Here is a 57,671-nt window from a genome sequence, read left to right as displayed (position 1 = left end):
CCACTTCTTCGCCCAGGGCCGCCTGGGCCACATTGAGCTTCAATTCAAGGATAATGTCGTTGCCCTCGCGCACGAAGAGGGGATGCGGCTGCACATCAAGGGCGACGTAGAGATTGCCGTGCGGTCCCCCGCGCGGCCCGGCGTCGCCCTCGCCGCTGATGCGGATCTGCTGGTTGCCATCCACCCCGGCGGGGACCTTGACGGTAATGCGCCGGAGCTGGCGCACCCGCCCTTCGCCCCGGCACTCGCGGCAGGGAATGGGGATGATAAAGCCCGTCCCGCCGCACTGGTCGCAGGTGGTGACAGTAACCATATTGAAGAGCGGGGCGCGCTGGCGCACTTCGCCGGCGCCGTGGCACTTGGGGCAGCGCACCGGGTCGGTGCCGGGTTCGGCGCCGCTGCCGCGGCAACTGGGGCAAACCTCCAGGCGGCGGAACTCGATCTCTTTCTCGGTGCCGAAGACCGCCTCTTCGAACGACAGGCGCAGGTTGTAGCGCAGATCGGCGCCGCGCTGGGGGCCGCGCTGGGCGCGCGGGCCGGCGGCGGCCCCGCCAAAGAAGGCGTCGAAGATGGTGCTGAAGGGATCGGCGCCTTCGAAGGGGTCATACGCGCCGCCCATGCTGCCGGGGGCATTGTGGCCGAAGCGGTCGTAGACCGCCCGCTTCTGTTCGTCGGAGAGCACCTCGTAGGCTTCGTTGATCTCCTTGAACTTGGCCTCGGCGCCGGGTTCCTTGTTCACGTCGGGATGGTACTGTCGCGCCAGGCGCCGGAAGGCCTTCTTGATCTCCTCCTGGCTGGCGGTGCGGCTCACTCCGAGCACTTCGTAGTAATCGCGCTTCGCGCCCGTGGTCATACGTTTCGTTCCTTGGCGGGGACGCCCGGCGCCTGTGGGCGCCGGGCATCAGACATCTAATCTACTTTGTACTCGCCCTCGACCACGTCGTCGCCGGCCTTGCCGCCGGAGGCGTCGGCGCCATTGGCCGACCCGCGCTGGGCCTCATAGGCTGCCTGACCTATTTTTTGCATCGAGACGCTCAATTCGGCCGATTTGTTGCGAATCTCGTTGACGTCATCGCCATCGAGCACGGCCCGCAGGGCGCTGATCTTGTCCTGCACCTCGGTACGGATGGCCCCATCGAGGGCTTCGCCCACCTCGCGCATGGAGCGTTCGGCGGTGTAGATCAGGCTATCGGCATGGTTGCGGGCCTCGATCAACTCGCGACGCCGCCGGTCCTCCTCGGCGTGGGCTTCGGCGTCGCGGATCATGCGCTCGATCTCCTCCTCGCTCAGGCCCGATGAGGCGGTGATGGTGATGCGTTGCTCCTTGCCGGTGGCCTTGTCCCTGGCGGTCACGTTCACAATCCCATTGGCGTCAATATCGAACGTCACCTCGATCTGCGGCACGCCGCGCGGGGCCGGGGGGATGCCTGACAGCTCGAAGCGTCCCAGACTCTTATTGTAGCGCGCCTCGGCCCGTTCGCCCTGCAGGACATGGATCTCAACGCTGCTTTGATTGTCGCTGGCGGTTGAGAAGACCTGGCTCTTGCGGGTGGGGATAGTGGTATTGCGCTCGATCAGGGGGGTCATCACCCCGCCGAGGGTCTCAATCCCGAGGGTCAGCGGGGTCACGTCGAGCAGCAGCACATCCTTCACTTCGCCGCCGAGCACGCCGGCCTGAATAGCGGCGCCGATGGCCACCACTTCGTCGGGGTTGACCGACTTGTTCGGCTCCTTGCCGAAGAACTTCCGCACCGCCTCCTGGATGGCCGGCATGCGCGTCTGCCCGCCAACCAGGATCACCTCGTCAATCTGTGACGGCTTGAGGCCGGCGTCGCTGAGGGCCTGGCGCACGGGACCCATGCTGCGCTCGATCAGATCGGCGGTGAGTTGTTCGAGCTTCGACCGCGTCAGGGTGATGTTCAGATGCTTGGGGCCGGAGGCGTCGGCGGTGATGAAGGGCAGGTTGATCTCGGTCTGCCCGACGCTGGAAAGCTCCATCTTGGCCTTTTCGGCGGCCTCCTTGAGCCGTTGCAGGGCCATGCGGTCCTGCCGCAGATCAACGCCGTGCTCCTTGCGAAACTCATCGGCCAGCCAGTCAATAATGCGCTGGTCGAAATCATCGCCGCCGAGGTGCGTGTCGCCGCTGGTGGCCTTCACCTCCACCACGCCCTCGCTGAGTTCGAGGATGGAGACATCGAAGGTGCCGCCGCCCATGTCATAGACGACCACGATCTCGTCTTTGCCCTTCTTATCGAGGCCATAGGCCAGGGCCGAAGCGGTTGGCTCGTTGACGATGCGCAGCACCTCCAGCCCGGCGATCTTGCCGGCGTCTTTGGTGGCCTGACGCTGGCTGTCGTTGAAGTAGGCCGGCACGGTAATCACCGCCTGGGTCACCGGTTCGCCCAGGTAGGCCTCGGCGTCGGCCTTGAGCTTCTGCAGCACCATGGCGGAGATCTCCGGAGGCGCGTACTCGCGCCCGCCCATCAGCACCCGCACATCGCCATTCGGCGCGCTGGAGAGCTTGTAGGGCACCAGGCTGAGATCCTTCTGCACCGTCGGCTCGTTGAACTTCCGGCCAATGAACCGCTTGACCGAAAAGATGGTATTCTCCGGATTGGTCACAGCCTGGCGGCGGGCCACCTGGCCCACCATACGCTCGCCGGACTTGTTGACCGCCACCACCGAGGGGGTGAGCCGCGATCCCTCGGCGTTGGGGATCACCACCGCCTCGCCGCCCTCGACCACGGCCACGACCGAGTTGGTGGTTCCCAGATCGATTCCGATAACCTTGGGCATGCAACCTCACTCTATCGCTTATCCACGACCTACCTTGACCATGCTCGGGCGCAACACGCGATCGCCCAGTTTGTAGCCCTTCTGCAATTCGGCGATGACCTTGCCTTCCTGGCCTTCAGCCTCTTCGTAGAGCACCGCTTCATGCAAATTTGGATCGAATTCCTGACCCAGAGCCTCAATCGGTTTCACCCCTTCGCTCTCAAGGATAGTGCGCAACTTCTGGGCGATCAACTGCGTGCCGCTCCACCATGGCGTTTCGGCGATCTCAGGGGGAATATTGGCGATGGCTCGCTCGAAGTCGTCAAGCACCGGCAGCAGTTTCAACAGCAGCGCCGACGAGGCGCTGCGGATCAGTTCGGCCCGTTCGATCTCGACGCGGCGCTTGAAGTTTTTGTAATCGGCGGCGGCGCGCAGCCACTGATCCTTGTATTCGGCGGCCTGGGCCTCGGCCTCAGCCAGCCGGGCCTGCAACTCCTCCGGGGTCGCCCCGGCGCCCTCAGCCGCCGGAGCGGCCTCAATCACCGGAGCGGTCTCGGCGGGCGGAACGGTCTCGGCGGTAGTGGCCGCTTCGTTATCCGTAGCGATGTTCTGTTCTTCGCTCATAGGTCTCCTCGTTATCTTCGCAGAGACTATCTCATAACAATTGGCAGCCAGCTCGAGAAGGTCGGAGAAACCAGGTTTCTCCACGCCCCTGCCAGAGGGACGAGTCCGGGAGGGCGCAGCCTTTCCGGAAAACTAGCTGTCTACCCGGTCTCTTACGGTCTTACCGAGGTTTGAGACAGTCTCTAACGCCAGTTCCTGTTGCACAGTGCAGACGCATCATCACCGCATCTCATCGGGACGCCATGTACGCCAATCCAAAACCCGCAATCCGAAATGGCAGAAGACGTGGCCTTTCAGATAACAGGCAGGAGAAGGTGCGGAAGGCCGCGCCCTCCGCGATTCTCCAGACGGTCATGCATGCGTGGGTCATGCGATACCACACCGGGCGCCGGAGCGCGGAGCGATCCGCGGACCTATTCGAGCGCCTCGCCTTCCGGGACGCGGCTCTCCACATTGTACAGTTCGGCCAGCAGGTCGCTCATTAGCGACGAGATGTAGCGCACGGTAGAGATGGAGCGCGGGTAGGCCATGCGGGTTGGCCCGATGACGCCAAGCACTCCGGCAATGGCGTTCTCCACGCCGTAGCGCGCCAGCACCACGCTGTATTCGCGCATCTCATCGGCGCTGTTTTCGCCGCCGATGATCACCTGCACCCCGTCGGAGGCGAGCACCTGGGAGATGAGCGCGCCCAGGCCCCGCCCGCTCTTGAGGATCTCCAGCGCCCGGCGCAGACGCTCCACGGCCCGCTCGGCGTCTTCGCGCACCAGCGACGGAATGAACTCCGGCTGGCTCAACATCTCGATCAGCCCGTCAGAGTGGATCTGTTCGCGCGACTGCTCCTCGAAGGTCTGCATCGCGCGCACGAGCATCTCCACCAGCCCGCGCTCGAAGTCGGTAAGCAACAGTGGTTGCTGCTCCACGGGGCGCGCCAGGGTCTCCTCGATGCCACTCAACGTCTGGTCGGCCAGATAGTCGCTGAGGCGGGCGGCGCTGCGGCGCAGATCCTCGGAACTGCGCGCCGTGTCCAGGGTGACCGTCTGTTGTTTGACGATGCCGCCATGGAACACCAGCACCGCCAGGGCTATGGTGTCGTGAATGGCGATCAGCTCGATGCTGCGGAAGCGCAGCGGTTCCGCCGAGCGCGGGGGCGTAACGAGCGAGGCGTTCTGGGTGGTGCGCGCCAGCACGGCCCCGGCGAGCTGGATCCACTGGTCAAGTTCGCCGCGCACCTGGTAAAACTGGTGCCGGATGGTGCGCTGCTCCGCCAGGGGAAGGGTGGTGCGTTCCATCAGGTTCTCGACGAAGAACCGGTAGCCGGCGTCGGTAGGCACCCGCCCCGCCGAGGTGTGCAGGTGGGTCAGATACCCCAGTTCCTCCAGCGCCGCCAGTTCGTTGCGCACCGTTGCCGGCGAGACGTTGAGCCGGTACTTGCGTACCAGGGTCTCCGAAGCCACGGGGCAGGCGGTTTCCACGAACTCCTGAATAACCAGCTTGAGAATGGCTTGCCGCCGCTCAGTCAGCACTGCCGACATAGCCGCGCATCCTCACTGAGTTAGCACTCTCAACCGGAGAGTGCTAAAGCGCAAAACTAAAGCAGTGGCGTGCACGCTGTGCACGCCGCGGTAGATTGTACCATGAGTTTCGCTCCTTGTCAGCAGGGCAGACGGGGAGTGTGACGCGCCGCGCCCCCCTCCCGGCCTCCTTCCGACGGTTGTGCATTACCTGCAAGTGGACATTCGCTATTTGTGGCATTCGGAAGCCCCTGCCCCCTCTGCCGCGCGCGGGAGAGGGGACAGGGGCGTGAGATTCATCAGCGCACTAAAATGCCGACCCTCCTCGCGCGAAAAACTCTACGCCCGCCCCCATTTGCAAACAACAAGCCGTGAGCGGCAGACAGGGGGCCTCACTCCTGGCGCGCAGCGGCCTCGATCAGCGTCAGCAGGCGCGGCACCATCGCCGCCGGATTCTGGTGCAGCCCCTCCAGCAGCAGGGCGTTGTCGTAGAGTTGCTCCAGGCCGGCGGTGACCACCTGGTCCTCCGGGTTGGCCTCCAGTCGCCGGGCGAGGGCGGCGATCAGGCTGTGGGCCGGGTTCAGTTCGAGGATGCGCGGGCGCTGCTCGACCTCCTGCCCCAGCACCTGATGGATGCGCTGCATATGGCGCCCCAGGCCCTCTTCGTCGCTGACCAGGCGCGCCGGGCTGTCGCGCAGCACCTTCGAGGCGCGCACCTCCTTGATGCGTTCGCCGAGCACCGCCGCCGCCCGTTCGGCCAGCCGCGTGAACTGCTCATCGTTGATCTGCGGGGGCGCCGCCTCGACCTCGCCGGGCAACTGCAGATCGGCTTCGTCAACATTGCGCAGCCGCAGCCCCTCGTACTCGCGCAGGCCCGAGAGCATCAGCCCGTCCACCAGGTCGTGCAGCAGGAGCACCTCAATACCGCGGGCGGTGAAGGGGTCGAGGTGCGGGCTGGTGCGCGCCGCCTCGAGGCTTGAGGCCATCAGGTAGTAGATCTCCTTCTGCCCGTCCACGATGCGGCTCTTGTACTGTCCCAGGGTCACCAGGTCGTCGCCGCCGCGGGTGGTGTGGAAGCGCAGCAATTTGAGCAACTCGCTGCGGTTCTCGTAGTCCATCGCCACGCCTTCTTTAATGAAGACGCCAAACTCCTGCCAGAAGCGGGCGAACTTCTGGGGATCGCTGTCGGCGAGATCGTTCAGTTCGCGGTGCAAGCGCGCGGACAGGGTCTTGCGGATGCGCTGGATCACCGGGGCGCTCTGCACGCTCTCGCGCGAGACGTTCAGCGGCAGGTCTTCGCTGTCCACCACGCCTTCAACGAAGCGGAAGTGGGCCGGCAGCAGATCCCTGGCCTCTTCCGTGATCAGGACCTTGCGCGAGTAGAGCTTAATCTTGCCCTCGATGCGCCGCTCGAACAGCCCGCGCTCGCGCCTGGCGGGAATGAAGAGGATGCTGTGCAGATCCACCGGCGCGTCGGTCGAGAGGTGCACGTGCAGCAGCGGCTCTTCGTGGTCGAGGGTGAGCTGGCGGTACAGGTTGCGGTACTGCTCCGGCTCCACCTCGCGGGGTGCGCGGCGCCAGAGGGCCTTCTGCTGGTTGATCTGCCGCTCGCCCATATAGATGGGGAAGGCCACGAAGTCGGAGTGGCGCTTGACAATCTGCTCGATGCGCCAGCTCTGGGCGAACTCCTTCGCGTCCTCTTTCAGATGCACGATAATCGTCGTGCCGCGCCCTTCGCGCTCGGCCGGGCCGACGGTGTAGCGCTCGCTGCCGTCGCTCTCCCACATGGCCGCCTCGGCTTCGGGGCGGTAGGAACGCGAGACGACGGTCACCTTATCTGCAACCATGAACACAGAGTAGAAACCAACGCCAAACTGGCCGATAATCTCGCTGGCGCTGGCTTTGCTGGTCTCGCGGATGCGATCAACAAAGGCCCGCGCGCTCGACTGGGCGATGGTGCCCAGGTGTTCGATCATCTCCTCGCGGGTCATGCCGATGCCCGTATCGCGCACGGTCAGGGTGCCCTTATCCGGGTCGGACTCGATCCAGATCGCCAGTTCAGCGTCGGGGTCGCGCACCTCCCGGTTGGTGAGCATTTCAAACTGGACGCGGTTGAGCGCATCGGAGGCGTTCGAGATCAGTTCGCGCAGGAAAATCTCACGATCGGTATAGAGCGAGTGCGCCAGGATGTGCAACACCTGCTGCACTTCGGCTTTGAAGGTAAGCGACTCGGTCTGGTTCGTCGTTGCGTTCTCCGTGGTCATACATCTCTCCTGCAACGAGTGAACATTGATTTGAATACAGGGGGGCGCCGGGGCGCTGCCCGCCCAAACGTTTTTATTGTACATCATTCACCGGCACTGGCGGCTACGCCGCCAATGCCGGTGAAACAACGACCCGTGCGGTCCCTGCGAGCAGGGGCGCAGGGCAATCCTGTAACGCAACCCTCCGGGTTGCGCTACGGCGCCCTGCGGCGGTAGCTCTCGTCGAGCAACTCGACGATGTAGCGCACCTGCACATCTTCGCCGCGCCGCCGCAGTTCGCCCGCCAGTTGCAGGGCGCAGCCGGGATTGGCCGTAGCGATGACCCGCGCGCCGGTGGCGAGGGCGTTATCCACCTTGCGCGCGCCGAGGCGCGCGGCCATGTCGGGCTGAGTAAGGTTGTAGACCCCCGCCGAGCCGCAGCAGAGGGCGCTCTCGTGCATTTCGCGCAATTGCAGCCCCGGAATGGCGGTGAGCAGCGTTCGCGGCTGCACGGTGATGCGCTGGGCATGGGCGAGGTGGCAGGGTTCCTGGTAGGTCACCTGCACGTCGAGGCGGCCCAGACCGGCGCGGTTGAACTCGATGCCGGCCAGAAACTCGTGCACGTCTTTGACCTTGCGGCTGAAGGCGGCAGCCCGCTCGTACCACAGGGGGTCGTCGTGGAGCAGGTGGTGGTACTCTTTGAGCGTGCTGCCGCAGCCGGCGGCGTTGACCACAATCGCGTCCACTCCCAGGGCTTCAAAGGCGGCGATGTTGCGCCGCGCCAGGTCGCGGCCCCCGTCGAGGTCGCCGCCGTGGGTGTGCAGGGCCCCACAGCAGCCCTGGCCGGGCGGGAGGATTACCTCGCAGCCGTTCTTCTGGAGCACGCGGATGGTGGCCTCGTGGACGCCAGCGAAGGCGGTGCTCATGATGCAGCCGGTGAGCAGGGCCACGCTGTAGCGCCGTTCGCCCTCGGCGGGGTAGATCTGTCCCCTGGGCACGGTGAAGCGGGCGTTGATCGGCGGTAGCATCCGCTCGGCGTCGGCCATGCCGATCAGCTTCAGCAGCCCGCTCTTGCGTGCGATCCACTGCGCGCCGCTGCGCTGGTAGAGCCGCATAGAGGCCGAGAAGGCCCGGAACAGTCCCATATCCTTGAACAGGGCGCCGAAAACGGCGCCGCGCAGCGCCCGTTGCCACAGGGGCCGCGGCGGCAGCGCCCCCGGCGCGGCGGGGTCGCGCGCGCCCCGCTCGCGCGCTTGCTCGATCTGCGCCCGGCTCGCCTCGAGTATGGCGCCGTACTGCACCCCCGAGGGGCAGACCGCTTCACAGGCGCGGCAGTTGAGGCACTGGCTCATCTGCTCCTGAAAGACCTCGCTCTCCATGCCAATGCGTCCTTCGTCCACCGCCTTCATCAGGTAGATCCGCCCGCGCGGCGAGGACATTTCCAGTCCGGTTTCACGGTAGGTGGGGCAAGAGGAGAGGCACAGGCCGCAGTGCACGCAGGTGTTGATGATGTCGGAACTGGGGCGATCTCTGGCGCTGAAGGGCGCCAGGGGGATGCTGAGCGTCTCGCGTTCGGGGGTGGTGAGCGTCATGCTGTCTCTCCATCCAGGGCGGGCGCTGTCCCGCCGCTTGTTCAGGCTTATGGTGCAGAGGCGGCGTCCCGCCAGAAAAAGGCGCCGGGGTTCATCCGGTTGAAGGGGTCAAGTTCGGTTTTGATCGCCCGCATCAGCCCCAGGGCGGGCGGCGGCGCGCCCCGGGGCTGCGCCGCGCGAGCGGCCAGGAACGGGTCGAGCAGATGGGCGTGGCGCAGGCGTCGCACAAGGGCGGCGTGGAAGTCGAGACGCCCCTCTACCGGCCCCGCGACCTGGAGGTAGGCCACGCCGCTCAGGCCCCGGGCGCAGATGCTTAGAGCCAACCCGCGCGGCAGGGCCTCGGCCTCGGCGGCATCGAGGGCGGCCCCCAGGCCGGCGGGCGCGGCGCACAGGCGCATCAGACTGGCGCCAGGCGCCTCCGGGGGCGCGGCGCGGCGCGCCACTTCAGCCCACAGGGCCTCCTCGTCGCCTCCGCTCAGTTCGTCGGCGCTCAGGGCGCCGGCCTCGCCGGCCAGGGCGCGCAAGGCGCGCATGTGCCGCGCCACCGCCGCCGGGTGGCCCTCGGCCCGCAGGGCCAGCAGCGCGCCCCCGGACGGAACGGCCAGCGGCGCGCTCGGTTCGGGCGGCCCCGCGACCAGTTCCGCGGCGGTGGGTTGTAGCCGCGTGTCTGCCACCGCGTCCAGGCAGGCCAGGGCCTGTTGCCGCCCGGCGAAGGCGGCAAGCAGCGTCGCTGCGGCCCGTGGCCGCGGAAAGACCCGCAGGCGCACCGCCGCGATCACCCCCAGGGTGCCATGGCTGCCCACCAGGAGCTTGACCAGGTCGAAGCCGCTCACGTTCTTGACCACCTGGCCGCCCAGGCGCGACACGGCGCCGTCGGCCTCGACGATGGTCAGGCCCAGCACCCAGTCGCGCAATGTGCCGTACCCCAGGCGTCGCGGCCCGTCGGCGGCGACGGCGACCAGCGCGCCCAGGGTGGCCGCCTCTGGCCGGTGTACATCCAGAGGGAGCATCTGGCCGTTGGCGGCGAGGAGCGTCTGGAGTTCGGCCAGGCTCATCCCCGCCTCGACTCCAATGGTCAGGTCGTCCGGTTCGTAGACCAGCACCCGCTTCAGGCGCCGGGTGGCGATGCGCAGGGCGGGAGTCTGGGCGCGCGCGCCGTCGAGCCGCGCCGCGTCGCCACAGGGTCGCACGGGCGCGCCAACGCGGTGGCAGAGGGCCACCACACGCGCCAGCTCCTCGACGCTGCCGGGGCTGACGGCGAGGGCGGCGCCGCTGGCGGTCACATAGTCAGCGCCCACGATTGCCGCGAGGGCGGCGCTGTCGAGGCGGCTCGCCTCCGGCGCGCCAGTCACAGCGAGGCGCGACCGGCCTTCTCCTTCTCCGCCGGCCCCGGGCAAGGAGCGCGGGGCAGTGGCGCGCATGCGCGCCTGGCGTTGCGCGGCCAGGTCGCGGGGGCGCAGGGCGGCGGGGAAGATCTTGCCGGGGTTGAAGCAATCTTCGGGGTTGAAACAGGTGTAGATGGCGGCGTGGAGCTGGAGTTCGTGCGGTTCGAGCAGCAGCGGCAGGTACTCCTGCTTCTCCACCCCGATGCCGTGCTCGCCGCTGATCACCCCGCCCTGTTCGATGCTCAGCTTGAGCACCGCCCCGGCGATCGCGTGGGCGCGGGCGCGCTGGTCGGCGTCGCGGGGATCGTAGAGCACCATCGGATGCAGGTTGCCGTCGCCGGCGTGGAAGACGTTGCAGACCTCCATGCGCCACTCGTGCCGCAGCCGCTCAATATGCTCCATCATCAGCGGCAGGCGGGTGCGGGGCACCACCGTGTCCACGAGCAGGTAAGCCGGCGCCAGTCGCCCGACGGCCCCGGCCATCGCCTTGCGCGCCGCCCAGACCCGCGCCTGCTCGGCGGGGGTGCGGGCCGGGCGCAAGTCAAAGGCTCCCTGCGCCCGGCAGATCTCCAGGATTTCCTCCAGGGTCTCGTCCAACCCCTCGTTGACGCCGTCCACCTCGATGATTAGCAGGGTCGTCTCGCCCGATTCGGGCAGGCCCAGGCCATAGGCCCGGTTGACGGCGCGAATGCCGTTGTGGTCCATCACCTCCAGCGAGGCGGGCAGGGCGCCAGCGGCGATGATCCGGCTCACTGCAGCGGAGGCGGCGACGACGTTGGGAAAGAGCGCCAGCACCACGCGGTTGGCTTCGGGCAGCGGCGTGAGCCGCACTAGCGCCCGGGTGATCACGCCGAAGGTCCCCTCGCTGCCGACCACGACGCCGGTCAGGTCGTAGCCAGCGGCGTCGGGGGTCCCATCGCCGGTCCAGAGCAGGGTTCCATCGGGACGCGCCAGTTCCAGGGCCAGGACGTGGTTGGTTGTAACGCCGTACTTCAAGCAGTGGGGGCCGCCAGCGTTGGTGGCCAGGTTGCCGCCGATGGTGCTGGCCTTCTGCGAGGAGGGATCGGGGGCGAATTGCAATCCCAGGGGCGCCAGGCGGGCGTTCAACTCGGCGTTGACCACCCCGGCGCCGACCAGCGCCCGGCGCGAGCGCGGTTCAATCGCCTCGATGCGCTCCATGCGCGCGGTGCTGAGAAGCACGCCACCGCGGACGGGAATGGCGCCGCCAGCGATGCCCGTGCCGGCCCCGCGAGCCACCACGGGCAGCCCGGCGGCCACGGCCAGGCGCACCACCGCGGCGGCCTCCTCGGGCGTGGCGGGCAGCACCGCCACGTCTGGCGCGTGGGCGACGATCATGCTCGCGTCGGCGTCGTAGGTGCGCAGGGCGTCGGGATGCAGGACCACGGCGCGCGGCCCGACGACGCGGATCAGTTCGGCGATCAGCTCTGGCGGCACCATCACACCACGTAGCGCCCGGGATTCAGGAGATTCTCCGGGTCGAATTCCTGCTTGATCCGCCGCATCAGATCCAGATTGGCCAGCGCCGCGCCCCAGACGGGCAATTCGGCGGCCAGGGCCGGCTGCGCGCCGATGACCACCAGGTGCGGCCAGCGGGCGAGCATGGCCGCGTGCCAGGCCCGCAGGGCCTCATCGCCGCCCCGCAGGCGCAGGTAGGCCACCCCGCCGAGGGCGCGGGCCTGCACGCGCAGCGCCAGACCCTCGCGGGCGGCCAGGGCGCGCGCGTCGCCCAGGGCCGCCTCCAGCGCTCCGGGCAGGCAGCTCAGCCGGGCCACCAGTTCGTCGGCGGCCAGATCAACCGTCTGCGGGGCGTCGTTGAAGCCGGCCCAGCGCCGTTCCACCTCGGCAAAACCCTCGGCGGCGAGGGAAACCGCGCCGGCGCCAGCCTCCTCGGCCATGCGGCGCACGTCGCGCACGTGGCGTTCGACCGCGGCGGGCAGGCCCTCGATCCGCGCCTCGATGCTCGCCGCGGCGCCGTCCTCGCGGTACTCCACTGCGGCGGGCGTAAGCTGGCTCGCGCTCAGCGCGGTGATCAGCCGGAAGGCTCGCTCGGGCTGAGCGAAGAAGCAACTCAGGCTCGCCGCGGCCCGCGGCCGGGGTATCAGTTTGAAGTTAGCCGAGACGATGATCGCCAGCGTGCCCAGACTGCCCAGGTAGAGTTTCATCATATCGAAGCCGCTGACGTTCTTCACCACCATGCCGCCGGCCTTGCTGATGCGGCCCGTCGCCTCCACCACGCGGATGCCGATCAGCAGGTCGCGGCTGGTACCGTAGGCCAGCCGCCGCGGGCCATCCGCGCCGGAGGCCAGCAGGCCGCCGACGGTGCTCTGCTCGGGCCGCGGGGGGTCCAGGGGCAACATCTGGTTGTGCGCGGCGAGGGCCGCGTTCAGCGCGGCGAAGGTCATCCCCGCCTCGACCGAGATGGTGAGATCGTCAGGCTCGTGCAGCAGAATCGAGCGCAGTCCCGTCGTGCGGAGGACGACGAAGGTCTCGGCGGCGACGGGCCGGCCCCAGCGCTGGCGTGTGCCCCCGCCCCAGGGGACCAGGGGCACGCGCGCGGCGTGGCAGGCGGCGACGGCGCGGGCCAGATCCTCCACCGTGGCGGGAGTGATCACCAGGGCGGGGGCCCGGCCATGCACGGCGAACGGCGCCGTCTCCTCAGAGAGGGCGTCGGGGCCGACGATCGCGGCCAACTGGCGCGTCAGTGATGCAGGAAGCATAGGGCGTCACCTACCGGCTCTTCAACTCGCTCCAGGCCACGCCCGCCCGGCGCAGGGCGGCCAGTTCGCCGCAACCGCGCCCCTTCGGAAAGACCTTGCCCGGATTGAACAGGTCGTAGGGATCGAAGCTCTGGTGCAGCCCGGCCATGGCCGCCAGGTCCTCGGTGGAGAAGAGCAGGGTCATGTAGTCCTGCTTCTCGACGCCGATGCCGTGCTCGCCGCTGATTACCCCGCCCTGCTCGATGCTCACGTGCATCACCGCCGTGGCCGCCTCTAGCGCCCGCTGGTTCTGGCTGCGGTCGCGCCGGTCGAAGAGAATGATCGGGTGCAGGTTGCCGTCGCCAGCGTGGAAGACATTGGCGATAGGCAGGCGGTGCTCCTGCGAGATGCGCCCGACCTGCTCCATGGTGTAGGGCAGCCGGGTGCGCGGGACGACCGTATCAACCAGGTAGTAGGTCGGGGCCAGGCGACCCATCGCGCCGAAGGCGTTCTTACGCGCCGCCCAGACCTGGTTCTGCTCCGCCGGGGTGCGCGCCGGGCGCACATCCAGCGCCCCGTTGCGCCAGCAGACGGTGGTCATGTCGGCCAGCAACTCATCCAGACCATCGTCCACGCCGTCCACTTCGATGAGCAGCGCCGCGCCGGCCTGTTCGGGGAGGCCGAGTCTGTACATGTCGTTGACGGCCTTGATCGCCAGGCGGTCCATAATCTCCAGCGCTGCGGGCAGGAAGCCGCTGGCGATCACCTGCGAGACGCTGGCCGAGGCCCCGGCGATGTCGGGAAACAGGGCCAGCACAACCCGCACCGCCTCCGGCAGCCGCGTGAGCTTGAGCCAGGCGGCGGTCACCAGGCCGATGGTGCCTTCGCTGCCGGTGATCACCCCGGTCAGATCGTAACCCACCGGGGCGGGGTTGCCGTCCCCGGTCCAGATGATCGAGCCATCAGGCAGCACCATCTGCACCCCCAGCACGTGGCTCGCGGTCGTGCCATACTTGAGACAGTGGGGGCCGCCGGCGTTGTTGGCGATATTGCCGCCGACGGTGCAGGCCTTTTGCGAGGAGGGATCAGGAGCGAACTGGTAGCCATACGGCCTGACCGCCTGCGACAGTTCCCAGTTGATCACCCCCGGCTGGCAGAGCGCCCGGCCATTGCGCGCGTCAATTTCGAGCACCCGGTCCATCCGCGCCGTGCTGACGACGATCCCCCCGCCGATGGGCGTGGCGCCGCCGGAGAGACCCGTGCCGGCCCCGCGGGGCACAATAGGCACGCCGTAGCGCGAGGCCAGGCGCACCACGCCGCTGACCTGTTCAGCACTGGCGGGCAGCACCACCACCTGCGGCTCGCCGGTATCCATCACACAGCCATCGGCGTCGTAGGTCATCAGGGCCACGGGGTCGGCCACCACTCCGGCGGGACCGACGATGCGCCGCAACTCCTCGATGAGCTGGGAGCGGTTCATGGTCACTTCCTTCAGCAGTAAAAAAGTTTTCCTGGGAGGGTTGCACCCTCCCCTGGGGCCAGGACGCGGGGAAACCTGGTTAACCCCTCTTTCCCTGTAATGAGTAGTCTGTAAAGCAAGTCTTTCGCTACACCCCCGCCCCCCTCCCCAGCCCTCCCCCGCTGGGGGAGGGAGTCGAACTCCTCCCCCCGCTGGGGGGAGGCTGGGAGGGGGGAAATGCAAGGAAACTTACTTCACAGGCTACCGAGAGCGCGTGGCACCATTGTATCACGGGAATCAAAAAACCACCATGCGAAATAATATTTCGAATGGTGGAAATTCGGGGCGCGGGGAAATCCTCTTTTCCTGGGCGCAACCCTCCGGGTTGCTGCATTGCTGCGCCCTGTTCAGGAATTGCATAAATGCGCCGGTGCGGGTACCCTGCATGGCATGACACAGCAAGGGTCCGGGAGCGTTGTATGCTCCCGGACCCCGCAGAACCGCTATCCGAACCGGCACTCAGCGCTGCGCCAGCGGCAGGTAGACCCTGACCGGCGCGCCGCCGCCCGGAGGCGTGGGGGTCGCGACGGGGGGCATCGGGGTGGGGGTTGGGTTCACGACCGGAGGCATCGGGGTGGGGGTTGGGTTCACGACCGGAGGCATCGGTGTCGGGATCAGGCTGCCCCCGCCCCTATTCACGGTGTACGCCTGCCCGCTGGTGAAGGGCAGGTTGCTCACGTTCAATCCGGCCAGGTCGGCGATGGTCGCCCCGGCGGGCACATCGAGGCGCAGCGTGCCGTCCCCGGTCCCGGTAGCGACGGTGACCGTGTAGGTCGCGCCGCTGCCGCTCACGCCGGTGACGCTGGCCCCGCTCAGACTGCCGGTGGTCGTCAGGGTGAAGTCGCTGGCGGCCACACCGGTGACTGGCTCGTCGAAGGCGACCTGGAACTGCACGCTGGCGGCGGAGGTGGGATTCGGGTTGACGCGGGTGATGGCGCTGACGGACGGCGGCGTGGCATAGGCGGCGACGAAATCGGCGGCCAGGTTGCCGGCAGCATCCTGGAAGAAGCCGCCTGCAAACAGGTCGTTGCCGCTCACCGTCAGGGATCTGACTCCGTTGTTCAGCGCGCCGTTGCCGCCGCTGCCCCCCAGGGCGCTCCAACTGCTCCCATTCCAGCGCGCCACGTAGTCGGCTTCGGGAATGCCCGCGGCGTCGGTGAACCAGCCGCCCGCGTACACGTCGCCGCCGTTCACCGCCAGGGCGGTGACCGTGTCGTTTAGCGCGCCGTTGCCGCCGCTGCCCCCCAGGGCGCTCCAACTGCTCCCGTCCCAGCGCGCCACATAGTCGGCTTCGGGAATGCCTGCGGCGTCGGTGAACCTGCCGCCCGCGTACACGTCGCCGCCGTTCACCGCCAGGGCGGTGACCTCGCCATCGAGTGCGCCGTCAACGCCGCCGCCGAGGGCGCTCCAGGTGTTGGTCATACTATTCCAGCGCGCCACGTAGTCGGCCTGGGGGATACCCGCGGCGTTCCAGAAGCGGCCACCCACGTACACGTCGCTGCCGCTCACCGCCAGGGCATAGACATTACCGGACGGTGCGGCGTAGCCGCCGCCGGCTTCCAGGGCGCTCCAGGCGCTGCCGTTCCAGCGCGCGGCGAAGGTGGCTTCGAAGATGTTCGCAGCGCTCCAGAAATCGCCGCCCACGAACAGTTCGCCGCCGCTCACCGCCACGGCTCTGACCCCGCCGGTGAGCGCGCCGCTGGTACTGCTGCCACCGCCGAGGGCGCTCCAGGTGTTGGTAGTCGTATCCAGGCGGGCCACGAAGTCGGCCCGGACGAGGCCCGCTGCATTCTGGAAGTTGCCGCCCACATACACGTTGCTGCCGCTCACCGCCAGGGCGCCGACCCCGCCGGTGAGCGCGCCGTTGCTGCCGCTGCCCCCCAGGGCGCTCCAGGTGTTGGTGGTCGCATTCCAGCGCGCCACAAGGTCGGCCTGGGGGATGCCCGCGGCGTCCCAGAAGCTGCCGCCCACATACACGTTGCTGCCGCTCACCGCCAGGGCGTGGACCACGCTGCCGAAGTCCAGCGCGCCGTTAGCGTCGCCGCCGAGGGCGCTCCAGGTGTTGGTCGTGGTGTCCCAGCGCGCGACATAGTCGGCCTGAGGAATGCCTGCGACGTTGGTGAAACTGCCGCCCACATACACGTCTGTGCCGCTCACCGCCAGGGCGAGGACCTGGTTGTTGAGAGCGCCGTCGGGCATAGACCCCAGGTTGGTCCACCGGGGCGCGCCGCTCTGGGACTGGAAGATCGGCCCCTGTTCGGGGTCGAGGGTGACCTGCCAGCCGCTCACGTCGAGCGCGCCGCTGAACGAGCCGTCGAGCCGCAGGGTGCCGTCGGGGTTGAGCAAGGTTTCTACAGGGGTGGCGGCGGGCGCGGGGGCCTCGCTCGGGCGCGGCGGCTGGGCCGTGACGCGGACGCCGCCGAGGAGAACGCTGAGGGTTAAGACGAGGGTGATGGTCCAGGTTCGGATGTGCATACGGTGGTCTTCCTTCTCCGATGTACAACAACGATGTCCAGACGACCGATGAGCGAAATGATTGGACCGGCAATCAGGGACGGGCGTTCAGGCGCGGGGGATGGGCCGGCTGCGCGAGAAATTGGCCGACCGTTTGTGCGACGGGCGTTCAGGCGCGGGGGATGGGCAGTAAAGTCGCCGGACAACTCTGTTCTAGCCTGACCGTGGCGGGATCAAGGCTACGGCATGTCGCGCAGCGGTCGGGACGTAGCGGCGGCGCCGATCGGACCGCCGGAAGAGATGCGGGATCGTCCCGTATCTGCCAACAAGTATGCTGGTACGCGTATTACTGTAGTATTACCGGTAGGGCGTAGCAGGCGGCGCCGCACGCCCGGCCCGCTCCCTCGGCGCGGCGTCGGCGCCGCGCGGCGCCGCGCGGGGAACGCATGGCCCTGGCGCAGGGGAAGGGCATCAAGGAACCGCTATTCATAGGCCAGTTTGTGAACGAAGTTTCCCGGTGTTTGTCACCCCGAGCGGAGCGCGGGGTCTACCGCGCCAGGAGGGGGAAGCGGGGCTTCCACGTTCTGAGCGAGGGCTTTAGAGCCTATCTGAATAACTCCTGCAGGAAGGCGGGGAACGCAGGTTTCCCCACGATCACCTTCCCGCAACCGTGCGCTCCAGCAGCTTGACCGTGGCGTAGATGGCGTCAATGTGCGGCGTGGCGACGCCGACCAGGCGGCCCAGCTCGATCACCGCGCCGACCATGGCGTCAACCTCGGTCGGGCGGCCCGCTTCGATGTCCTGGAGCATGGAGGTCTTATGCGCGCCGACCTCCTCGGCGCCCTTGATGCGCTGCTCGATGCTGATGCCGAACTCGATGCCGAGGGCCTCGGCGATCTGCTGGGCCTCGGCCATCATCGCCACCGCCAGGGCGCGGGTCAGCGGTTCGGCGACGATGGCGTCGAGGGTGGCGCGGGTGAGGGCGCTGATGGGGTTGAAGGCCAGGTTGCCCCACAGCTTGACCCACAACTCGTTGCGGATGCGCGGGCGCACGGGGGCCTTCAGCCCCGCGGCGGTCATCAGGTGAGACAGGCGGGTCACCCGCTCGGTGCGGGCGCCGTCGGGCTCGCCGAGGGTGAAGCGGTTGCCCTCGATGTGGCGGATCACCCCGGGGCGGACGATCTCGGCGGCGGGGTAAACCACGCAGCCAATGACGCGCTCGGGTTCGGTGTGGGCGGCGATCACCCCGCCGGGGTCAACGCTCTCCAGGCGGCGGCCTTCGTGGGGACCGCCGTGGCGGTAGAAGTACCACCAGGGAATGCCGTTCTGGGCGTAGACCACGGCGGTGTCGGGGGCGTAGAGCGCGCGCATGGGCGCAGCCAGGGCGGGCAGGCTCTGGGCCTTGACGGCCACGATCACATACTCGTGGGGGCCGGCCTCGGCCAGGTCGGCGGTGGCGCGGGCCGGGCGCGCCGTCTCGCGCTGCCCGTCGGCGTACTCCACGCTGAGGCCCTCGCGCCGGATGGCCTCAAGATGGGCGCCGCGAGCGATCAGCGTCACCTCGGCCCCGGCGCGGGCCAGCTTCACCCCCAGGAAGCCGCCGATCGCCCCGGCGCCAACGATACAGATCCGCATAGCTTACAGCTTCCGCAAATAGACCCGCTCCAACGTGTGCCGCGGACCCTTCTCCAGGATCAGATCGGCCCGTTCGCGGGTCGGCTCGATGTTCTGCTTCAGGTTCACGTAGTTGATCTCGCGCCAGATGCGCCGGGCGGTGGCGATGGCCTCCTCCACGCTCAACTCGGCGTAGCGGCGGAAGAACGACGACGGATCGCGGAAGGCCGTCTCGCGCAGGCGCAGGAAGCGCTCGACGTACCACTGTTGCAGCAGCAACTCATCGGCATCCACATAGATCGAAAAATCGAAGAAATCCGACACAAACATCTGCGGCGCGCGGCAGGAGCGTCCGCCGCGTTGCAGCACGTTCAGCCCCTCGACGATGAGGATGTCGGGCCGGTCAATAACGCGGGTCTCATTGGGCACGATATCGTAGATCAGGTGCGAGTAGACCGGCACCTCCAGGCGCGGCACCCCCGACTTGACATCGGCCATGAACTGGAGCAAGCGGCGGCGGTCATAGCTTTCAGGGAAGCCCTTGCGGTGCATGATGCCGCGTTGCTGGAGCACGCGGTTAGGGTACAGAAAGCCATCAGTCGGGACCAGATCGACCTTCAGATTGCCCGACTGGCGGCTGAGGAGCGCCTGGAGGATGCGGGCAGTGCTGCTCTTACCCACGGCGACGCTGCCGGCAATGCCGATAACATAGGGCACACGGCTGGCGGAGGGATAGTCGAGAAAGACATTAGTGACCTGGTACAGTTGCTGCGACGCCTCGAAGTACAGTTGGAGCAGGCGGGTCAGGGGAAGGTAAATATCGGCCACCTCCTGCATTGAAACCGAGTCGCTCAGGCTAACCAGGTGTTCGAGTTCCTCTTCGGAGATCGGCAATTCAGCGCCATCACGGAGACGCGCCCATTCGGCGCGGGAGAAGCGCAAATACGGGCTGAGGCGGCGTTCGTCGGCGAACACGGTGGCCATGGGTCAATCCTCATTCCTGCGAGTGCACAAGGCACGCTGATGCTAGAAGCGCCGGGGAGCGCAGGCATCATCGCCAGCCGCGTCCCGTCAATCGGTATTACTCGGCCAGGCCGAGTGTTTTGGCCATGGTGATGCGTTGAAGCTTGCCCGTGGGGCCACGGGGGAGGGCTTCGAGGACATGGATCCGGCGGGGCACCTTAAAGTCGGCCAGGAAGCGGGCGCAGTGGTCGCGCAGTTCACGTTCGGCGGCCTCGCCTTTGAGCACCACAGCGGCGTGCACCTCTTCACCGAGGGTGGGATGGGGGACGGCAAAGGCCAGAGCCTCGGCCACGGCGGGATGACGCAGGAGCACATCGTCAATTTCCAGGGGTGAAATCTTTTCGCCACCGCGATTGATCAATTCCTTGATCCGCCCGGTGAGCGTCAGGTAGCCCTCGGCATCGAGGAAGCCCTGGTCGCCGGTGCGGAACCAGCCGTTCACGAAGGCCGCGGCATTGGCCTCCGGGTTGTTTTCGTAACCATCAACGACATTGCCGCCCCGCACCACCACTTCGCCCTTCGCTCCGCAGGGGAGCAGGCGACCGTTCTCGTCCATGATCGCCACGTCCACACCGAAGCCGAGGCCGACGCTGCCCGGCTTGCGCGGGGCGGGCGGGAGAGGGTTGGAGGTCATCTGGTGGCTGGCTTCGGTCATGCCGTAGCTTTCGAGCACCGGCGCGCCGAAAACCGCCTCCATGCGTTCCATGACCACGGGCGGCAGAGGGGCGCTGCTGGAGCGGATGAAGCGGAAGGGGTGGGCCTGGATGGTCGCCAGGTTGCGTTCGGCCCTTGCGAGGAGGGCCTGATGCATGGTGGGTACGGCGGAGTACCAGGTGGGCCGGAACGTCTCGACCCACTGCCAGAACTTGAGCGCGTCGAAGCCGGGCGGGCAGATCACCGCACCGCCGGTGGCCAGCGTGCTCAACAACGAGGCAACGATGCCATGAACATGGAACAGCGGCATCACGCAGAGCGCCCGGTCGTCGGGGCCAAGCTGGCAGGTTGCGGCAATATTGGCGGTTGACGTGGCCAGGTTGCGATGGCGGATGGGCACGCGCTTGGGGCGGCTGGTGGTGCCGCTGGTGTGGAGGATCATCGCCACATCATCGGGGCGGGCAAAATCGGGGGTGACGCCGGGGGCGAGGGGATGGTCGGCGTGGAAGGCGACGGCGCCATCCGCATGCGTTTCGACCTCGATCAGCAGCATGCCGGGGAGCATGGCCGCGCGGGCTTCGGGCAGGGCGCCGGGCGGGACGATCAGCGCCCTGGCCCGCGTGTCTTCGTAGTAGAAGGCGAACTCCTCCTGCCGGTACTTCGGATTGAGGGGCGCGGCGGTAGCGGCGGTGGCGGCGGCCAGGAAGGCGACCGCCATTTCCGGGCCGTTGGGCAGCGCCAGGGCGATGCGGTCGCCCCGGGCGAGGCCCAGGGCCTGCAACTGCGCCGCCAGGTCGGCCACATTCGTCCGCAGCGCGGCATACGTTATCGGCGGGCGGCCGGGGGCCAGGATCGCGGGCTGGTCAGCAAGGCCATTGTCGAGCAAGTCGAGCAACGTGCGGGTCACGGGCTCACGGGCCATCATCGGCTCCTGTCAGGGCGGCGCTGGAAGACAGGATGCCCGGCTAACCGGCAGCCTGGAGCGGCTGAAGCCACCACGGGCAGGGCGCCGGTTTGCCGGGGCGTCGCGCTAGCGGGTATTCAAATTGTTGGGTTGTTGAATCGTAACCAGGTTTATCATTCTCAACCCCAGATCCATTGTAAAACACGGAGTTACACCGCTACCATCCGGCGGCGCAGCCGTCGCAGCGCGGCTCACTACCGGCCAGATAAGCGCCCGTATCCAGGCGCCAGATGATCTGCCCGCGCCCGAAGGGGCCAACCTCGGCCTCCACGCGCACCTGGTGGCCGCGGGCGATCAGGCCCTCGATCACGTGGCGCGGGGTCTCCAGTTCCAGGTGCACCGTGCCGTCGCGTTCCCAGCGCCAACGGGGCGCGTCAAGCGCGGCCTGGGGATGCATGCCATAGGTGAGACTGTTGACGATAAGCTGGGTGTGGCCCTGGGGCTGCATGTGGGCGCCCATCAGCCCGAAGGGTCCGACGGGCCGGCCATCCTTCAGGAGAAAGCCGGGGATGATGGTGTGAAAGGGGCGCTTGCCCGGTTCCAGGCAATTGGGATGGCCCGGCTCGGTGACGAAGCTGAAGCCGCGGTTGTGCAGGGCGATGCCCCACCCCGGAATGACCACGCCTGAACCGAAGCCGGTGTAGGTGGACTGGATCATACTCACCATGCGCCCGGCGCCATCGGCGGCGCAGAAGTAGACCGTGCCGCCCTGCGGCAATTCGCCCGGCCCGTACTCGCGGGCCACGGGGCCGATCAGGGCGCGGCGGTCGGCCAGGCGCTCGCGATCGAGCAGCGCCGCTGTGGGCACGGCGGCCATGGCCGGGTCGCCGACATAGGCGAACACATCGGCGAAGGCCAGCTTCATCGCCTCGATCTGCAGGTGGCAACTCTCGGCCGAGTCGCGCGGGAAGCGGCCCAGATCCAGCCCATCGAGGATGCCCAGGGCGATCAGGGCGGCGATGCCCTGGCCGTTGGGCGGGATCTCGGCCACGGTATAGCCCGCGTAGTCGGTGGTGATCGGCGTGACCCACTCGGAGCGATGGGCAGCCAGGTCATCGGCGCCGAGCAGGCCCCCGGTAGCGGCGCTGAAGGCGGCAATCTCAGCGGCGATGGCCCCCTCATAGAAGGCGCGCGGCCCCTCACGGGCCAGCAGGCGCAGGGTGCGGGCGTGGCCGGGGGCGACGAAGCGCTCGCCGGCACGAGGCGCGCGTCCGTCGGGGGCGAAGGTCTCCAGAAAGGCGGCGAACTCCGGGCCGCGACGTGAGCGCGCCGCCGCCACGCCCTGCTCCCAGAAGAAGCTCACCAGCGCCGCCACCGGCGCGCCCTCCTCGGCATAGGCGATTGCCGGGGCCAGCACCTGTTCCAGGGGCAGCGCCCCGAAACGCGCGTGCAGATCGCCCCACGCCTGCACCACCCCGGGCACCGTCACCGGCAGCCAGCCCTCGGGCGGCACGCGCGCGTGGCCGGCCCGTTGCAGCGCCTCGACGCTCAGGGCCGTCGGGGCGCGCCCCGAGCCATTCAGCCCGTGCAGGGCCGCCCCGTCCCACACCAGGGCGAAGGCATCGCCCCCCAGGCCGTTGGAGGTCGGCTCGAGCACGGTCAGACAGGCCGCCGCGGCGATGGCGGCGTCCACTGCGGTGCCGCCGGCCTGGAGCATGCGCAGGCCGGCCTGCGAGGCCAGCGGGTGGCTGGCGGCCACCACGCCATTAGCGGCCAGCAGCGGCGCGCGGCGCGTGGCATAGGGGTAGCGCAACAGATCGAAATGCACGGGCCCTCCCCGGGGCAAGGCAAGCGAAACGACGCAAGGCTCGCCCGTAATTATGCCACATTTCTCGGCATCCGTTGGCGGGGGAGCCTGCCCTCCAGGAGGGTCCGGGAGGGGCATGTTCTCCCGGAGCTTACGATTTTTACATCACAATACCTGTAGACATGCACAGCCTATTACGTATAATAGTGCCTAATCAGCATGAAACTTCGTGGTAGCGAAACGGGCGCTTTTGATAGAAAGAACTTATGTTCTAGGAGCGTTCTCGATGAGCCCAATCCGCCGCTCTCTCCTGATCGTTGGGCTGATCATCGTCTTCTTGCTTTCCTGGCTCCGCGCGAGCCTCGGTCTTGGCATCGGCTGGACGGGGGTGCTCTGGGATACGCTGCGGGTGTTTCTTCCCGCTGCGCTGCTGCTCACCTTCGCCTTCTTCGTCCAGCGGGTCCCGCGCGAACCCCATATCGCCGCGGTGCGCCGCGATCTGTTTGGCGGATTGGAAACGATCGAGAATCGCGCCTTCTGGCACGTTCCCGGCCTGTTCACGACCCTGGCGCGCATGCCGGCCTACCCCCTGCGCTTTGAACACGAGGTCGAAAACATTGACACCCGCACGCCGGGATTGAGTCCCATTCAACGGGTGCGGGTGCGGTGCGTGTACCAGGTGACCGATGCGCTTACCTGCTATGAAACGTCGCTTAACCTGTACCAACTGATCAGGGAACTGCGGGACCGCGAGCGTCTGAACGAGAGCGACCCGGAGTTGTGGCAACGGGTGCTGCAGATGTTGATGAGCACCTTGCTCGATGACCGCCTCCGCGACGTGGTGTGGGACTGGCCGGCGGAGATGGCCGCCCACGACCGACGGCGGGTGGAGCCGCTGGCGCCCAGCAAACCTGATCGCCCGACGCCTGAGAACGACCCCTACGCCCTGAGCCTGAACCGGCGCCGCCTGGCCGAACAGTTGCTGCAACGCATGCGCGCCACCGCCCTTGACTGGGGGATCGAGGTGCGCGAGATTGTGCTCGAATCGATAACGATTGATCCAGAGTTGATCAGGCGCAAGACCCGCAACAAGGACAATGAGGTCGCCGAGGCGCAGCACAAGGCGAAGATCGAGGCCGTGGGCATCCAGACCCGGGGCGTGGCCGAGGCCGCCGTGCGGGCCCGCACGGTCAGGCGCATCCTCGAAGAGTTGCGCGACATGGGAGAGTTGCCTCGTCTGGAAGAAAAGACTATCTCCGACATTGTCCGCGCCGCGATGTACAGCGACGGCCAGACGATCCGGGGTGGCTCCCTGGAGCGCAGCAACGGGGCCGGTCCGGCGAAGACGCCCTGACCATAGTAGCGACGCCCGCGCCGATTGTAGCGGCCTTTTATCCTTCCAGGCCGGACGCCGGGATTATACTGATAGAAGGCGTCGTCCCTGTGTCACACAAGGAGGTGTGCCATGCGCGTCCGGCAGCATTACGACGATCAACTCCTGGCGCTTCACAACGAAGTGGTCGGCCTTGGTCAACAGGTCGTAACGGCGATTGCCCAGGCCCTCGAAGCTCTGGCAAGCAACAATGTGGAACTGGCCCGCGAGGTCCGCGCGGCGGATCTGCGCATCAACCAGGCCCAGCAGACTCTTGATTCCCACGCCTTCTTGCTCATCGCCACCCAGCAGCCGGTGGCGCGCGATCTGCGCAGCATCCTGGCAGCCATTGCCGTGGGGAGCGAGCTGGAACGCATCGGCGATTACGCCAAGGGCATCGCCCAGTTCGTCATCGGCCCGAATGGCCCGGCGACGCTGCAGCCGCCCGCCGAACTGCTCGAGCTCGGCGCCCTCGCTGTTGAGACGCTGCGGCAGGCTCTCGCCGCCCTTGACGCCCTCGACGCGACGCTTGCCCGGGCGGTCGGGGCTAAAGAGGAACAGGTCGATCACCTCTACGACAAGGTGATAGCCGTCATCGGCGACAGTCTGGCGCTTCATAAGGAGAACGCCCCCCGCGCCGCCGACCTGCTCTTCATCGCCCACAATCTGGAGCGCATCGCCGACCGCGCCACCAATATCGCCGAGCGGGTGATCTTCCAGGCCAGCGGCGAGACGGTGCAGTTGAACCCATAGGGTGTGTAGCCCTGCAAGGCGGAATGCCGTTGAACCCACCGGATGTCGGGCAATACCCCGTGGGGCAACCCTCCGGGTTGCCCCACGGGGTATTGCCTTGCCTGCTCTAGAACTCGATCAGCTCCGGGCAACGAACCGGTTTCAATTCTCCACCCGGTGAAAGGTCTCGGCCAGGGGCAGGCCGAACGGCTCGCCGCGCTCCCGCGCCCAGGCGCGCAGCCGTTCGGCCAGTTCGCTCTGGTCCTCGCCGAGCTGGCTGACGTGGCAGCGCAGGGCGGCCAGTTTGATCTCAAAGGTCTCCGACACGTCCACCGCGTAGTTCAGGTGGGGCGCGCCCATGACGAGGAGTTCGCGCACGCGGCTGGGGGCCAGACCCTCGGCCAGCAATTCGGGAAAGTCCCAGCCATTCTGGGCGGCGGGGTAGACGGCGGCGATGGCGGCCTCGCCTGCGGCCAGGTGGTCGGGGTGAAAGCGGCCCAGGGAGTAGTTCGGAGTCCAGACCCGCTCCGGCGACTGGCAGACGACGCGGTAGGCGCGGGTGCGGCGGATCTGGCGCACAATCTCGCGGCGCAGTTCTACGGTGGGCATGAGCGTGCCGTCAGGAAAGTCGAGGAACACCACCTCCTTGATGCCCAGCACGGCGGCGGCAGCCTGCTGTTCGGCCTTGCGCACCTGCGAAATGCGCTGCCGGGCTTCGGGGCCAACCTCGGTGGCGTCATCGGGGCCGCCCGCGCCGCCGTCGGTGCAGATCAGCAGGGTCACCTCCCAGCCCTCCCGCACCCAGGCGGCGATGGCCCCGCCACAGCCGAACTCCGCGTCATCGGGATGGGCCACCACTACCAGGATCGTCCGCGGACGCCCCTCTTCTGTCGTGGTCATACCCTTCTCTCCTCAGGGGGTGTCACGCACCCCGACACCTGCCGGAAGGCGAGGAAACCGGTCTTCCCCGCGCCCCTGCCCGTCGGGAAAGCACACTGGCGCAATCCTTCTTGCATTGTACAATACGGCTACCATCGAGGGGCGCGGGGAGTCTGCGCCTCTCCGCCCCTGAACCGGCACACGCACGGTCGGGCAAGAGCAATGCTGGGAGGGCCGCGCCCTTCAGGCAGGGAGGGGGGGAAACCAGGTTCCCCCAGACCCATTCAAGTGACCACCTTCCCCTTCGAGAACTTGCCCAATGCGCCAGTAAAGGATCTCAGTATGACCTACACTCCCACGCCCGCGGATAAGTTTACCTTTGGCCTCTGGACGGTGGGCAACCCCGGGCGCGACCCCTTCGGCGAGCCGGTGCGCCCGCGCTACGACCCGGTGACCCTCGTGCACCTGCTGGCCGAGGTCGGCGCCTACGGGGTCAATTTTCACGATAATGACCTGGTGCCGATTGACGCCACCCTCGCCGAACGCGACCGCATTGTGCGCGACTTCAAAGCCGCCCTGGACGCCACCGGCCTTGTCGTGCCCATGGCGACGACGAATCTCTTCAGCGACCCCGCCTTCAAGGATGGGGCCTTTACCGCGAATGATCCCCAGGTGCGGGCCTACGCCCTGCAGAAGGCCATGCGCGGCATTGACCTGGGGGTGGAGTGCGGGGCCGAGCTGTACATCTTCTGGGGCGGCCGCGAGGGCACGGAGACCGATGCCGTCAGGGATCCGCGGGAGGCCCTCAAGCGTTACCGCGAGGCGATCAATTACCTCTGCGCCTACGTCAGGGATCAGGGCTATTCCCTGCGCTTCGCCCTCGAACCCAAGCCCAATGAGCCGCGCGGCGACATTTACCTGGCGACCGTGGGCCATGTGCTGGCGTTTATCGCCACGCTCGACTACCCCGAGATGGTCGGCGTCAACCCCGAGGTGGCCCACGAGACCATGGCCGGCCTGAACGTGCTCCACGGCGTCGCCCAGGCCTGGGAGGCGGGCAAGCTCTTCCACATTGACCTGAATGACCAGATGATCGGGCGCTACGATCAGGATTTCCGGTTCGGCTCGGCCAATCTGAAGGCGACCTTCTTTCTGGTGAAGTTTCTGGAGGATGTAGGCTTTGACGGCCCGCGGCAGTTTGACGCCCACGCCTATCGCACCGAAGATCTTGAAGGGGTCAAGGATTTTGCCCGCGGGTGCATGCGCACTTATCTGATCCTCAAGGAGAAGGCGCGCCGCTGGAACGCCGACCCGGAGATCCAGGCCCTGCTGGCGGAGATCAACGCTGGCGACCAGGGGCCTCTCGTGTATAGCCGCGAGCACGCCGGGGCGCTCAAGGCCCGCGCCTTCGACCGGGCGGCCCTGGGGGCGCGGGGGCTGGCCTACGAGCGCCTCGACCAGTTGACAATAGACCTGCTGCTGGGAGTGCGATGAGCTACCTGCTTGGTCTCGACCTGGGCACCTCGGGCGCGCGAGCGGCGCTGGTGGACGCGGAGGGCCGGGTGCGCGCTACGGCGACGGCGGAGTACCCCCTCCGCCAGCCGCGGCCTCTCTGGAGCGAGCAGGACCCCGCCGACTGGTGGCGGGGGGCGCAGGAGGCCCTGCGCGCCGTACTGGCCAGGAGCGGGGTTCGGGGCGAGGCGGTGGCGGCCCTCGGCCTCACCGGGCAGATGCACGGCGCGACCTTCCTCGACGCCTCCGGCCAGGTGATCCGCCCGGCGATCCTCTGGAACGACCAGCGCACCGCGGCGGCCTGCGGCGAGATCACCCGGCGCGTCGGCGCCGAGCGCCTGGTCGCCATCACCGGCAATCCCGCCCTGACCGGCTTCCAGGCGCCCAAGATCCTCTGGCTGCGAGCCGAGGAACCGGCCAGCTACGCCCGTGTCGCCCGCGTGCTGCTGCCAAAGGACTACATCCGCCTGCTGCTCACCGGCGAGGCGGCCACCGACGCTTCCGACGCCGCCGGGACTCTGCTGCTCGACCTGCGCGCCCGCGACTACAGCCAGGAGGTGCTTGAGGCCCTGGAGATCCCCCGCGCCTGGCTGCCGCGCGTCTACGAGGGGCCCGAGGTCACGGGGAGCCTGCGTCCCGACGTGGCCGCCGACCTGGGCCTGCCCGCCGGGTTGCCGGTAGTGGCCGGGGGCGGCGACAACGCCGCGGCGGCGGTGGGCGCGGGCGTGATCTGCACCGGGGTGGTGAGCAGTTCGATCGGCACCTCGGGGGTGATCTTCGCCCACAGCGACACCCCGACCCTCGACCCGCAGGGCCGGCTTCACGGCTTCTGCCATGCCGTGCCGGGGGCCTACCACCTGATGGCCGTGGTCCTCAGCGCCGGCGGAGCCTTCCAGTGGCTGCGCGACACCCTGCGGGCCATCGCTCCGGATCTGGGCTACGAGCGACTGGTTGAACTGGCCGCGGCTGCCCCGCCCGGCGCCGAAGGGTTGCTCTTCGCGCCCTACCTGACCGGCGAACGCACCCCTCACCTCGACCCGCTGGCCCGTGGGGCCTGGGTGGGCCTGACCAGCCGCCACGGCCTTGGCCACATGGCCCGCGCGGTGATGGAAGGGGTGGTCTTTGCCATGCGTGATGGTCTGGAGATCATGCGCGCCCTGGGCACGCCGATTACCGAGATCCGCGCCACCGGCGGCGGAGCGAAAAGCGCCTTCTGGCTGCAACTTCAGGCCGATATGTACGGCGTCCCGGTGGCCACCCTCGCCGCCGAGGAGGGGCCGGCCCACGGCGCAGCGCTGCTGGCCGGCGTAGGGGCCGGTCTCTTTGCCGATGTGGCCGAGGCGGTGCGTCGCGGAGCGCGGGTAGCGAGCGTCACCGAACCCGACCCGGAACGCGCCCGGCGCTATACCGAATGCTACGCCGCTTACACCGAGGTCTACCCGGCCCTGCGGGAGACGATGCACCGCCTGGGGAAAGTGTAGAGGTGTGGAGGTGTGGAGATGTTTAGTTCAACCTCCACACCTCCACACCTCCACACCCAGACTCACCCCTCGGTAATGAACCAGCTCCCCCCGACGCGCACGACGGGAAAGCCCTCGGTCTGGCCCATGAGCGTGGCAAGGGCGCTAGTGCGTTCGCGCACCACCTGGCCCTCGCCATCGAGCCACTGGAGGGTCACCTTCCCGTCCACGACCCGTACCAGCGCCCGGTCACTTTGCCGCTCGATCACCTCCGTGCCGCTGTAGGCAATCTGCACCGTGGCCGTACTACCATAGACCGGCCGCACGGCGCTCTGGGCGTAGGCGGCGAGCATGCGGCTGAAGACGATGCGCTGATCGGCCCGTTCGCTCGGGGCGAAGTAGCTGGCCAGGCGTTCGGCCCACCCCCGGCGCGCGGTTTCGTCCGTCAGGTCGGCCTGCAATGCCTCGTTCAGCGTGGCAAGGAAGCTCTCAACCGCGGCCTGCGGGGTGGGGCCGCCCCGGCCTACCAGGTCCTCCTCGGAAGGCTCAGCGCCGCAGGCCGGGAGCAGCAGCAGGATGACCAGGAGCAATAGGAGCAGCCAGGCGCGAGGTGATCGCATGTCAATACCTGGTGGCGGGCCGGCGAACCCACATTACCCCGGCGGCGCCGCATCCCGGAAGGGCCGCGGCGGCGGCGGCAGTTCGGCGCGCACAATCTGCCCGCCGTTGGCCAGATAGATGATTGGACGCGCCCCGCCATCATCAACCGCGATGCCGGCCAGTTCAGCCAGTTGCACGCTGCTGTCGGGACGGGCTTTCATCTGCTGGATGATCTTGCCAGAGAACTTTTCCATCTGGATGATCCGCTCGCCAAGCGTGTCGAGCAAGAAGAAATGACCGTTCTCCGGGCCATTGCCGGTGACGAAGAAGCGCGTCACATTGGTGAGCGGCGGGGTGATCGGTTCAGGCGTCACTTCGCCCACCAGTTGGCCCTGGCTGAAGATCAGCACGGCGCCGTTGGAACGGAGCAGGTAGATGCTGCCATCCACGCTCATATCCACGACCGTGCTCAGATCCACCTCGGCGATGCTGGCCGGGTCGAGCCAGTAATCAGGCGGATCGCCAAAGCTGCCCGACCGGTAGCGCAGGACCTCATTCGCCTGGGCGCCCCAGATGTAGAGATTACCGGCATACTCCTCGACATCGAGCCGGTCGCGGATGGTCCAGATCTCGCTGGTGCCGAGCCGGGAGTAGTTCCAGACGCCGCCGGTGCGGAAGTAGTACCCGGCGCCGCTGGGGGCCTGATCCACGGCCACCACCTGATCAATGCGCCAGACGGCCGCCCGCAGCGGGCCGACAACGGCGCTGCCTACAGACTGCCCGGGGCTGAGATAGGGCACGGGCGTACCGCCATCACGCGGCACGCGGTACAGTCGGGCGGCGCGCTGGTGGCTATCCAGAGCATAGAGGAACCGTGACGCTTCCAGAACCGCCGTGTCGGTCAGGGGGCCGGCGGGGCGCGGCACGATTACATCGGCGAAGCGCCCGGCGGGCAGGGTGGACAGCACGACCGGATTGTCAAAAAAGGTCAGGCGCTGGATAGCAGCAAGCGCGCGCTCGTACTCGCGCTGCAACTCCTGGTAGCGCAACCAGAGCGGCGGATTGGTGTCGGTCACACTGGGGCTGGCGCGCAGTTGCTCGATAGCCTGGCGGGTCAGTTCCAGCGCCTCCAGGGCCGCGCTGTCCGACGGCGCGGCCCGCACCTGGTTCAGGCGCTCGTCGGCGGCGGCGAAGTAGGCCAGGACAATCTGCTGATCGTTCTGCCGGGTCAGGGCAATGCCATAGATTACCAGCGCAGCAATGACAAGCGAGAGAATGGCCAGCAGGGGCCAGGGGAAGGGTGGTCGCGTGCGGCGATAGGAAAGCCCGTGCCGCCGCGGAATGGGGCGCGGCGGCGGAGGCCGGCGGGTGCGCGGACGGCGCAGGCGCTCATCAACAGCGATGCGCAGACGATGGAAGGGCAGCGCCAGCCGCTCCTGCCAGGTCATATCCACCAGGGGACGATGGATGTAGCGCGGCTGGTAGGGACGCCCTCCGCTGATCGCCTCGCGATCGGCCAGATCAATGCGCCGCGCGCTCCCTGCGACGGGATCGGCTTCGCCCAGGAACACCGACGGGGGCAGATTCTCCAGCCGCAGGGGCGCCAGTTCCGGTTGCTCGCGGCCGCGCGCTACGCGCGCGGCAAGGCTCTCACCGACATCGAGGGGCGCCGGGCGCGACGGCGGCGCCGGGGAGTGTGTCGGTTGCACGGGCATGGTAAAGAGCGGATCGGGGGCAGGCTCAGGCGCGGGAGCGGCTGGCAGGCGACGCCATCCCCATCGCCGGGCCAGGCGGCTGAACCAGGGCGTGGCAGCTTGCGGCTGCTCTGGCTCTGCCGCGGCGTCGCTCGAACGCCACAGGCTCCCCGCGGGGCGCCGGCGCGTTGCGGATGCTACTGTCAGGATCAGCGCATGGGCGGTGGTTAACCCTGCCGCGAGCGCCCGCTCTTTAAGTTGCGCCGCCATCACGTCGGCCTCGCCGGAGCGCAGCAGGGCCTCAACGTCGGCGCGGCCCAGCACCTCGGCGAAGGCGCTGGAGCAAATGATCGCCCCTTCGCCCGCCCGCAGCGGGCAGCGGAACAACTCCGGCTCGATGAACAGACTGGCCCCCAGCGCACCCGACCGCACGAACAGCGCCGCGCTCTCCGCCGCCGGGTCCCAGACCGGATGGGCCGGCAGGGCCCGCAGCCGGCCCTCACTGAGCACATAGGCCTGGGCCGGCTGCACCTGAGCCACGTACAGGGTCCCCTCCCGCAGCACGGCGGCGGTGCAGCCGACGGTAACGCGCTCAGCCACGGGGAGGTTAAAGTTGTGTTCGTAGAGCGCCTTGTTGGTCGCCCGCAGCGCCGCCCGTAACGCCGCCGTCGCGCTGAAACTCTGATCGTTGTCAAACGCGCGGCGAAATACCCGCAGCGCCAGCTTGCACGCTGCGGCGCCACGGGGGCCGTCGCCGTCAGTCTCAACGACCAGATACAGCCGGCCCTTACGCGCCTCCTGGCTCAGGTTGTTAGGACCATCCACCGCGCTGATCCGTTCGTCAGGCGGCTGGTCAGCGCCGTCCACGAGACCGAACTGACCGGTGCGAACCTCGAACCGCTCCATACCGCGCTTTCCTGTGCCTGTTCTGTATGGGGATTATAGCACACCGGGTCGGAGCATACGTGTTCAGGCTCGCCGCAGAGAACATTCAGTAGCGCAGAGGATGGGCGTTCTCAGGTGTAGGGTTTTCCGGCGCATGCTCGCGTCGCATTCGTCATCCGGGGCATCGGGCCCCCCCGTCCCCCTCTCCCGCGCGCGGGAGAAGGGGGCGGGGGGATGAGGATCGTAAGCGCATTCGAATGCCGAAAACCGCTTCTCGCTTGAGAAGAGGAATGGGCGGCCGTGGCAACGCTCCGCGCCCCTCCGCGTCCTCTGCGGTGAACGCCCGGTCAGAAGACGGGCGCCCTATCGCAACGGGTCCGGGTTTGCCGCAGAGTTTTGAAAAGGTTATAATATCCAAACTGTTTCATCCATGCCGTCTCGCCGGAGATGGCCGGGAGATTGCAGCGCCAGACAGCCCCACGGCTGCCGTGCCGGCGTGTCTGGGAGCAGCGTACAACTGCCATAGCCACATTGCGCTTACTTCGTGGAGAAGCCTATGGCGCGCGTATCGGTGGTCATCAATGGCGAACTGCGCGTCTTTCCGCTGGGCGCGAACGGGCTGACTATTGGGCGGCAACTCGATAACGATATCGTCCTCAACCATGCGATCGTCTCGCGCCACCATGCGCGGGTCGAGCTTCGCGGTCATCAGGCATGGGTGGTTGACCTCAATAGTCGCAACGGCCTTACCGTCAATCGCCTGCGGCTCAAAGAGGAGCCGCTCAACGACGGCGACGTGATCGGCATCGGCCCCTTTGACCTGCGCTATGAGGACCGCGCGGCCCAGGACATTGTTCTGGACGACAACCGCTACTTTCCGCTGGCCTCGCACGGGCAGGCCGTGGGCGCGCCCGAGCAGCGCCTGACGCCCGCCGATCTGCAGGAGTTCTACGCCATCAGCATGCGCCTCACCCAGGTGATGGATTACCGCGAACTGCTGGAGCGGGTCATGGAGGAAGTGCTGCGCGTGGCGCCGGCCCAGCGGGGCCTGCTCCTGCTGGTTCGGGGCGAGGAACTGGTGCCGCGGGTGGTTGTGCCTGCCGGCACGGGCGAGGTGGCCATTTCGAGCACCATTGTCCGCAAGGTCCTCCAGGAGGGCGAGGCGGTGCTGACCCGTGACGCGCGCCTCGACTTTGCCGGCGCCGAGAGCATTGTCAGCGCCAACATCCGCTCGGCTTTGTGCGCTCCGCTTATGGCCGAGGGTCGCGCCATCGGGCTGATCATGCTCGACTCGCCGGGTCGCGAACAGTTCAGCGAGCGCGATCGCGACCTGGTGGTCGCCATCGCCAGTTTCGCCGCCGTCGCCATCGAACGCGCCCGCCTCACCGAGGAACTCCGCGTGCAGGGGCAGTTGCGCCAGAACCTGGAACGCTTTCTTTCGCCCAACCTGGCCCAGGCGCTCGCGCGCTACATCGCCCAACATGGGCGCCTGTGGGAGGCCCGCGAAGAGATCGTCACCGTGCTCTTCGCTGATGCCCAGGGCTTCACCGCCCTCGCCGAGCGGCTCTCGCCCCGCGAGGTGCAGGACCTGCTTAACGAATACCTGCATGCATTGACCGAAGTGATTTTCCGTTACAATGGCACAGTGGATAAGTACACCGGCGATGGGATCATGGCCCTGTTTGGCGCGCCCCGGCTGCCCGATGATCCGCCCGACGACCAGCATGCCGTCAGCGCGGTTGCCGCGGCGCTGGAAATGCAGGCCGCCCAGCGGCGCCTGGTGGATCGCTGGCCGCCTGACCGCGCCTTCGCCATTCGTATCGGGGTGAATACCGGTCCGGCCTACACTGGCTTCTTTGGCACCCGCCATCGTCTGGAGTATACCGCGATCGGCGATACGGTGAACACTGCCTCACGTCTGGAGGGTCAGGCCGAACCGGGCACCGTGCTCATCGGCGAGGCCACCGCCAGCATGCTGGGCGATCGCTTTCGGCTCGAAGAAATGGGCGCACTGGCCCTGAAAGGGCGCCAGGGCCGGGTGCGGGCCTTCAAGGTCCTCGGGCCGGCATAGGAGTTGATGGCCGGGTCGGGCCTCCGCCGGGGAAGGTCCATCCCGGAAACCCTCGCCACTGACTCGATCGCAATGCAATGCCTGTTGTAGTAGGAATCCGCTTCAAGGATAGCGGCAAGGTTTACTACTTCGACCCACGCGACCTCGATGTACGCGTGGGCGAGCACGTGATCGTCGAAACCGTGCGCGGTCTGGAACTGGCCCGCGTGGCGCACGAGCGCCGCGAGGTGCCGGAAGAGGAGATCATCGCCGAACTGAAGCCGGTGGTCCGCCGCGCCGAGCCTGCCGATTTTGAGCGCCTGCGCCAGTTGCAGAGCCGTCACGACGAGGTGCTGGCCCGCTGCGCCGAGAAGGTCCGCGAGCACGGTCTGCCGATGAAACTGGTCAAGGCCGAGTACAGCTTCGATGGCTCGCGGCTGACGTTCTACTTCACCGCCGAAAAGCGCGTGGACTTTCGGATGCTCGTGCGCGATCTGGCGCGCACCTTCCGCACCCGCATCGAGTTGCGCCAGATCGGTCCGCGCGACGAGGCCAAGCTCCTCGGCGGCATCGGCCCATGCGGGCGCATCCTCTGCTGCGCCTCGTTCCTGCCCGACTACGCCCGCGTCAGCATCAAAATGGCCAAGGACCAGGATCTGCCGCTGAATCCCAGCAAGATCAGCGGCGTCTGTGGACGGTTGCTATGCTGCCTGTCGTATGAGCACGAGCAGTATGTTACCATGCGCGCCGAGTTGCCGCGAAAGGGCGCCTGGGTTCAGACGCCAGACGGCCCCGGTGAGGTGATCGCTCAACTGGTGCTGAAGCAGCAGTTGCTGGTGCAACTCGCCAGTAGCGGCATGCAGGAGATCTACAGCCTGGACCAGATCGAAGTGTCCACGGCCCAGGTGGCCGCGCTGGCGCAGGCGCGCAACGCCGAGGGCATTACGCCCGCCGCGCAGCAGCGCCGGTCTGAACGCGACCGCGGCGAGCGGCGCCGGCTGCGCGATGAGATCGAGAGCTACGACGCCTTCGATGAGCTTGATTTCCTCGAAGATGAGGACGATGCCGCCCTGATTGCGCCACTCACCGCGGCCGGCGCGCCGCCCGATGAGCCTGTCACCGAGGCCGAGAGCGATGATGCTCTCGAAGCGCCCGCCGATGCTGCGCCGGCTTCGTCCGCGCGCCGCCGCCGTCGCCGCGGCGGGCGCAGCGAGCCGAAGCCGCCCGAGTGAGCCGGCAATCCTTTCCCGACCCGCCGTGTTGGAACGCTTCGCTTAAATGGCTCAAGGAGGCTCTGCGTGGAGATCATCCCCGTTGATGCGCACATTACCGCGATTGACCACAATCTCCTCGGTATCCCCGGCATCGGCGTGACCTACGTGGTCCGCGGCGATACGGTCGCCCTGATCGAGACGGGCACCTCGCTGACCGTGCCCCATACCCTCGCCGGTCTGGAACAGCTCGGTATTCGTCCTGAAGAGGTCGAGCATATTCTGTGCACCCATATTCATATGGATCACGCCGGAGGCGCAGGCTACCTGGCCGCTGCGCTGCCCCGCGCCCGCGTCTACATCAATAGCTCGGTCAGCAAGCACCTGGTTGATCCGAGCAAACTTATACCAAGCGTGCGCCGCGCGGTCGGCGAAGAGGCCTGGCCGTTGCACGGCGACATCAAGCCCATTCCCGCCGAACGCCTCCTTCCGGCCGAGAACCTGCGCCTCGACCTGGGCCGCGATGTGGTGCTGGAGGCGATTGCTACTCCGGGTCACTCGCCCGACCACCTCTCCTACCGGGATCACAAGAGCGGCGGTCTGTTTATCGGCGACGCCGCCGGGCTGGCCATGGATCGCTGGCATCTGGCGCTCCCGGTGACGCCGGTGCCAACATATGACCTGGAGGCCCACCGGGCGACGATCGCCCGCCTCCGCAGCTACAACTTCCCGCGGATCTATATCACCCACTACGGTCCCCACGACGACGTAGACTATGAACTTAACCGCGCCCAGGAGAAGATCGAAGAACTGGTCGCCCTGGTTGACGCCGCCATCGCCGACGGCGATCCCGATGTGAACGCGCTGGCCGCTCGCTGGCTGCCCTATCCCGACGATAGCCCGGCGGCCCTGGTGGCCCGCTGCTGGAGCCAGATGAGCGTCGCCGGCCTGATCCGCTACGAAACCAGGCGCCGCCAGAGCGCATAATGCGATTGCGGATTGTGGATGCGGATTTTCGCTTGCCGTATCTGGCGACCCGATGAGATCTGGCGGTGATACGTATGCGGTCTATTCGGCGCAAGCCGCTAAGAGGGCGGCGCCCTTCCAGGCAACCTCGTACCGCTCTGGATGAACCGTGAACTGGCTTGACTACGCCATCCTGACCGGCGCCGCCCTCTTTGTCGCCCTCGGCGCCTACTGGGGTCTGATCCGGCAGGTGATCGCTCTGGTCGGTCTGGTGGTGGGCGTGGCCCTCGCCGGTCGCTACGGGCCTGTCGCGGCCCTGTGGTTGAGTTCGTTCATCGCCGATCCCGGCGCGGCCAGCGTGGCAGGTTTTTTGAGCGTACTGCTGCTGGTCAGCGCTACGGCAAGCCTGGCGGCCTCGCTGCTGCGCCTCTTTGTCGGGCTGCTGTTCCTGGGCTGGCTTGATCATCTCCTGGGCGGGCTGCTGGGGCTGGCGCAGGCGCTGCTCGCCGCCGCGGCGCTCCTCCTGGTGATGCACGCCTATCCCCTGTCTCTCTGGAGCGAGGCGCTACGAGCCTCACTGCTGGCCGGTCCGCTGCTGCGACTGAGCGCGATCTACGCGCCGCTCCTGCCGCAGTGGCGCGGATTTTAGACTTCGGATTTCCGATGTTGGATTATTTTCAGGAAGGTGGGGAAACCTGGTTTCCCCACGCCCTTCCCTCAGGGAGGGGCTGGGTCCGGAACTTTTATCACCCCCTACGCCGCGACCTCGCTGCGCGCATGGGCCAGGGCGGCGCCGACGTCGGCCACGGTGATGATGTCGCCGAGACTGGCGTTGAGGCTCACCAGCGTCTGCGCGACGGCGGCGCGAATGCCGCTGACCACCGTGCGCGCTCCGAGCAGCCGGATCGCCATCGCCGTATCAATCAAGGCCCTGGCGACTTCCGTGTCAATCATGCTGATTCCGGTCACATCGAGGATGACCACCCGCGCCCGATGCTCGGCGACCATCTCCAGAATGCGCCGGCGTAACGCCCCTGCGCGCCAGCTATCGAGATTGCCCACCAGCGGAGCCAGCAACACCTGATCGTCCACCACCAGCACCGGCAGTTCCAGGGTCCTCACCAGTTCGAGCAGCCGTTGCTGCTCGGCGGCGCGCTGCTCGATCTCCTGTCGGGCCATTTCAGAAGCCTGGCGCGCTTTTTCGGACTCCTCGGCGCGCTGGTCGGCGATGCGCAGCGCGTTGAGCTGGGCGTTCCCCATCCTATCCGTAACTGCCCACACTGCGATAATCAGCGTAGCGATGTTCGCTGCATGAAAGTATCGTAAAAACATTGATGGGATATTCGACACGTTTTCTAATGGTCCCAGAACAACGATTAAGACCGCCAGAAGGGTGCAGAAGACGGTTGTGGCGACCGTGAACAGGCGCTGGGTCGTCAAACTCACGAGCATGACCACCACTACCAGAAAGGGGGCCACCGTGAGCCGGAGATCCGGCAGCCAGACCGCGACGATGATCTGGTTAATTACGATGCTCAACGCAAACGGCAGCACCATTTGCCAGAGCGGGCGCTCCCGCAACAGGATCGTCAGACCGGTGCCGACAACACAGGTAAAGGTAATCGCCAGGACGACGAGCGCGAAGAAGCCTGGACTGAACATATAGAACGCCAGCACCAGCACGAAGGTGAGCAGAGCGATCCCGCCGGTCCAGAGGGCGACAGTCGTGACGATCCGCCGGTGAAGTTGTTCGAGAAAGGCGCGCGACGAGGTCATAATGGCTCCCTGAGGTGAACCGGGCTACGGGCCGGAGGACGTGGAAGACCGCAACGCTCCGGGGAAAACGTCGCCGGGCATGTTTCGCATGCATCGTACCGTCTTCGGGGGGCGGCCATAGAGACGCCCGGACAGCACAGGCCGCAGAGCGTTTCTGCAACCTTCGTCTGCGGCGACGCTGCGGGGTCTTGCCGCCACTTGAGCCAGCCGGTCTGGTCTGCCGCCGGGGCAACGGTAACAGGCGCACACGTTCACTATACGTCTATCCCTTACCGCAACCGTACCACGAACCAGTACTCATGGGCGCTTGAGCGAGGCGCACGGATGGCCGTACACTTACGATTGCGTGTAGTTATCCGCCGGTTGTTCCAGGAGGTCACGATGCACGCCCCAGCCTCGTTTCACACCGCCTTTCGTCTCCGCTGGCTCGAAGCCGCGCGCTCCGAGGCCGTCCTTCACTGGAAGTTCAACCGCTACGACGTCGCCGCTACATTCATCCCCGGCTTGCTCTTTGTTTTGGCTGCCTGGCACGTTGGGCAGGCCGACTGGATGGCATTGCCGTCCACCCTGCTCTGGGGCGCCCTCTACTTCTGGCTGTACTGCTCGGTTTTCTGCATCTCGAACCAGCTGGCCGGCGAGCATGAGGATCGCCTCAACAAGCCGGACCGGCCGCTGCCGTCCGGCTTAGTAACGCGCCGGGGGGCCTGGGCGCGCTGGTTCGTCGTCATGGGGCTGTTCGCACTGGCAGGCTGGCGCCTGGGAGTGCTGGAGTGGGCCCTGCTCTGGCAGACGGTCCTGACGCTGCACAATCAGGGAGGCTGGTCGCGGCACTACGCGACGAAGAACCTGGCAATGGTGCTCGGCGCTATCGCGCAACTGGCCGCCGCATGGCAGATGGTGCGCCCGCTTACGCCGACGGCCTGGGACTGGATTCTGGTGCTGGCGCTTCCCCTGCTGACCCACGTATCGCTGCAAGATCTGCGCGATGTGGCGGGCGACCGGGCCGTGGGGCGGCGCACGCTGCCGATCGTCTTCGGGGAATGGCCGAGTCGCCTCTTTCTGGCAGGCGCGTTTGCCGCGCTGCCCCTGGCGACCCATTTCGTGCTGCTGGCGCCGCTGGGTCCGCGCCCTGACGTTGTGGCGCTGGACGTGCTGCTGGCGGCGTTCTGCCTGGTCATCGCCGGGCGCATCCTCTGGCTGCGCTATCCGGCCGCTGACCACAGGACGTATATGCTGTACAACTACTGGTACTGCTTTACTCTGGCAGCGGCGATTGTGGTGCTTTGAGGTAAACGGCGGCGCTCCGGCAGGGCGCACAACCTTTCGCCCCGTCGGAGCGGCGCCGGGAGTCCCGTCAGGGAGAGGTTCCCACCTTGCTGCTATCCGGCGGCGTGTCGGGCATAGGCAGGAGGGGCGCAATGGGGTCCACCAGGCGGTCCACGATCGCTCCCAGGCGCTGGAACTGCGGCCCAAGTTCGGTTTCGGCGAGGGGGATGTTCACGGGCACGTCGAGTTGCACCGGGATGGAGGTGCTCAACTTGACGTCCATGTTGAGATCCACGGGCAACTCGAGGCCTGCGGGAAGCACGATGTTGACCGTGGCGTTGAGATTGCCGCCGCCGCCGGGGAAGGTGATCGCCGCCGGGGCCGTCAGCGGCACCGGCTCGGTCAGGCGCACCACATTGCGCGGGGTCGTAATCGTGGCGGCGTTGATCGGCACATCAAGTTCAATCGGCAGGCGGGTGTCGAGGGGCACGGTGTAGACGATGGTCGCCCCCTGCAGATCGCCGACCACGTCCTGCAGTTCCGCGAGGTTATTAGCAGCGAAGACCTGCGCATTGGCCGTCAACTCCGCGACCTGGTTGCGGTGTTGGATCAAGATGCCGGCCAGGACGCCAACAATAATGATCAAGACGGCATTGATCAGGAACGAGGTCCAGATCAGCGCCTTGTAGAGCGGCGCAATGCGGGCGTAACGCCGGCGGGAGCGCTCGCCTGTCCTGGCGGCGGTGGTTTCAGCGGCCATAGCGGAAGTTCCTTTCGACATGCATGTCCGTGGCACAACGGTCGATCACGCAAGGCGCCCGTATGATGTTGCATCATAGCATATGGATATTACGCAATTGTATCGTAGAATGGGCGGAATCAGCGGTCCGTAAAGTTAAGTTTCCTGGGATTTCCGCCCCCCCCACATCCCCCCGTTGGGGGGCGGAGCCAGGCGCCCTCCCTCAGCGAGGGAGGGTTGGGGAGGGGGAAGGGAGTTAGCAAAGGACCTTGTTTGCAGACTCCTCAGGGTTGATGCGCCCGGAGCAACCGGGGCGACGAATGGTTGTGCGGCGATTACCTCAGGCGCCGCTGAAAAAGCGCAACGCCAGGCGCAGGCGTTCTTCGAGGTCATTGGGGGCGTCGGCGGGCAGGGCGGCGATAGCCGCGGCGGCTTCAGCCTGGGAGTAGCCGAGATTAAGCAGCAGGTCGGCCAGATCGCGATTGATAGCGCTGGCGGCCGCTGCAGGGCCGGACAGGGGTGCGGGAAACCCCGCCAGATCGAGCTTGCCCTTCAACTCCAGCACAATGCGTTCGGCGGTCTTTTTGCCGATGCCGGGCACACGGGCCAGCCGCGCCGTATCGCCGTGGGCAATCGCGGCGCGGATCTCGTCCGGGGTGCCGGAGGAGAGCAGGCTCAGGGCCACCCGCGGCCCCACCCCGGTGACGGCCAGCAAACTCTCGAACAGGGCGCGCTGTTCGAGGGTGGCGAAGCCGTAGAGACTGAGCGCATCTTCGCGCACGATCAGCAGGGTGTAGAGGAAGATCGGGTCGCCAGGCGCGCCCGCGGCGCTCAGCACCGGCCGCGGCGCAAAGACCTGGAAGCCGATCCCCCCGGTTTCCACGATCAGATGGTCGGCGCCAATGTGTTGTACGACGCCGCGCAGCAAGGCGATCATCAGGGGTGTGCTCCGCTTCGCTGCGGGGAGTCCGGGTTTCTCAAGTCTCCTGGCCCCCCCGCTTCTTGATCCTGCGATTCCGAATTATACGTGAAGCCCAGGTCCCGACGCGCCAGACTGCGTGCAACGCCATCCGGTCCTGGCCACTGCGCCGCCAAAACCAGGGAACAAACAACCGGCGGCAGCGCCGCCCCCTCCCCTGCTACTGTGCAATACCCACAAATATAGGAACGATAGCAGAAACCGGCCTTTCCGCCCGTCGCGACCGCAGCGGCGACCGGCCGGTCGCCGCTACCGGCTGTTCCCCGGTCGTTGGCGCGATGCAGTATGCCATACAGACAATCCATAGCCTGCCGCGAGCGGCGGACTCCCTGCGAGCTCTGTCTGACGCGTGGCGTCATCTTGACAGCGTATCAGCTCGCATGTTATGATTTTTATAACGCACTGTGTAATACATAAAGAAATTGCGTCAAAACGGTTGACAGCCGGTTGGGAGAACAACAGGGAAACCGGATTTTCTCATGCCCCTGCCCCAGGGGGAATCGTTGCAGCGTAACCTTCCAGGTTGCAGATGGGAAACCGAATTTCCCCGCGCCCTCCGAGCTTTGTCAACGATTCTCTTTGAACCTATGAAAGTGAGATCGTTCCGATGGCGGGCCTGCTGACCACTGTGGAGCGCATGAGTTGGACATGTCAGCAGGAGGGGCGCTGATGAGGCGCTCGACCGTTCTGAGCCTGACGGCGATCGGCGTCGCCAGCGCGGGGGCTTGCCTGGCCCGGCGCACCCTGGCGGCACGGGTCCTCGGCCTGCCCCCGGCGCAACATGCCGTCGCCGTTGAGCGCAACATCCGGGTGCCGATGCCGGACGGAGTGACGCTCTACGCCGACCGCTACCTGCCGCGGGCCTCCGGGCGCTTCCCGACCATCCTGGTGCGCACGCCTTACGGGCGGCCTTCGGAGCTGCGCGCGCTCGGTCCCTTCGCCGGCTTGATCGCCAGGCTCTTTGCCGGGCAGGGCTACAACGTGGTAGTGCAGGGCGTGCGCGGGCGCTACCGCTCAGGGGGGACCTTCGAGCCGTTTGTGCACGAGACCGCCGATGGCCGGGCGACGCTGGAGTGGATCGCCAGCCAGCCGTGGTTCGACGGCAACCTGGGCATGTGGGGCGTGAGCTACCCCGGCTATACGCAGTGGGCAGTGGCCCTCGACGCGCCGCCGTACCTCAAGGCCCTGACGCCGGTGGTGATCACGGCGCGGTTCTCGCGGGCAGTCTATCCCCATGGCGCCTTTGCCTTTGAGTCAAGCCTGCGCTGGGCCAGCCTGCTCCGCGCCACCCACCGGCCTGGCGGCGATCTCGATCTCGGCACGGCCATCTCCCTGCTCTCTCCGCGCCGTGAGGCTGCCCTGACCGGCGTTATGGCCGCCTACTCGATGGGCGAGGCTGACCGGGCGGCGATCGGCGAGCCGGTAAGCTTCTACCAGCGCTGGCTTGATGACCCGGATCCTCACGGGGCCTACTGGCGACAGGTTGATCTACATCGCACCCTGGGCCGGATCACCGTGCCGGTGCATCTGGTGGCCGGCTGGCACGATCTCTTCCTGAGCGATCAGCTCGCCGACTATACCACGCTTCTCGCCGCGGGGCGCACCCCGTATCTAACCGTGTTGCCCCGCCATCATAACGACCCCGCGCTCGCCCTGGACGCGGTGCGCGAGGGGCTGTGGTGGTTCGACGTCCAGCTCAAAGGGCGCCGGGAACGGCTCCGGCGCCGGCCGGTGCGGCTGGCCCTGATGGGCAGCCACGAGTGGCATGAGATGGACTACTGGCCGCCACCCGCCGCCATGACGCGGTACTACCTCCATGCCGAGGGTCTGCTCTCGACCCATCCGCCCGCTGCGAGCAGCGCGCCGGATCGCTACTGCTACAACCCGCGCGATCCAACGCCGTCCATTGGCGGTCCGACGCTTGGCCCGCGCGGCGGTCCTCGCGATCAGCGCCCCATCGAGGGGCGCGGCGATGTGCTCTGCTATACCACTCCGCCCCTCCATGCCGAGGTGGACGTGATCGGCTATGTGCGTCTGGAACTGTACGCGCGCTCGAGCCTGCCCTACACCGACTTTGTCGGTCGGGTGTGCGACGTGTATCCAGATGGGCGGTCGATCAACGTGTGTGAAGGGCTGTGCCGCATTACACCCGGAGTGGGCGAGCCGCAAGCCGATGGCAGTCTGCGCCTGGATCTCGATCTGGGAGCAACAGCGCAGCGTTTCCGGCAGGGCCATCGGATCCGTGTGCATGTATGCAGCGCGGCGCATCCGCGCTGGGGCGCCAACCCTGGCGATGGGCGCCGTTTCCGCGACGCCGGGGCCGTGCCGGGCCCGGCGGCCGAACAGACGATCTACCACGACGTGGATCACCCCTCGGCACTGGTGCTTCCAGTCGTCTCGGCCACGACCCGCCGGGCGATGGAAGGAGATGGAGAGGCATAGGGCGGCCGGGCGCCGCCGCACATGGGAGGACCCAATGATCGAGTACGAGCACAGCGACGAAATCAAGATGCTGCGCCAGACCGTCCGCGAGTTCGTGAACAAGGAGATCCGACCCATCGCGCGCGAAATTGACGAGGAGGAGCGGGTACCGCTGGACGTGATCAAGAAGGCCGGGGAACTTGGCCTGCTCGCCGTGCCTTTCCCGGAGAAGTATGGCGGCCTCGATCTGGGCATCACTGGCTACTGCGTGCTGATGGAGGAGTTGCAGCGCGGTGACGCCAGCGTCGCCACGATTATCGGAGCGCATACCCAGTTGTGCGCGATGAGCATTCACCTCGGCGGCAATGAGGCCCAGAAGGATAAGTACCTCCGCGGGCTGAACCAGGGACGACTGATCGGCGCCTGGGCGCTGACCGAGCCGAACGCCGGCAGCGATGCGGCGCATATCAGCACCACCGCCGAACTGCATGGCGATGAGTGGGTGATCAATGGACAGAAGATGTGGATCACCAACGGCAGCTTCGCCGATGTGATCATCGTCCACGCGGTGACCGACAAGTCCAAGGGCGCCCGCGGTGGCATTACTGCGTTCATCGTGGAGAAAGATTACCCGGGCTTCAAGGTCGGCAAGATTGAAGATAAGATGGGCCTGCGCGCCTCGCACACTGCGAGCCTCTACTTCGAGGACATGCGCGTGCCCGCCGAGAACGTTCTCGGTGGCGTGGGCCATGGCTTCCCTCTGGCGATGAAGACCCTCGACATCGGGCGCTGCGGACTCGGCGGCGGCGCCGTCGGCGGCGCCAAGGAGGCCTTCGAACTCAGCCGCAAGTACGCCATCACCCGGCACCAGTTCGGGCGGCCCATCGCCGAGTTCCAGGCCATTCAGTTCAAGCTGGCCGAAATGGCGGTGAAAATCTACACTATGGAGCAGATCGTCTACGATACCGCCAGGAAGGTGGACGCCGGAAAGGTCGCGACGCTGGAGAGCAGCATCGTCAAGCTCTACTGCTCTGAAATGGCCAGCCAGGTGATTGACGAGGCCATCCAGATCCACGGCGGTATGGGCTTCTCGCGGGAACTGCCGCTCGAGCGCATGTACCGCGATGCCCGCGTCACGCGCATCTTCGAGGGCACCAACGAGATCCAGAAGTCGGTCATCGCCTCCGAGTTGCTCAAGCAGGTAGGTTACCGCATCCACCGGCACGAGGGGGTCTACCCGACGCCCAAGCACGCGCCGCATTCGTGAGGTGCGTAGTCCTTGCCCTCTCCCGCCTCGCTGCGCTCGGCGCCCCCTCCCTCTCCACTTTCGGTGGAGAGGGAGGGTAGGGAGCAACATCGCTCCCCCTGCTGACTTCCCGCGACAGCAATCCGAAACCTCCCTGCTATAATGGGGCGCATGGCGTACCGCGTCCTGCTCCGGGCCATCCAGGCAATCCTTGCCGCGCTCGTCGCAGCCTATCTGATCTACTTCGCCGACCACGGGCTGCAACTCCTCGGCTTTGCCTACCCGCTTGACTATGGCGAGGGGCCGCTGCTGGCCCAGATCGAGCGTTTGCGCCAGGGAACGCCAATCTGGCGGCTGTACGCCGATCCCGCCGATCCGCCCTTCTTGATTGTCAATTACCCGCCTGTCTACCTTTTCTGCACTGCACTGATCGCGCCGCTCACGGGGTCGGTATTGAGCGCGGGGCGCCTGCTCTCGCTGCTCGCGGCCCTGGCCATCGTGGGGGCCATCATGCTGCTGGCGCGCCCGCGCCGCTCCTCAGTCGGGGCGCCTGCGGCGGCGCTGGTTGCCCTGCTCTTTTTATGCGTGCCGGTGACACGAGAGTGGGCGGTGTTGTTGCGCGTGGATATGCTCGGCATCGCCCTGGGGCTGTGGGGGCTGGTCGTCCTTGGCAGCGGCGCGGGACCACCGGGGCCGCGCCGGACTGCCGGCGCGGGCGCGCTGCTGCTGGCCTGCCTGTACAGCAAACCTTCCCTGATCGCTGCGCCCGTCGCAGCGGTAGGGTGGCTCCTCTGGCGCGCCGGGCGCGGGGCGCCGGACGAGCGCCGCGCCTGGCTGCGGGCCGTCCTGGCGCTCGCCAGCGTCGTCGGAATAGGGGGCGGTCTGACGTTTGTACTGCTACAGATCGGCAGCGGGGGCTGGTTCTGGTTCCACGTCATCGTCGCCAACGCCAACCGCTGGGAGGCGGCCCTCGCGCGCGACTTCTGGCAGCAACAACTTGGTCTGCGCTGGCCCCTGGCTGGCGCGGCCCTTGTGGGAAGCCTGTGGATAATGGTGGAAAACCGGATGCGGCAGGCGCGCACAGATGCGGACTCGGCCTCGCTTGCCCTGCTGTACACTGCAGGAGGAGTGGTCACGGCGATCGGCGTGGGGAAAGTGGGCGCGTACAGCAACTACTTTCTCGAACTGTACGCCGGGCTGGTCTGGCTGGCGGCATGGGCGGCGGCACGGCTGCCCCGGGGCGACGGCGACGCGGCGCGCCTGTTCACGCTTCTCCTGGGAGCGAGGGCATCTGGCCCTCGCAACCCGACGAGGGCGGGACGCCCTCGCTCCCAGGTCTGCGGGGTTATCCCAACTCTGAACACATACGACGCAGCGCCGGCGCCGGGCCGCGCGAACGTGGTTGCGCGCAGCGCCTTCTACGCCCTGCTGGCCGCCGCGCTGCTCTACTACCCGCCCCTGTGGGACGCGGACCGGCTGCGCCGGGCGGGGCTGATCGAGCCGTCTCCGCCCCGGCTGGCCTTCGGGCACTACGGGCTGTGGGCCGACGCCGCGCGGGAACGGCAGGTGCTGGCCGCGCTGACCCGCGTTGGCGACGCGCTGATGCCCGAGGTGCGCGCAGCGGGGACGCTGATCTTCACCGATATGCCGGGCGTCGCCGCCGCCGCGGGGGTTGACTCGCGGTTGCAGGTGTTCGAGGCCCGCCAGCTCCTCGACCAGGGGCTGAGCGATGAGCGTCCGCTGCTGCGCGAGCTGGCCAACGGGGCCATCCCCCTGGCGGTGCTCGACTACCTGGGCAACTGGCTCACCCCCGGCGTCATCGAGATCCTGACCCATCGCTACGCGCAGGACGGCTCGCTGGGCGCCTTCGATCTCTACCGGCCTGTGAATCTAGGAGCGCCACAGGAAACGGATCTGCTTTTCACCGTGCCTGGCGGCCAGTTACATCTGAGCGCCTACAGTCTGGCGCCGCCCCCCGGGGCGGCCCACGAGCCGGGGGCGGTGGTCGCCCTGGGTCTGGTGTGGAGGCTCGCCGACGGCGCGCCGGAGACGCCGCTGACGGTCGTGACCCGCCTGCTCACTCTCGACGGCGCGATAGTCCTCGAAACCGAGCGTCCGCTGCTCTACGGCGTGTTTCCGCCATCGAACTGGCCGCCGGGGGCGCCAGTGCAGCACGTGCAGACCCTGCCGCTGCCGCCCAAACTGGCGCCGGGCGAGTACCTGCTGGCAGCGGGCTTGCAGACGAGCGAAGGGTTGTCTGTGCAGACGCTCACCCGCCTGGCGGTCGCCGGCGCCGGAGGGGCCTACATGGGCGAGACGGGACAGTTCGTGCCGGCAACGCTGCGGCGGGCCTGGGTCGAACTGGGGGCCGTGGAACGGGCAGGGTTCCCGCTCACACCGGCAGTGCCCTTTGCCTGGGGGCATCTCCAGTGCTTCGAGCGCGTCTGCCTCGAACTGCGCGAAGGAACGGTGCGGATGCGGCCCCTGGGGGCGCGGCTGTACCTGGCCGAGACCATCCGCGGCGATGGCTGCCTGGACAGGCGGCCTGCCGCGGGCGGCATATGCGCCGGGTTCGCCCCGGCCACGGAGCGCTTCGCGGCTCTCGGCCCGGTCCTGAGCGGCGAAGTCGAACGCAACGGCTGGATCGTGCAGTGGACCGAGCAGGCGCGCCTGGAGCGCCCGCCGTGGGGCGGTGACGCGGCCCTCGGCCGGCTCGGCGACGAGACGCTGCGCTTGCCGCCGGGGGCGCGTTATCGGTGGCCGTAGGGCAACCCTGAGGGTTGCCCTGCAGCCTATCGCCCCGGACGTTCGCAATAGAAGAAGTCGCCATTAACCGCGGCGTGGTAGGCGTAGGTTGCGCCGTTCAGGCGAAGGATGAGGCGGTAGCCGTCAACCAGGGCCTGGGTGTAAGCCATGCCAGGCTGGGGGCAACCCAGGGCGCCATCGCTCCAGGTAACGGCTTCGGCGGAGACAATCGTAATCGCCGCGGGATCGGCGCCGGTTCGTCGGGCCAGATCGGCGATGGCCGCGGCGACCTTATCCGCAGGCGCTTCGCCCGGGCCTGCCAGCGGCGGCAGGGTGCCGGCAGGCGGCGCTGTGGGCCGAGACGAGGGCGCCGCGGCGGTAGGGGCGACAGGAGTGGCCTGAGCAGCAGGTGTCGGGCTTGCCACGGGCGCAGGGTAGGCCGTGGGCGTCCCGGCCGGCCCGGGGTAGATCGTAGGCGCCTCACCCGGCGCGGGCAGGGTGGTTGGAGCCAGGGGCGTCGCAGTGGAAGGTAATGCCGGGGCGGCGCCACAGGCGCTCATCAACGGCAGCGCAGTCGCGGTCACTATTAGCATGATCCAGCGCTTCCGGCGCGGCGCAATATGCGCAAGGAGCATAAGGCCTCCCTCCTTTAGAGTGTATCTCAAGATTGCCGCAGAAACGCGAAGATGTAACGTGTCGGTAGTATTGAGTCGCACTGCGCGGCGAGGGCTTCGCCCGCCCACGTCTCCTCCCGTCTGCGGCAAATGGTTATACCGGATGTAGAACGTCATTAGAGACCTGCGAGTTCCACAGCGGCTGTGCTATACTGGTGAAGAACACCTGAACGGAACAGGGGGAAAGCGGGTGGGTCAGTACAGTCTCTCGATCGTGCTGCCGGTACATCGCAGCGACGGGCTTGACAGCCTGGTGGCGGAGTGCCTCGCGGTTGCGGCGCGCTACGCTGACGACTATGAACTGATTCTCACCGCAGCGCGCAATTCTCCTGCCGGGGCGACCGTCTCACGTCTGGCCGCAACCCACTGGCGGGTTTCGGCACTGCCCTTTACGCGACCGCCGAGGTTTCGGGCCGCCCTGCGGCAGGGATGGAGCGTCGCCCGCGGCGATTATATCCTTACCTGCGACCAGGAGCGCCTGGCGAGCGGCGCGGAAGTGGCGCGACTGCTGGCCATCGCTCCAGACTATGACGCCGTTTTTGGCTATCGCATCCATCCATCGCACGATCCGTTCACCTGGCTGCGCGTCGCGGCGCTGCGCGCCCGCGTAAAGCCCTCGCCGCGGGATCCGCTTCTGCACACGTTTGTGATCCGTAGCGGACTGCGCGACCTCCTGGAGCCCGACGGCCCCGACGCACCGGCGCCGGCGGAAGTGTATGCCGGCGCCCTGCAACAGAACCTGGCAATCGCCGAAGTTCCGGTCGCAGGCGCCGCTCCCGCCCGCCCGCGCCGGGCGCTGGAAGCCGGAGCGCTGCTGCTCCTTGCCGGCGGCCTGTGGATGTGGCGGCGGCGCGGCATTGGCGGCGCGCGGCGGTACGCGCGCCCGTAAGGGATCTGTTTTCCAACGTTGCAGGACTATCGGGCGAGGGGTGCAACCTTTCAGTTGGAGGGTTGCGCGAAGGTGCAGCCTCCCCTCGCTTCGCCAACGGCAATCCAGAAGACCGCGCAGCGAAACCGCGCCTCAAACAGAAAGGAACCCGACTATGAGCCAGCCTGACGATCAGGAGAAGTCGCCTCAGCAACCCCATAGTGACCTGGCCAATGAACTGCGTGAACTGGGCCATCAGATCGAGCAGGCCATTCGCAGCACCCTGGAGAGCGACCGCGCCCGGCAACTGCAGTCCGACATTTCCGCCGGTCTGCGGGAGATCGGCGCCCAGCTCCAGAATGCGATGAGGGCGATCCAGGAGAACCCGCAGGTAAAGGAGCTAGTGCAGCGCGGCGAACAGGCGGTGAGCCAGGCTCAGCAGAGCAAGGTGGCGCAGGACTTCCAGGAGACGCTGGCCCGTGGCGTGGCGATGCTCAATGAACAACTGGCCGGCTTTGTCAATCGTATGCGCGGCAGCGAACCAACTCCGCCTCCTCCCGACGACTCGGCGGCAACCGGCGAGACTACGCGGCTGGACCCGGACGAGAAGTAGCCAGGCTGCGGCGCTCATCCTGGGCAACGTACTGCGGGGAAGGCGTTCAGACGGCCTTCCCCGCTCTATCATTGCGGATGTATGTGCGGACGTTTTACGCTGACGGCCCCCGGCGAGGACCTGGCGTTACATTTCAACCTGGATGAGGTCCCTGTCATCGAGGCGCGGTACAACATCGCGCCGACTCAGCCGGTGCTTATGATCCGCCAGGAGAAAGGGCGACGGGTTGCGGAGATGGCCCGCTGGGGCCTGATACCTTCGTGGTCGAAAGACGGCAGCGCTGCGGCGCGCATGATCAACGCCCGCGCCGAAACGGTGGCGGAGAAACCCGCCTTTCGCGCCGCCTTTCGGCAGCGGCGCTGCCTGATCCCCGCCGACGGCTTCTATGAATGGCAGGCGCGGCCGCGAGGCAAACAAGCCTACTATGCGCGCCTGGCAACGGGCAAACTATTCGCAATGGCCGGGCTATGGGAACACTGGCAGGCGCCTGACGGCGCCTGGATCCAGAGTTGCACCATCCTCACTACCACGGCTAACGAGCTCCTGCAACCCCTCCACGACCGGATGCCGGTGATCCTCGCGCCGGAACACTACCCTCTCTGGCTCGACCCCTCTGTCCACGATGCGGGGCCGCTTCAGGCGCTGCTTGGCCCCTATCCCGCCGAATGCATGCGCGTCTACCCGGTCGGGCCGGCGGTCAACTCGGTGCGCAATGACGGGCCGGGGCTGATTGAACCCCTGGACAGGGCGCGGCTGTAACGCCGGCCCGGCGGGGGAGCCGGCCCGGCGGGCCGGCTCTACGCGCTACGCGCTACGCGCGTTCCTCAACCTTGCCCAACCATCCCCGACCATTTGATTACGAACGCCTGGCTTCGCCGGGGTTTTCGCGGCGGGGCGCAGGGACCGCCTTGCGCTGGCTCCAGGACTCCACAAGGGACTGTGCGTACTCGCGCCCGCGCTGCATGGCCTCGGCGCTCAACTCGCGAAGATGTTCGGCGGAAAGCCGCTCGCGGTTCACGAACCAGTGCCAGGCGGCGAAGCCGGTCACATACGTGCCGGCGTAGGCGATGGCCACCTTGGGGACAATGCCCCAGAGCGGCGCGAGCGAGACCGCGGTGCGGGCAATCTGGCGCCAGACGAAGCCGCCCCCGATCACGGGGATAAGCTCGGCCAGGCGGGCGTAATCGTCGGGCGCAGCGCCGTGGGCCAGGGCGAGACGATAGACCATCAGGGCCTGGTTCTTGGTGAGCACGATGATGTCGGCCACCGCAAGCGGCGCGGCGAGCAGCGGGATCTGTTCGGGAATGGCCGACGCCAGGGCGTAGGAGGCGTTAGCAAACGAAACACTGCTGATGAGTTCGTTGGCATAGACGTGGCGCAACCCCGGCAGGGCGCGCGCCGCCGCCAGATGCTTGTCGGCAGGCAGGCGCTCGAAAATGGCCGCCGCCAGGCTATCACGGGCGGAAGGCGCGTCCAGCGCGGGGAGGGTGATCATATGCGCATTGGCGAGGCGGGAGTGAGACGGTCGGTACTCACCGCTGCGGGCATTGCCGACAAGCACGAGGGTGGTGGGCAAGGAGAGTTCGGCCAGGCGGGCGAGGGCGGCCACTTCCGCCCCGGTGGGCAGGGTACGAGTATCGAGCAGAACCAGCGCCATATCCGCAGGCAGGCGCCAGTCGTCAACCGCCGCAGTGGTCAGGGGCCGCTGAAGAAGCGGATTGGGCGTGCCGGGGGCGACGGGCGGGTCGCCCTGCTCGCGCAGCAGGACGTTGGCGCGCGCATAGAGCGCCTGGGCGCCAAAACAGGGAATAGCGACCGATCGCTCGGCCTCCTCACGAATGGCCGAGACATTAATTTCACGCACGGTATGGAACGCAACCCCCAGATCGTTCCGAAGCGGCACGACGGACCTCCTCCTGCTCGTCAACTATCGCATTGCCGTATTCAACGGACTTTTTCCAGCGTCGCACCGGCTCCAGATTATAGCACGCGCGAAGCGCGAGACAGATGTGGTATAATCATCATGCGTTGCCGGGTTGTGTAATGGTAGCACTACGGACTTTGGATCCGTCTGTCCAGGTTCGAGTCCTGGCCCGGCAGCCATAATTCACCAACGAGCGCCAACAACGTGTACCAGGCAACGAAACAGGGGGGAACAGCCTGTTTGCCGTACCGCTGGTGAACCGAGCGGCAGTGGGGCGTGGCTTCACTGCCGTTTTCAGTGCCTGCGGACCCGGAACGCCGGCGATTGCGAACTTCGGATCAGGCGCTAGGCATCGCATGAGATGCCGCTGACGCGCCAACAGGTCGCCTGGAACTGCAGTATGGACGGTCGTCTGCTTATCTTCAGCGGCAATGCCAACCCCGGCCTGGCCAGAGAGATTGCGGCAAACCTGCGCATGACTCTGGGCCGCGCGATGGTCGGTGAATTCAAGAACGGCGAGACGCGGATCAAGATCCACGACAATGTGCGCGGTTGCGACGTCTTTATCATCCAGCCGACCTGCACCCCGGTTGACCACAACCTGATGGAGCTGCTGCTGATGATTGACGCAGTGCGACGGGCCTCGGCCCGTCGAGTGACCGCGGTGATTCCCTACTACGGCTACGCCAAGCAGGAGAAGAAGACCGCCGGTCGCGAGCCGATCTCGGCCAAGCTGGTGGCCAATCTCATCCGCACCGCCGGCGCTGACCGGGTGCTGACGATGGACCTGCACGCGCCAGCGATTGAAGGCTTCTTCGACATCCCGGTGGATCACCTGCAGGCCGCTCCTCTCCTGTCGGACTATATCCGCAGCCTGAACCTGCAGAACCCGGTGGTCGTCTCGCCGGACGCGGGCGGGGTGGGCCGCGCCAATCGCTTTCGCGAACGCATCGGCGCGGCCCTGGCCATCATCGCCAAGCAACGCCCTGAGCCGGATACGGCCGAGGTGATCGAGATGGTCGGCGAAGTTGAGGGCAAGACGGCGATTATTGTGGATGACATGATCTCCACCGGGGGCACGCTGATCGAGGCGACGCAGGCCCTGGTTGAGCGCGGCGCGAAAAAAGTATACGCCTGCGCCACCCACGGAATCTTCGCGGCTGATGCGCTAGAACTCATTGCCCGCTCGGACCTGATCGAGACCATCGTCACCAATACCATTCCCCAGAGCGCGGCTGCGGCGGCGGCTCGCGTTCGCGCCATCAGCGTGGCGCCGCTCTTTGCAGAGGCGATCATGCGCATTCACAAAGATCTTTCCCTGAGCGCCCTGTTCTCATAGCTACCTCACGCCCCTGCTGCATGGGAGGGCCTGGGCAGGCTGCGGCCTACCTGGAAATGCAATCCTGTCGGTGCGCGCCTCGGCGAGGGGAGAAACCGGGAGGGTCCGTCCCTTCCAGGAAAATCCTTTTTCTTACGAGGGCATGAGATAGCTTTAGTGAAGGAGTGATTCCTTGGAGGAACCCGAACCTGGTTATACGATCATCGGCATCACGCTGTGTTTGCTGGCGCTGGCGTGTATGTCGGCGATTGACGCCGCACTGAGCGCGCTCGGGCGCCACCGGCCTGGCACACTGCTGGCAGGATCGCGGAGCAACCACCGTTTTCAGCGCGCGATCGCCAGGCTGATCGAGGACCCCTACTTCTTTACTGCCACCATCATCCTGCTCAAGACCGTTGCATTGATCGCGGCCACGGCCTTCACCATCGCCCTCAGCGCCGGGTACGGAATGGCAGGGCGCGTCGCCAGCCTGGCCGCACTGCTTATCGCCGTGCTGGCGTTCGGCGAACTGCTGCCGCGGGCCTGGGCCATCCGCCATCCCGAGGGCGTCGCGCGCCTGCTGGCGGGGCCGGTTATGATCATAGCAACGCTCCTGTGGCCGGCGCTGATCCCGGTGCGCGGCGTGTTCACACGGCTGAGCGGGCAGGCCGCACCCACAGCGCCAATAGAGGCCGAGGAGGAACTGCGCCTGTTGATGAACGTTAGCGAAGAACAGGGGCTGATCGAGCAGGAAGAGCGCGAGATGATCGAGGGCGTCATAGCCTTCGGCAACACCCTCGTGCGCGAGATCATGGTGCCCCGGGTTGACATTGTGGCCCTGGAGAGCGACAGCACCCTTGAACAGGCGCTCGATGTAGTCAGTTCCAGCGGCCATTCGCGCATCCCGGTCTACGAGGGCACGATTGACCGGGTGATCGGCATCCTCTACGCCAAGGACCTGATCCCCGCGCTGCGCCAGAATGACCGGAGCAAACCAATCGCTTCGATGCTGCGACCGGCGCACTTCGTGCCGGAAACGATGAAGGTTAATGCCCTGCTCGAGGACCTGCAGCGCCGCAAGGTGCACATGGCGATTATTGTGGACGAGTACGGAGGTACGGCGGGCCTGGCCACCATTGAGGACCTGATCGAACAGATCGTCGGCGAGATCCAGGACGAGTATGACACCGAAGATCCCTCGGTGCAGCCGGTGAGCGATGATGAGTTCATCGTTGACGCACGCCTGCCGATCGAAGATGTGAATGACCTGCTTGATACGCACCTGACCTCCGAGACGGCCGAGCGGATCGGCGGTCTGGTCTACGAACACCTGGGACGCGTGCCGCGCCAGGGCGATCAGGTGGACCTGGGGGAGGTGCTGGTGACGGTGCAGTCCATCAAGGGTATGCGGGCGCATAAACTGCGCATTCAACGGCGCAGGCCCGCGCCTGATCCGACCACCAATGGCGTGCTGGCCACGGGGAAGGCCCATGGAGCAACCTGACTACACGGCCCTGGTCGCCGCAGCCTTCGCGGCGCGTGATCTGGCTTATGCGCCCTACTCGCAGTTCCGGGTGGGCGCGGCGGTGCTTACGGCCTCGGGGGCGATCTTTCGGGGCGGCAACGTTGAGAACCGCGCCCTGCAGGCCACCGTGTGCGCCGAGCGGGTGGCCATGCTGAGCGCCTTCGCCGCCGGCGAGCGCGAGATCAGGGCCATTGCCGTCGTAACTCCCACGCCGACCGTGGCCAGCCCGTGCGGCTTCTGCCGGCAGGTGATGCTCGAACTGGCTCCGGGGTGCACGGTGGTGCTGCTGAGCATTGATGGCAAGCAGCGCCTCGCCACGCCGGAGGAACTGCTGCCGGGGAAAGGATAGTGGGATTTGGGATTGGGGATTTGGGATTTTGGCGGGAGGGATTGGGAGATTAGGGGTTTGCACCTTCTCGGGAACCCTGGCTCCGGCCATGGCTTTGTTGACGCACCAGATGCAGCAATCCAAAATCCGAAATCCAAAATCCCAAATAGCATAAAGGGGCACCTCAGAACACCCAGAGGAACTCGCCTACCGTTGCTGCCTTTCGGCCCTGGCGGGGTTCAGCAAGTATCTGCCGTTCTTCGGTGCCAACGGTGATTATACCACATTCCGTTGCCCTGTGACGGACGATGGTAAAGCGATGGTGTTCATACCGCATACGCACCGGCAGGAACGATGTGGTGTAAGGGCCAGAATCGGCAACAACCTGTCTGGCAGGATAAAACCCTCTCCGCTTTTCACCCATGTAAAGTTCATAGAGTAGGTAGAGAGTCCAGCAATCATCGTAGAGTTGTGGACAGGGTGGAAAAATGCCCGGATGCCGCTTGTGGGCGCACCGTATTCTGCGGGGAGAAGGTGTGGACGCTCGTCCACAAAACCTGATGGCAAGGGGCGCGCCGGCGGAAAACCCGCTCCTCGTACACAGCCTTTCCACCAGAAAAGCGACGGTTTATCCACAAAGGGCATGGGTTATCCACAAATACTGGCGACTTATCCACAAAGCGGTGGTGGATAAGTCGCGGGAACGGGCGCGGTCTCTGCGCGTGGCTGGCATTTCTTGACCGGCAAGGACGCGGAGGGCCGGAGAGACTCTTTCACGGGTCGCCCCGGCCTGCCCCCTGCTCTCCAGCATTGCTCGAATATCTTGAACCGGGTCGTCCCGACTGACCGCCAGGACGCAATGGCGCACAGGGCTGGCATCAATACCCTACGTACCCGTTGCGCCTTCGCGCCCTTGCGTCAACCTTTCTGAGAAATGCTCTGGCGGCTTGCTGCGCACTCCTCCGAATCACAGCAAAACGCCGGACAGCCACAAGGCGTCCCGGCGTTTCGACTGTCCGGCGCGCTCAATCAGCGCAGTGCAGCCTGAACATCGAAAGACTCAGGAGTTTTCTTGCCCGCCTTTAGGGGGGTTGTCAAGGTTGAGGGTATTGATGAAATTACGGAAGATTGACATCGACTCGTCATTCAGGTCAGGCTCACTGTCGGCTTCGGTTTCCTCGACCGCCTCGCGGGGCGTCGCCGGAGTTTCGGCGGCGGCGGCCTGTTCCTCCTCATCGAAGAAGACGCCGGCCTGCTCGAGCACGTGCGACTCGACGAAGATGGGCACGTCGGTGCGGACGGCGAGGGCGATGGCGTCGCTGGGGCGGGCGTCAATCTCGACGGTGCGCCCGCGCTGCTCGATGACGATCCGGGCGAAGAAGGTGTTGTCCTGAATGTCGTTGATGAAGATATGGCTGATCTGACCGTCCAGATCGATGATCGTCGCCTTGAGCAAATCGTGGGTCATCGGGCGCTGCGGCTCGTGGCCCTGGATTGCCATTGCGATCGCGTCAGCCTCGAACGGCCCGATCCAGATCGGGAGATAGCGCTTGCTGTCGGTCTCGCGCAGCACCACGACACGGTGTTGTGTCAGCAGGCTGACACGGATACTATCTACGACGACGCGTATCATCTGTCGGCCCTTCCTGAAAAGATTGCTCGGCGAACCCCACGCGGCGCGACGAGACGCGCCGGGTTTTCTGCCTGGTATACGCAGACATCTTAGCACGTACTGAAAGGGTACGTCAAGCAATCGCGGGAGCGCGCGGGGCGGTTGGGGATTTGGGATTTGGGATTTGGGATTTGGGATTTGGGATTTGGGATTTTGGAGCGGGTCTGGCGTGGGGGGCGGGGCTGGTCATGCGATGATGCGGCGGGGCCCGCAGGGTGTTTTTCTGCTAAAAATTCACCTGAAGACCCGTTTAACATAGTGTATAGTATGCTTGAGCTTCTGGAAGGGCCGCGCCTTCCCAGAAATCTTCTCCGCCGACCTTGTCATTCCTGTTGGACACGGTGCGCACGCATCATTGCTCGTTCTCTCGAGGGTGCCGTATGCGCCAATCCAGAGTTACGTGTTCAGAGTTGGAGTAACCCCGCAGACCTGGGAGCGAGAGCGGGACGCCCTCGTCGGGATTCGAGGGCCAGATGCCCTCGCTCCCAGGAGAAGCGTGAACACGTACAATCCAAAATCCCAAATCCAAAATCCCAGGAGCCTTGCATGCCAGTTCACCTCCAGATAGCCTGTGACGAGGAGCGGTGCCGGGTGAGCCTGGCGGATGCGCCGGGCGCGCCGCTGGCCGAGACGCCCCGCGCCGAGTTGCCGACGATGGCCGATGTGCTCGGCGACCCGCCCGGCGCGGCGGGGGGCCGCCAGGGCGACCCCTACGGGGCCGGGTACCGGCTCTTCGCCGCTCTCGGCGGCGAGGCCCTCTGGCGCATGCTCGACGCGAGTGATGATGGCCTGCTGCTCCTGGAGTGCGACGACGCGGCGGCGGGCGTGCCCTGGGAGTACGCGGCGACGGCGGCGCGGCGCTTTCTGGCCTGCGATTACGCCATGCTCCGCCTCGAACCGCGCGCGCCGCGGCTGAGCAGGCTCGACCAGCCGCCGCGCCTGCTGGTGGTCTGCGCCGACCCTGGTGTACCCCGATGGCGCGCTGCCGGCCTTCGCCCTCGATTTTGAGCGCGAGCTGGCCGCGCTGCGCCGGGCGCTGGAGGCCAGTCCCCGGACGCTGACCGCGCGCCGCGTTGCGCCCACCCCCGCGGAGTTGCGCGCCGCCCTGGCCGATGGTCCCAGCCTGCTGCACTTCTCCTGCCACGGCCGTCTGGTCGAGGTGCGGGAGGCCGATGGCAGTATGCGCCAGGATGTCGCGCTGGCGCTCGAAAACGAGTACGGCGAGCTTCAGCCGCTGCTGGGGCGCGACCTGCTGCGGGCGGCGCCGCGGGGCAGCCTGCGCCTGGCGCTGCTGAGCGCCTGCCAGAGCGCGCCGCTGGCCCGCACCCTGGCCCGCGATGGCGTGCCGGTGGCCCTGGGGATGCAGCACAACTTCCCCGACCCGCTGAGCGACG

Annotated in this window: 43 protein-coding genes, 1 tRNA gene and 1 other RNA gene (2 of these 45 cut by a window edge); 21 read left to right on the top strand and 24 right to left on the bottom strand. The window is 66.8% G+C overall.

Going from position 1 to position 57,671, the window contains the following annotated elements; all coding sequences use genetic code 11:
• The 14 genes from dnaJ to NZU74_08750 form a co-directional block, all read right to left on the bottom strand.
• Positions 1-853: the 5' portion of a molecular chaperone DnaJ gene (gene dnaJ, locus NZU74_08815; GenBank protein MCS6881421.1), read on the bottom strand. The gene continues 272 nt to the left of window position 1, outside the view; the window shows 853 of its 1,125 coding nt (coding positions 1-853); its start codon is at positions 851-853; the stop codon falls past the left edge of the window.
• Between the two features lie 56 nt (positions 854-909).
• Positions 910-2,796 carry a molecular chaperone DnaK gene (gene dnaK, locus NZU74_08810; GenBank protein MCS6881420.1) on the bottom strand — a complete coding sequence of 629 codons (1,887 nt, stop codon included), beginning with the start codon at positions 2,794-2,796 and terminating at the stop codon, positions 910-912.
• Between the two features lie 18 nt (positions 2,797-2,814).
• The gene (grpE, locus tag NZU74_08805; protein ID MCS6881419.1) at positions 2,815-3,399 is read right to left on the bottom strand and encodes a nucleotide exchange factor GrpE; all 585 of its coding nucleotides are present in this window, start codon (positions 3,397-3,399) and stop codon (positions 2,815-2,817) included.
• Positions 3,400-3,812: 413 nt separating this feature from the next.
• Positions 3,813-4,931, bottom strand: coding sequence for a heat-inducible transcriptional repressor HrcA (hrcA, locus tag NZU74_08800; GenBank protein MCS6881418.1), 1,119 nt, complete (start codon positions 4,929-4,931; stop codon positions 3,813-3,815).
• Positions 4,932-5,302: 371 nt separating this feature from the next.
• A complete protein-coding gene (htpG, locus tag NZU74_08795; protein ID MCS6881417.1) occupies positions 5,303-7,174 on the bottom strand; it encodes a molecular chaperone HtpG in 1,872 nt (623 codons plus the stop codon).
• A 194-nt stretch (positions 7,175-7,368) separates the two neighbouring features.
• On the bottom strand, positions 7,369-8,745 hold the full coding sequence (locus NZU74_08790) for a heterodisulfide reductase-related iron-sulfur binding cluster (GenBank protein ID MCS6881416.1): 1,377 nt from the start codon (positions 8,743-8,745) through the stop codon (positions 7,369-7,371).
• A 47-nt stretch (positions 8,746-8,792) separates the two neighbouring features.
• On the bottom strand, positions 8,793-11,588 hold the full coding sequence (locus NZU74_08785; protein MCS6881415.1) for an FAD-binding oxidoreductase: 2,796 nt from the start codon (positions 11,586-11,588) through the stop codon (positions 8,793-8,795).
• On the bottom strand, positions 11,588-12,868 hold the full coding sequence (locus tag NZU74_08780) for an FAD-binding oxidoreductase (GenBank protein MCS6881414.1): 1,281 nt from the start codon (positions 12,866-12,868) through the stop codon (positions 11,588-11,590). Before NZU74_08780 ends, NZU74_08785 begins: the two co-directional genes overlap by 1 nt.
• A gap of 10 nt (positions 12,869-12,878) precedes the next feature.
• Positions 12,879-14,327 carry an FAD-binding protein gene (locus NZU74_08775; protein ID MCS6881413.1) on the bottom strand — a complete coding sequence of 483 codons (1,449 nt, stop codon included), beginning with the start codon at positions 14,325-14,327 and terminating at the stop codon, positions 12,879-12,881.
• Between the two features lie 498 nt (positions 14,328-14,825).
• Positions 14,826-16,841, bottom strand: a complete 2,016-nt coding sequence (locus tag NZU74_08770; GenBank protein MCS6881412.1) for a hypothetical protein — start codon at positions 16,839-16,841, stop codon at positions 14,826-14,828.
• 633 nt (positions 16,842-17,474) lie between these two features.
• Entirely contained in the window at positions 17,475-18,455 is a 981-nt protein-coding gene (locus tag NZU74_08765) for a 2-dehydropantoate 2-reductase (GenBank protein ID MCS6881411.1), read from the bottom strand.
• A 3-nt stretch (positions 18,456-18,458) separates the two neighbouring features.
• Positions 18,459-19,418, bottom strand: a complete 960-nt coding sequence (gene coaA / locus NZU74_08760; GenBank protein ID MCS6881410.1) for a type I pantothenate kinase — start codon at positions 19,416-19,418, stop codon at positions 18,459-18,461.
• A gap of 97 nt (positions 19,419-19,515) precedes the next feature.
• The gene (locus NZU74_08755; GenBank protein ID MCS6881409.1) at positions 19,516-21,033 is read right to left on the bottom strand and encodes an acyl--CoA ligase; all 1,518 of its coding nucleotides are present in this window, start codon (positions 21,031-21,033) and stop codon (positions 19,516-19,518) included.
• A 199-nt stretch (positions 21,034-21,232) separates the two neighbouring features.
• Positions 21,233-22,843, bottom strand: coding sequence for a gamma-glutamyltransferase family protein (locus NZU74_08750; protein MCS6881408.1), 1,611 nt, complete (start codon positions 22,841-22,843; stop codon positions 21,233-21,235).
• 265 nt (positions 22,844-23,108) lie between these two features.
• Here NZU74_08750 and NZU74_08745 point away from each other — a divergent pair, with 265 nt between their 5' ends.
• Both NZU74_08745 and phoU read left to right on the top strand, forming a co-directional pair.
• Positions 23,109-24,176 carry an SPFH domain-containing protein gene (locus tag NZU74_08745; protein MCS6881407.1) on the top strand — a complete coding sequence of 356 codons (1,068 nt, stop codon included), beginning with the start codon at positions 23,109-23,111 and terminating at the stop codon, positions 24,174-24,176.
• A 111-nt stretch (positions 24,177-24,287) separates the two neighbouring features.
• Positions 24,288-24,947, top strand: a complete 660-nt coding sequence (phoU, locus tag NZU74_08740; protein MCS6881406.1) for a phosphate signaling complex protein PhoU — start codon at positions 24,288-24,290, stop codon at positions 24,945-24,947.
• A gap of 141 nt (positions 24,948-25,088) precedes the next feature.
• On the opposite strand, the gene NZU74_08735 is transcribed toward phoU, so the two are convergent.
• Positions 25,089-25,826 (bottom strand): PIG-L family deacetylase, encoded by a 738-nt coding sequence (locus NZU74_08735; GenBank protein ID MCS6881405.1) that lies wholly within the window; start codon positions 25,824-25,826, stop codon positions 25,089-25,091.
• Positions 25,827-26,147: 321 nt separating this feature from the next.
• Between NZU74_08735 and xylA the strand changes: the two genes are divergently transcribed.
• Both xylA and xylB read left to right on the top strand, forming a co-directional pair.
• A complete protein-coding gene (gene xylA / locus NZU74_08730) occupies positions 26,148-27,299 on the top strand; it encodes a xylose isomerase (GenBank protein MCS6881404.1) in 1,152 nt (383 codons plus the stop codon).
• Complete coding sequence (xylB, locus tag NZU74_08725) at positions 27,296-28,798, top strand: xylulokinase (GenBank protein ID MCS6881403.1); 1,503 nt, start codon at positions 27,296-27,298, stop codon at positions 28,796-28,798. The genes xylA and xylB overlap by 4 nt, the downstream gene beginning before the upstream one ends.
• Positions 28,799-28,860: 62 nt before the next feature.
• Here xylB and NZU74_08720 read toward each other — a convergent pair whose 3' ends face one another.
• Together NZU74_08720 and NZU74_08715 are read right to left on the bottom strand one after the other, a co-directional pair.
• Complete coding sequence (locus tag NZU74_08720; protein ID MCS6881402.1) at positions 28,861-29,397, bottom strand: hypothetical protein; 537 nt, start codon at positions 29,395-29,397, stop codon at positions 28,861-28,863.
• A gap of 33 nt (positions 29,398-29,430) precedes the next feature.
• Positions 29,431-31,977: a hypothetical protein gene (locus NZU74_08715; protein ID MCS6881401.1), complete on the bottom strand. Its 2,547-nt coding sequence runs from the start codon at positions 31,975-31,977 to the stop codon at positions 29,431-29,433.
• Positions 31,978-32,512: 535 nt separating this feature from the next.
• Between NZU74_08715 and NZU74_08710 the strand changes: the two genes are divergently transcribed.
• The 4 genes from NZU74_08710 to NZU74_08695 all read left to right on the top strand — a co-directional run bounded on the left by NZU74_08710 (position 32,513) and on the right by NZU74_08695 (position 36,832).
• Complete coding sequence (locus NZU74_08710; GenBank protein MCS6881400.1) at positions 32,513-34,027, top strand: FHA domain-containing protein; 1,515 nt, start codon at positions 32,513-32,515, stop codon at positions 34,025-34,027.
• A gap of 77 nt (positions 34,028-34,104) precedes the next feature.
• The gene (locus tag NZU74_08705) at positions 34,105-35,238 is read left to right on the top strand and encodes a stage 0 sporulation family protein (GenBank protein ID MCS6881399.1); all 1,134 of its coding nucleotides are present in this window, start codon (positions 34,105-34,107) and stop codon (positions 35,236-35,238) included.
• Between the two features lie 66 nt (positions 35,239-35,304).
• Positions 35,305-36,204, top strand: a complete 900-nt coding sequence (locus NZU74_08700; GenBank protein MCS6881398.1) for an MBL fold metallo-hydrolase — start codon at positions 35,305-35,307, stop codon at positions 36,202-36,204.
• Between the two features lie 148 nt (positions 36,205-36,352).
• Positions 36,353-36,832: a CvpA family protein gene (locus NZU74_08695; protein MCS6881397.1), complete on the top strand. Its 480-nt coding sequence runs from the start codon at positions 36,353-36,355 to the stop codon at positions 36,830-36,832.
• Positions 36,833-36,936: 104 nt separating this feature from the next.
• Here NZU74_08695 and NZU74_08690 read toward each other — a convergent pair whose 3' ends face one another.
• Entirely contained in the window at positions 36,937-37,959 is a 1,023-nt protein-coding gene (locus NZU74_08690; GenBank protein ID MCS6881396.1) for an STAS domain-containing protein, read from the bottom strand.
• A 381-nt stretch (positions 37,960-38,340) separates the two neighbouring features.
• Between NZU74_08690 and NZU74_08685 the strand changes: the two genes are divergently transcribed.
• Positions 38,341-39,246, top strand: coding sequence for a UbiA family prenyltransferase (locus NZU74_08685; GenBank protein ID MCS6881395.1), 906 nt, complete (start codon positions 38,341-38,343; stop codon positions 39,244-39,246).
• A 67-nt stretch (positions 39,247-39,313) separates the two neighbouring features.
• Here the strand turns inward: NZU74_08685 and NZU74_08680 are convergent, their stop codons facing one another.
• Both NZU74_08680 and ruvA read right to left on the bottom strand, forming a co-directional pair.
• A complete protein-coding gene (locus NZU74_08680) occupies positions 39,314-39,985 on the bottom strand; it encodes a hypothetical protein (protein ID MCS6881394.1) in 672 nt (223 codons plus the stop codon).
• 319 nt (positions 39,986-40,304) lie between these two features.
• Complete coding sequence (ruvA, locus tag NZU74_08675; GenBank protein MCS6881393.1) at positions 40,305-40,901, bottom strand: Holliday junction branch migration protein RuvA; 597 nt, start codon at positions 40,899-40,901, stop codon at positions 40,305-40,307.
• A 711-nt stretch (positions 40,902-41,612) separates the two neighbouring features.
• On the opposite strand from ruvA, the gene NZU74_08670 reads away from it, so the two are divergent.
• From NZU74_08670 to NZU74_08660, 3 genes are all read left to right on the top strand, one after another.
• Positions 41,613-43,385: a CocE/NonD family hydrolase gene (locus NZU74_08670; protein ID MCS6881392.1), complete on the top strand. Its 1,773-nt coding sequence runs from the start codon at positions 41,613-41,615 to the stop codon at positions 43,383-43,385.
• A 34-nt stretch (positions 43,386-43,419) separates the two neighbouring features.
• Positions 43,420-44,631 carry an acyl-CoA dehydrogenase family protein gene (locus NZU74_08665; protein MCS6881391.1) on the top strand — a complete coding sequence of 404 codons (1,212 nt, stop codon included), beginning with the start codon at positions 43,420-43,422 and terminating at the stop codon, positions 44,629-44,631.
• A 150-nt stretch (positions 44,632-44,781) separates the two neighbouring features.
• On the top strand, positions 44,782-47,376 hold the full coding sequence (locus NZU74_08660; protein ID MCS6881390.1) for a glycosyltransferase family 39 protein: 2,595 nt from the start codon (positions 44,782-44,784) through the stop codon (positions 47,374-47,376).
• 26 nt (positions 47,377-47,402) lie between these two features.
• On the opposite strand, the gene NZU74_08655 is transcribed toward NZU74_08660, so the two are convergent.
• On the bottom strand, positions 47,403-47,990 hold the full coding sequence (locus NZU74_08655) for a hypothetical protein (GenBank protein MCS6881389.1): 588 nt from the start codon (positions 47,988-47,990) through the stop codon (positions 47,403-47,405).
• Positions 47,991-48,219: 229 nt separating this feature from the next.
• Here NZU74_08655 and NZU74_08650 point away from each other — a divergent pair, with 229 nt between their 5' ends.
• The 3 genes from NZU74_08650 (at position 48,220) to NZU74_08640 (ending at position 50,269) form a co-directional block, all read left to right on the top strand.
• Complete coding sequence (locus NZU74_08650) at positions 48,220-48,918, top strand: glycosyltransferase (GenBank protein ID MCS6881388.1); 699 nt, start codon at positions 48,220-48,222, stop codon at positions 48,916-48,918.
• 154 nt (positions 48,919-49,072) lie between these two features.
• Positions 49,073-49,510 carry a hypothetical protein gene (locus NZU74_08645; GenBank protein ID MCS6881387.1) on the top strand — a complete coding sequence of 146 codons (438 nt, stop codon included), beginning with the start codon at positions 49,073-49,075 and terminating at the stop codon, positions 49,508-49,510.
• Between the two features lie 81 nt (positions 49,511-49,591).
• Positions 49,592-50,269: an SOS response-associated peptidase gene (locus NZU74_08640; GenBank protein MCS6881386.1), complete on the top strand. Its 678-nt coding sequence runs from the start codon at positions 49,592-49,594 to the stop codon at positions 50,267-50,269.
• Between the two features lie 97 nt (positions 50,270-50,366).
• Here the strand turns inward: NZU74_08640 and NZU74_08635 are convergent, their stop codons facing one another.
• Complete coding sequence (locus NZU74_08635; GenBank protein MCS6881385.1) at positions 50,367-51,413, bottom strand: hypothetical protein; 1,047 nt, start codon at positions 51,411-51,413, stop codon at positions 50,367-50,369.
• 126 nt (positions 51,414-51,539) lie between these two features.
• Here NZU74_08635 and NZU74_08630 point away from each other — a divergent pair.
• The 4 genes from NZU74_08630 (at position 51,540) to cdd (ending at position 54,626) form a co-directional block, all read left to right on the top strand.
• Positions 51,540-51,613 (top strand) — tRNA-Gln (locus NZU74_08630).
• 221 nt (positions 51,614-51,834) lie between these two features.
• Positions 51,835-52,773 (top strand): ribose-phosphate pyrophosphokinase, encoded by a 939-nt coding sequence (locus tag NZU74_08625; protein MCS6881384.1) that lies wholly within the window; start codon positions 51,835-51,837, stop codon positions 52,771-52,773.
• A gap of 172 nt (positions 52,774-52,945) precedes the next feature.
• Positions 52,946-54,256 (top strand): hemolysin family protein, encoded by a 1,311-nt coding sequence (locus NZU74_08620; protein ID MCS6881383.1) that lies wholly within the window; start codon positions 52,946-52,948, stop codon positions 54,254-54,256.
• Positions 54,243-54,626 (top strand): cytidine deaminase, encoded by a 384-nt coding sequence (gene cdd / locus NZU74_08615; GenBank protein ID MCS6881382.1) that lies wholly within the window; start codon positions 54,243-54,245, stop codon positions 54,624-54,626. Before NZU74_08620 ends, cdd begins: the two co-directional genes overlap by 14 nt.
• A 152-nt stretch (positions 54,627-54,778) precedes the next feature.
• On the opposite strand, the gene ffs is transcribed toward cdd, so the two are convergent.
• Positions 54,779-54,875: signal recognition particle sRNA small type (gene ffs / locus NZU74_08610), an RNA gene on the bottom strand.
• Positions 54,876-55,665: 790 nt separating this feature from the next.
• Positions 55,666-56,238: a bifunctional nuclease family protein gene (locus NZU74_08605; GenBank protein ID MCS6881381.1), complete on the bottom strand. Its 573-nt coding sequence runs from the start codon at positions 56,236-56,238 to the stop codon at positions 55,666-55,668.
• 585 nt (positions 56,239-56,823) lie between these two features.
• On the opposite strand from NZU74_08605, the gene NZU74_08600 reads away from it, so the two are divergent.
• Together NZU74_08600 and NZU74_08595 are read left to right on the top strand one after the other, a co-directional pair.
• Positions 56,824-57,285, top strand: coding sequence for a hypothetical protein (locus tag NZU74_08600; GenBank protein MCS6881380.1), 462 nt, complete (start codon positions 56,824-56,826; stop codon positions 57,283-57,285).
• Positions 57,242-57,671: the 5' end (the start) of a CHAT domain-containing protein gene (locus NZU74_08595; protein MCS6881379.1), read on the top strand. It continues 1,982 nt past the right edge of the window; only the first 430 of its 2,412 coding nucleotides appear in the window; it begins with the start codon at positions 57,242-57,244; the stop codon falls past the right edge of the window. The genes NZU74_08600 and NZU74_08595 overlap by 44 nt, the downstream gene beginning before the upstream one ends.

Source organism: Chloroflexaceae bacterium, assembly GCA_025057155.1.
GTDB lineage: Bacteria > Chloroflexota > Chloroflexia > Chloroflexales > Chloroflexaceae > JACAEO01.
This window is presented reverse-complemented; position numbering and strand designations above follow the sequence as displayed.

Excerpts from the sequence above, each read along its gene's own strand:
- coaA (MCS6881410.1), bottom strand. The coding sequence starts at position 19,418 with ATGGCCACCGTGTTCGCCGACGAACGCCGCCTCAGCCCGTATTTGCGC.
- NZU74_08655 (MCS6881389.1), bottom strand. The coding sequence starts at position 47,990 with ATGCTCCTTGCGCATATTGCGCCGCGCCGGAAGCGCTGGATCATGCTA.
- grpE (MCS6881419.1), bottom strand. The coding sequence starts at position 3,399 with ATGAGCGAAGAACAGAACATCGCTACGGATAACGAAGCGGCCACTACC.
- xylA (MCS6881404.1), top strand. The coding sequence starts at position 26,148 with ATGACCTACACTCCCACGCCCGCGGATAAGTTTACCTTTGGCCTCTGG.
- NZU74_08770 (MCS6881412.1), bottom strand. The coding sequence starts at position 16,841 with ATGCACATCCGAACCTGGACCATCACCCTCGTCTTAACCCTCAGCGTT.
- NZU74_08640 (MCS6881386.1), top strand. The coding sequence starts at position 49,592 with ATGTGCGGACGTTTTACGCTGACGGCCCCCGGCGAGGACCTGGCGTTA.
- hrcA (MCS6881418.1), bottom strand. The coding sequence starts at position 4,931 with ATGTCGGCAGTGCTGACTGAGCGGCGGCAAGCCATTCTCAAGCTGGTT.
- NZU74_08790 (MCS6881416.1), bottom strand. The coding sequence starts at position 8,745 with ATGACGCTCACCACCCCCGAACGCGAGACGCTCAGCATCCCCCTGGCG.
- NZU74_08705 (MCS6881399.1), top strand. The coding sequence starts at position 34,105 with ATGCCTGTTGTAGTAGGAATCCGCTTCAAGGATAGCGGCAAGGTTTAC.
- ruvA (MCS6881393.1), bottom strand. The coding sequence starts at position 40,901 with ATGATCGCCTTGCTGCGCGGCGTCGTACAACACATTGGCGCCGACCAT.
- NZU74_08625 (MCS6881384.1), top strand. The coding sequence starts at position 51,835 with ATGGACGGTCGTCTGCTTATCTTCAGCGGCAATGCCAACCCCGGCCTG.
- NZU74_08775 (MCS6881413.1), bottom strand. The coding sequence starts at position 14,327 with ATGAACCGCTCCCAGCTCATCGAGGAGTTGCGGCGCATCGTCGGTCCC.
- NZU74_08715 (MCS6881401.1), bottom strand. The coding sequence starts at position 31,977 with ATGGAGCGGTTCGAGGTTCGCACCGGTCAGTTCGGTCTCGTGGACGGC.
- cdd (MCS6881382.1), top strand. The coding sequence starts at position 54,243 with ATGGAGCAACCTGACTACACGGCCCTGGTCGCCGCAGCCTTCGCGGCG.
- dnaK (MCS6881420.1), bottom strand. The coding sequence starts at position 2,796 with ATGCCCAAGGTTATCGGAATCGATCTGGGAACCACCAACTCGGTCGTG.
- NZU74_08680 (MCS6881394.1), bottom strand. The coding sequence starts at position 39,985 with ATGGCCGCTGAAACCACCGCCGCCAGGACAGGCGAGCGCTCCCGCCGG.
- NZU74_08645 (MCS6881387.1), top strand. The coding sequence starts at position 49,073 with ATGAGCCAGCCTGACGATCAGGAGAAGTCGCCTCAGCAACCCCATAGT.
- NZU74_08670 (MCS6881392.1), top strand. The coding sequence starts at position 41,613 with ATGAGGCGCTCGACCGTTCTGAGCCTGACGGCGATCGGCGTCGCCAGC.
- NZU74_08735 (MCS6881405.1), bottom strand. The coding sequence starts at position 25,826 with ATGACCACGACAGAAGAGGGGCGTCCGCGGACGATCCTGGTAGTGGTG.
- NZU74_08605 (MCS6881381.1), bottom strand. The coding sequence starts at position 56,238 with ATGATACGCGTCGTCGTAGATAGTATCCGTGTCAGCCTGCTGACACAA.
- NZU74_08600 (MCS6881380.1), top strand. The coding sequence starts at position 56,824 with ATGCCAGTTCACCTCCAGATAGCCTGTGACGAGGAGCGGTGCCGGGTG.
- NZU74_08660 (MCS6881390.1), top strand. The coding sequence starts at position 44,782 with ATGGCGTACCGCGTCCTGCTCCGGGCCATCCAGGCAATCCTTGCCGCG.
- NZU74_08745 (MCS6881407.1), top strand. The coding sequence starts at position 23,109 with ATGAGCCCAATCCGCCGCTCTCTCCTGATCGTTGGGCTGATCATCGTC.
- NZU74_08665 (MCS6881391.1), top strand. The coding sequence starts at position 43,420 with ATGATCGAGTACGAGCACAGCGACGAAATCAAGATGCTGCGCCAGACC.
- NZU74_08690 (MCS6881396.1), bottom strand. The coding sequence starts at position 37,959 with ATGACCTCGTCGCGCGCCTTTCTCGAACAACTTCACCGGCGGATCGTC.
- xylB (MCS6881403.1), top strand. The coding sequence starts at position 27,296 with ATGAGCTACCTGCTTGGTCTCGACCTGGGCACCTCGGGCGCGCGAGCG.
- NZU74_08685 (MCS6881395.1), top strand. The coding sequence starts at position 38,341 with ATGCACGCCCCAGCCTCGTTTCACACCGCCTTTCGTCTCCGCTGGCTC.
- NZU74_08780 (MCS6881414.1), bottom strand. The coding sequence starts at position 12,868 with ATGCTTCCTGCATCACTGACGCGCCAGTTGGCCGCGATCGTCGGCCCC.
- NZU74_08755 (MCS6881409.1), bottom strand. The coding sequence starts at position 21,033 with ATGGCCCGTGAGCCCGTGACCCGCACGTTGCTCGACTTGCTCGACAAT.
- NZU74_08710 (MCS6881400.1), top strand. The coding sequence starts at position 32,513 with ATGGCGCGCGTATCGGTGGTCATCAATGGCGAACTGCGCGTCTTTCCG.
- NZU74_08785 (MCS6881415.1), bottom strand. The coding sequence starts at position 11,588 with ATGGTGCCGCCAGAGCTGATCGCCGAACTGATCCGCGTCGTCGGGCCG.
- htpG (MCS6881417.1), bottom strand. The coding sequence starts at position 7,174 with ATGACCACGGAGAACGCAACGACGAACCAGACCGAGTCGCTTACCTTC.
- phoU (MCS6881406.1), top strand. The coding sequence starts at position 24,288 with ATGCGCGTCCGGCAGCATTACGACGATCAACTCCTGGCGCTTCACAAC.
- NZU74_08765 (MCS6881411.1), bottom strand. The coding sequence starts at position 18,455 with ATGCGGATCTGTATCGTTGGCGCCGGGGCGATCGGCGGCTTCCTGGGG.
- NZU74_08720 (MCS6881402.1), bottom strand. The coding sequence starts at position 29,397 with ATGCGATCACCTCGCGCCTGGCTGCTCCTATTGCTCCTGGTCATCCTG.